General features: G+C 29.1%; 55 protein-coding genes (2 of these 55 running past the window's edge). 39 read left to right on the forward strand and 16 right to left on the reverse strand.

Annotated elements, in window-relative coordinates:
• The 3 genes from secDF to obgE form a co-directional block, all read left to right on the forward strand.
• Positions 1-494 carry the end of a protein translocase subunit SecDF gene (secDF, locus tag BX611_RS00580; protein ID WP_115877553.1) on the forward strand. It extends 2,497 nt beyond the left edge of the window, so the window shows 494 of its 2,991 coding nt (coding positions 2,498-2,991); the start codon falls outside the window, past its left edge; it ends in the stop codon at positions 492-494.
• Positions 495-627: 133 nt separating this feature from the next.
• Positions 628-1,743, forward strand: a complete 1,116-nt coding sequence (locus BX611_RS00585; RefSeq protein ID WP_115877554.1) for an adenylate kinase — start codon at positions 628-630, stop codon at positions 1,741-1,743.
• A gap of 57 nt (positions 1,744-1,800) precedes the next feature.
• A complete protein-coding gene (obgE, locus tag BX611_RS00590; protein ID WP_115877555.1) occupies positions 1,801-2,793 on the forward strand; it encodes a GTPase ObgE in 993 nt (330 codons plus the stop codon).
• On the opposite strand, the gene BX611_RS00595 is transcribed toward obgE, so the two are convergent.
• The gene (locus tag BX611_RS00595; RefSeq protein ID WP_115877556.1) at positions 2,794-3,264 is read right to left on the reverse strand and encodes a hypothetical protein; all 471 of its coding nucleotides are present in this window, start codon (positions 3,262-3,264) and stop codon (positions 2,794-2,796) included. It abuts the gene before it with no gap.
• 230 nt (positions 3,265-3,494) lie between these two features.
• On the opposite strand from BX611_RS00595, the gene BX611_RS00600 reads away from it, so the two are divergent.
• Positions 3,495-5,930: a GH36-type glycosyl hydrolase domain-containing protein gene (locus tag BX611_RS00600; protein WP_115877557.1), complete on the forward strand. Its 2,436-nt coding sequence runs from the start codon at positions 3,495-3,497 to the stop codon at positions 5,928-5,930.
• 167 nt (positions 5,931-6,097) lie between these two features.
• Here BX611_RS00600 and BX611_RS00605 read toward each other — a convergent pair whose 3' ends face one another.
• The 3 genes from BX611_RS00605 to BX611_RS00615 are packed head-to-tail and all read right to left on the reverse strand — an operon-like array spanning position 6,098 to position 9,460.
• Positions 6,098-7,354 carry a tetratricopeptide repeat protein gene (locus tag BX611_RS00605; protein WP_115877558.1) on the reverse strand — a complete coding sequence of 419 codons (1,257 nt, stop codon included), beginning with the start codon at positions 7,352-7,354 and terminating at the stop codon, positions 6,098-6,100.
• Positions 7,355-7,376: 22 nt separating this feature from the next.
• Entirely contained in the window at positions 7,377-9,092 is a 1,716-nt protein-coding gene (locus tag BX611_RS00610) for a M56 family metallopeptidase (RefSeq protein WP_115877559.1), read from the reverse strand.
• On the reverse strand, positions 9,089-9,460 hold the full coding sequence (locus BX611_RS00615) for a BlaI/MecI/CopY family transcriptional regulator (protein ID WP_115877560.1): 372 nt from the start codon (positions 9,458-9,460) through the stop codon (positions 9,089-9,091). Before BX611_RS00615 ends, BX611_RS00610 begins: the two co-directional genes overlap by 4 nt.
• Positions 9,461-9,595: 135 nt before the next feature.
• Between BX611_RS00615 and BX611_RS00620 the strand changes: the two genes are divergently transcribed.
• From BX611_RS00620 to BX611_RS00640, 5 genes are all read left to right on the forward strand, one after another.
• On the forward strand, positions 9,596-10,108 hold the full coding sequence (locus BX611_RS00620; protein WP_115877561.1) for a DUF456 domain-containing protein: 513 nt from the start codon (positions 9,596-9,598) through the stop codon (positions 10,106-10,108).
• A gap of 246 nt (positions 10,109-10,354) precedes the next feature.
• Positions 10,355-12,055: a lysine--tRNA ligase gene (gene lysS / locus BX611_RS00625; protein ID WP_115877562.1), complete on the forward strand. Its 1,701-nt coding sequence runs from the start codon at positions 10,355-10,357 to the stop codon at positions 12,053-12,055.
• Between the two features lie 211 nt (positions 12,056-12,266).
• Complete coding sequence (locus tag BX611_RS00630; RefSeq protein WP_115877563.1) at positions 12,267-13,652, forward strand: MFS transporter; 1,386 nt, start codon at positions 12,267-12,269, stop codon at positions 13,650-13,652.
• Between the two features lie 237 nt (positions 13,653-13,889).
• Positions 13,890-16,040: a M3 family metallopeptidase gene (locus BX611_RS00635; protein WP_115877564.1), complete on the forward strand. Its 2,151-nt coding sequence runs from the start codon at positions 13,890-13,892 to the stop codon at positions 16,038-16,040.
• Positions 16,041-16,218: 178 nt separating this feature from the next.
• Positions 16,219-17,526 carry a carboxypeptidase-like regulatory domain-containing protein gene (locus BX611_RS00640; protein WP_115877565.1) on the forward strand — a complete coding sequence of 436 codons (1,308 nt, stop codon included), beginning with the start codon at positions 16,219-16,221 and terminating at the stop codon, positions 17,524-17,526.
• Between the two features lie 71 nt (positions 17,527-17,597).
• On the opposite strand, the gene BX611_RS00645 is transcribed toward BX611_RS00640, so the two are convergent.
• A complete protein-coding gene (locus BX611_RS00645; RefSeq protein ID WP_115877566.1) occupies positions 17,598-18,398 on the reverse strand; it encodes a TIGR00266 family protein in 801 nt (266 codons plus the stop codon).
• A gap of 15 nt (positions 18,399-18,413) precedes the next feature.
• Positions 18,414-18,875 carry a DUF4442 domain-containing protein gene (locus tag BX611_RS00650; RefSeq protein WP_115877567.1) on the reverse strand — a complete coding sequence of 154 codons (462 nt, stop codon included), beginning with the start codon at positions 18,873-18,875 and terminating at the stop codon, positions 18,414-18,416.
• Positions 18,876-19,028: 153 nt separating this feature from the next.
• Here BX611_RS00650 and BX611_RS00655 point away from each other — a divergent pair, with 153 nt between their 5' ends.
• The 13 genes from BX611_RS00655 to BX611_RS00715 all read left to right on the forward strand — a co-directional run bounded on the left by BX611_RS00655 (position 19,029) and on the right by BX611_RS00715 (position 31,928).
• Positions 19,029-19,400 carry a DUF4870 domain-containing protein gene (locus tag BX611_RS00655; protein WP_115877568.1) on the forward strand — a complete coding sequence of 124 codons (372 nt, stop codon included), beginning with the start codon at positions 19,029-19,031 and terminating at the stop codon, positions 19,398-19,400.
• 32 nt (positions 19,401-19,432) lie between these two features.
• Entirely contained in the window at positions 19,433-19,774 is a 342-nt protein-coding gene (locus BX611_RS00660) for a PadR family transcriptional regulator (protein WP_115877569.1), read from the forward strand.
• Entirely contained in the window at positions 19,771-21,522 is a 1,752-nt protein-coding gene (locus tag BX611_RS00665) for a PspC domain-containing protein (RefSeq protein ID WP_115877570.1), read from the forward strand. Before BX611_RS00660 ends, BX611_RS00665 begins: the two co-directional genes overlap by 4 nt.
• 94 nt (positions 21,523-21,616) lie before the next feature.
• Positions 21,617-22,339 carry a head GIN domain-containing protein gene (locus BX611_RS00670; RefSeq protein WP_115877571.1) on the forward strand — a complete coding sequence of 241 codons (723 nt, stop codon included), beginning with the start codon at positions 21,617-21,619 and terminating at the stop codon, positions 22,337-22,339.
• 173 nt (positions 22,340-22,512) lie between these two features.
• Positions 22,513-24,318 (forward strand): hypothetical protein, encoded by a 1,806-nt coding sequence (locus BX611_RS00675; protein ID WP_115877572.1) that lies wholly within the window; start codon positions 22,513-22,515, stop codon positions 24,316-24,318.
• 443 nt (positions 24,319-24,761) lie between these two features.
• Positions 24,762-25,658 carry a DnaJ C-terminal domain-containing protein gene (locus BX611_RS00680; protein WP_115877573.1) on the forward strand — a complete coding sequence of 299 codons (897 nt, stop codon included), beginning with the start codon at positions 24,762-24,764 and terminating at the stop codon, positions 25,656-25,658.
• Position 25,659: 1 nt separating this feature from the next.
• The gene (locus tag BX611_RS00685; protein WP_115877574.1) at positions 25,660-25,956 is read left to right on the forward strand and encodes a chaperone modulator CbpM; all 297 of its coding nucleotides are present in this window, start codon (positions 25,660-25,662) and stop codon (positions 25,954-25,956) included.
• 139 nt (positions 25,957-26,095) lie between these two features.
• Positions 26,096-26,575, forward strand: coding sequence for a nuclear transport factor 2 family protein (locus BX611_RS00690; RefSeq protein ID WP_115877575.1), 480 nt, complete (start codon positions 26,096-26,098; stop codon positions 26,573-26,575).
• 426 nt (positions 26,576-27,001) lie between these two features.
• Positions 27,002-27,904 carry an SAM-dependent methyltransferase gene (locus BX611_RS00695; RefSeq protein WP_115877576.1) on the forward strand — a complete coding sequence of 301 codons (903 nt, stop codon included), beginning with the start codon at positions 27,002-27,004 and terminating at the stop codon, positions 27,902-27,904.
• A 116-nt stretch (positions 27,905-28,020) separates the two neighbouring features.
• Positions 28,021-28,824, forward strand: a complete 804-nt coding sequence (locus BX611_RS00700) for a helix-turn-helix domain-containing protein (protein ID WP_115877577.1) — start codon at positions 28,021-28,023, stop codon at positions 28,822-28,824.
• Between the two features lie 116 nt (positions 28,825-28,940).
• Positions 28,941-29,453, forward strand: coding sequence for a cupin domain-containing protein (locus tag BX611_RS00705; protein ID WP_240324958.1), 513 nt, complete (start codon positions 28,941-28,943; stop codon positions 29,451-29,453).
• 348 nt (positions 29,454-29,801) lie between these two features.
• On the forward strand, positions 29,802-30,341 hold the full coding sequence (locus tag BX611_RS00710) for a helix-turn-helix domain-containing protein (RefSeq protein ID WP_115877579.1): 540 nt from the start codon (positions 29,802-29,804) through the stop codon (positions 30,339-30,341).
• Positions 30,342-30,440: 99 nt separating this feature from the next.
• Positions 30,441-31,928 carry a serine hydrolase gene (locus BX611_RS00715; RefSeq protein ID WP_115877580.1) on the forward strand — a complete coding sequence of 496 codons (1,488 nt, stop codon included), beginning with the start codon at positions 30,441-30,443 and terminating at the stop codon, positions 31,926-31,928.
• Positions 31,929-32,042: 114 nt separating this feature from the next.
• Here the strand turns inward: BX611_RS00715 and BX611_RS00720 are convergent, their stop codons facing one another.
• Together BX611_RS00720 and BX611_RS00725 are read right to left on the reverse strand one after the other, a co-directional pair.
• A complete protein-coding gene (locus BX611_RS00720) occupies positions 32,043-33,074 on the reverse strand; it encodes an RluA family pseudouridine synthase (protein WP_115877581.1) in 1,032 nt (343 codons plus the stop codon).
• Positions 33,074-33,658, reverse strand: coding sequence for a PASTA domain-containing protein (locus tag BX611_RS00725; RefSeq protein WP_115877582.1), 585 nt, complete (start codon positions 33,656-33,658; stop codon positions 33,074-33,076). Before BX611_RS00725 ends, BX611_RS00720 begins: the two co-directional genes overlap by 1 nt.
• Before the next feature lie 168 nt (positions 33,659-33,826).
• On the opposite strand from BX611_RS00725, the gene BX611_RS00730 reads away from it, so the two are divergent.
• The 4 genes from BX611_RS00730 to BX611_RS00745 are packed head-to-tail and all read left to right on the forward strand — an operon-like array spanning position 33,827 to position 37,858.
• The gene (locus BX611_RS00730) at positions 33,827-34,804 is read left to right on the forward strand and encodes a D-alanine--D-alanine ligase (RefSeq protein ID WP_115877583.1); all 978 of its coding nucleotides are present in this window, start codon (positions 33,827-33,829) and stop codon (positions 34,802-34,804) included.
• Between the two features lie 2 nt (positions 34,805-34,806).
• Positions 34,807-35,262 carry a pantetheine-phosphate adenylyltransferase gene (coaD, locus tag BX611_RS00735; RefSeq protein WP_115877584.1) on the forward strand — a complete coding sequence of 152 codons (456 nt, stop codon included), beginning with the start codon at positions 34,807-34,809 and terminating at the stop codon, positions 35,260-35,262.
• Between the two features lie 9 nt (positions 35,263-35,271).
• Positions 35,272-37,017, forward strand: coding sequence for a M14 family metallopeptidase (locus tag BX611_RS00740; protein WP_115877585.1), 1,746 nt, complete (start codon positions 35,272-35,274; stop codon positions 37,015-37,017).
• A 10-nt stretch (positions 37,018-37,027) separates the two neighbouring features.
• A complete protein-coding gene (locus BX611_RS00745) occupies positions 37,028-37,858 on the forward strand; it encodes a DUF1853 family protein (protein ID WP_240324957.1) in 831 nt (276 codons plus the stop codon).
• A 7-nt stretch (positions 37,859-37,865) separates the two neighbouring features.
• On the opposite strand, the gene BX611_RS00750 is transcribed toward BX611_RS00745, so the two are convergent.
• The 4 genes from BX611_RS00750 to lpxD all read right to left on the reverse strand — a co-directional run bounded on the left by BX611_RS00750 (position 37,866) and on the right by lpxD (position 42,022).
• Positions 37,866-38,528 carry a hypothetical protein gene (locus BX611_RS00750; RefSeq protein ID WP_115877587.1) on the reverse strand — a complete coding sequence of 221 codons (663 nt, stop codon included), beginning with the start codon at positions 38,526-38,528 and terminating at the stop codon, positions 37,866-37,868.
• A gap of 71 nt (positions 38,529-38,599) precedes the next feature.
• The gene (locus tag BX611_RS00755; protein WP_115877588.1) at positions 38,600-39,079 is read right to left on the reverse strand and encodes a hypothetical protein; all 480 of its coding nucleotides are present in this window, start codon (positions 39,077-39,079) and stop codon (positions 38,600-38,602) included.
• Between the two features lie 113 nt (positions 39,080-39,192).
• Positions 39,193-40,890 (reverse strand): glycoside hydrolase family 9 protein, encoded by a 1,698-nt coding sequence (locus BX611_RS00760; protein ID WP_115877589.1) that lies wholly within the window; start codon positions 40,888-40,890, stop codon positions 39,193-39,195.
• 139 nt (positions 40,891-41,029) lie between these two features.
• Positions 41,030-42,022: a UDP-3-O-(3-hydroxymyristoyl)glucosamine N-acyltransferase gene (gene lpxD, locus BX611_RS00765; RefSeq protein WP_115877590.1), complete on the reverse strand. Its 993-nt coding sequence runs from the start codon at positions 42,020-42,022 to the stop codon at positions 41,030-41,032.
• Between the two features lie 246 nt (positions 42,023-42,268).
• Here lpxD and BX611_RS00770 point away from each other — a divergent pair, with 246 nt between their 5' ends.
• From BX611_RS00770 to BX611_RS00785, 4 genes are all read left to right on the forward strand, one after another.
• The gene (locus BX611_RS00770) at positions 42,269-44,572 is read left to right on the forward strand and encodes a DNA topoisomerase 3 (protein WP_115877591.1); all 2,304 of its coding nucleotides are present in this window, start codon (positions 42,269-42,271) and stop codon (positions 44,570-44,572) included.
• Entirely contained in the window at positions 44,559-45,149 is a 591-nt protein-coding gene (locus BX611_RS00775) for a pseudouridine synthase (RefSeq protein ID WP_115877592.1), read from the forward strand. The genes BX611_RS00770 and BX611_RS00775 overlap by 14 nt, the downstream gene beginning before the upstream one ends.
• A gap of 133 nt (positions 45,150-45,282) precedes the next feature.
• Positions 45,283-45,741 carry a (2Fe-2S)-binding protein gene (locus tag BX611_RS00780; protein ID WP_115877593.1) on the forward strand — a complete coding sequence of 153 codons (459 nt, stop codon included), beginning with the start codon at positions 45,283-45,285 and terminating at the stop codon, positions 45,739-45,741.
• Between the two features lie 2 nt (positions 45,742-45,743).
• Entirely contained in the window at positions 45,744-47,936 is a 2,193-nt protein-coding gene (locus BX611_RS00785; RefSeq protein WP_115877594.1) for a xanthine dehydrogenase family protein molybdopterin-binding subunit, read from the forward strand.
• A 60-nt stretch (positions 47,937-47,996) separates the two neighbouring features.
• Here BX611_RS00785 and BX611_RS00790 read toward each other — a convergent pair whose 3' ends face one another.
• Together BX611_RS00790 and BX611_RS00795 are read right to left on the reverse strand one after the other, a co-directional pair.
• The gene (locus tag BX611_RS00790) at positions 47,997-49,619 is read right to left on the reverse strand and encodes a SulP family inorganic anion transporter (protein WP_115877595.1); all 1,623 of its coding nucleotides are present in this window, start codon (positions 49,617-49,619) and stop codon (positions 47,997-47,999) included.
• A gap of 81 nt (positions 49,620-49,700) precedes the next feature.
• Positions 49,701-50,279, reverse strand: a complete 579-nt coding sequence (locus BX611_RS00795) for an NUDIX hydrolase (RefSeq protein WP_115878880.1) — start codon at positions 50,277-50,279, stop codon at positions 49,701-49,703.
• A 7-nt stretch (positions 50,280-50,286) separates the two neighbouring features.
• Between BX611_RS00795 and pyrE the strand changes: the two genes are divergently transcribed.
• Both pyrE and BX611_RS00805 read left to right on the forward strand, forming a co-directional pair.
• On the forward strand, positions 50,287-50,928 hold the full coding sequence (gene pyrE / locus BX611_RS00800) for an orotate phosphoribosyltransferase (RefSeq protein ID WP_115877596.1): 642 nt from the start codon (positions 50,287-50,289) through the stop codon (positions 50,926-50,928).
• 9 nt (positions 50,929-50,937) lie between these two features.
• Entirely contained in the window at positions 50,938-51,327 is a 390-nt protein-coding gene (locus BX611_RS00805) for an SRPBCC family protein (RefSeq protein WP_115877597.1), read from the forward strand.
• 13 nt (positions 51,328-51,340) lie between these two features.
• Here BX611_RS00805 and BX611_RS00810 read toward each other — a convergent pair whose 3' ends face one another.
• A complete protein-coding gene (locus tag BX611_RS00810) occupies positions 51,341-52,078 on the reverse strand; it encodes a biotin--[acetyl-CoA-carboxylase] ligase (protein ID WP_115877598.1) in 738 nt (245 codons plus the stop codon).
• Positions 52,079-52,164: 86 nt separating this feature from the next.
• Here BX611_RS00810 and rsfS point away from each other — a divergent pair, with 86 nt between their 5' ends.
• Genes rsfS through BX611_RS00845 form a run of 7 tightly spaced genes read left to right on the forward strand, consistent with a single transcriptional unit; the run spans position 52,165 to position 57,566 of the window.
• Complete coding sequence (rsfS, locus tag BX611_RS00815; RefSeq protein WP_115877599.1) at positions 52,165-52,536, forward strand: ribosome silencing factor; 372 nt, start codon at positions 52,165-52,167, stop codon at positions 52,534-52,536.
• Positions 52,537-52,567: 31 nt separating this feature from the next.
• Entirely contained in the window at positions 52,568-54,559 is a 1,992-nt protein-coding gene (ftsH, locus tag BX611_RS00820; protein WP_115877600.1) for an ATP-dependent zinc metalloprotease FtsH, read from the forward strand.
• A 43-nt stretch (positions 54,560-54,602) separates the two neighbouring features.
• Positions 54,603-55,190 (forward strand): LUD domain-containing protein, encoded by a 588-nt coding sequence (locus BX611_RS00825; RefSeq protein ID WP_115877601.1) that lies wholly within the window; start codon positions 54,603-54,605, stop codon positions 55,188-55,190.
• A 3-nt stretch (positions 55,191-55,193) separates the two neighbouring features.
• On the forward strand, positions 55,194-56,009 hold the full coding sequence (locus BX611_RS00830) for a phosphatidate cytidylyltransferase (protein ID WP_115877602.1): 816 nt from the start codon (positions 55,194-55,196) through the stop codon (positions 56,007-56,009).
• Positions 56,010-56,011: 2 nt separating this feature from the next.
• Positions 56,012-56,662: a phosphatidylserine decarboxylase family protein gene (locus BX611_RS00835; protein WP_115877603.1), complete on the forward strand. Its 651-nt coding sequence runs from the start codon at positions 56,012-56,014 to the stop codon at positions 56,660-56,662.
• 23 nt (positions 56,663-56,685) lie between these two features.
• Positions 56,686-56,949: an acyl-CoA-binding protein gene (locus BX611_RS00840; RefSeq protein WP_115877604.1), complete on the forward strand. Its 264-nt coding sequence runs from the start codon at positions 56,686-56,688 to the stop codon at positions 56,947-56,949.
• A complete protein-coding gene (locus tag BX611_RS00845) occupies positions 56,946-57,566 on the forward strand; it encodes a YceI family protein (RefSeq protein ID WP_115877605.1) in 621 nt (206 codons plus the stop codon). Before BX611_RS00840 ends, BX611_RS00845 begins: the two co-directional genes overlap by 4 nt.
• A 28-nt stretch (positions 57,567-57,594) precedes the next feature.
• Here the strand turns inward: BX611_RS00845 and BX611_RS00850 are convergent, their stop codons facing one another.
• Positions 57,595-57,671: the 3' portion of a DUF349 domain-containing protein gene (locus tag BX611_RS00850; protein WP_115877606.1), read on the reverse strand. 1,828 nt of this gene lie beyond the right edge of the window; 77 of the gene's 1,905 nt are visible here — the last part of the coding sequence; its start codon lies off the right edge, out of view — the gene reads right to left on this strand; it ends in the stop codon at positions 57,595-57,597.

The following is a 57,671-nucleotide window of genomic DNA, read 5'->3' on the forward strand; positions in this document are numbered from 1 at the left end:
GCTCATTATTGGTAGTTTTCTTATATATCTTATTCAGATTTAGAAAATGGCAATACAGTTTAGGTGCTGTTGCTGCAGTTTTCCATGATGTTTTAATTGTATTAGCAATTTTCTCATTATTCTATAAAATTTTACCTTTTGATATGGAAATTGGACAATCATTTATTGCCGCCATATTAACCGTAGTTGGGTACTCTCTAAATGATACTGTGGTAATTTTTGATAGAATTCGTGAATTTGCAGGTATACACACAACTTGGAAATTTTCAGAAGTTGTTGATAGAGCATTAAGTAGTACTTTAGGAAGAACTATTAATACTTCATTAACCACCCTTGTTGTATTAACGGCTATCTTCTTATTTGGTGGAGATTCTATTAAAGGATTTATGTTCGCATTAATTGTTGGTGTAGTTGTGGGTACTTACTCATCATTATTTATTGCATCACCTTTAATGTATGATACCGTTAAAAAATTAGATGAAAAGAAAAAATAATATTTAAATCAAAATAGATTTAATAAAACCGTTTTGAAAATTCAAAACGGTTTTTGTATTTCAAAAAGGAATTAATTAGCATATATAACAAATAATTATATATTGATTCTTAAATTTGCAACAAATTACAACTATGAGCATTATTAAATTACACGACAAATATTTTAAATCTTACATTTCTGAAAAACTAATTCATGAAGCTATAGAATCTTTGGTAAAACAAGTATATAAGGATTGTAAAAATGAAACACCTTTATTTATAGGTATTTTAAACGGTTGTTTTATGTTTGTAGCAGATTTTGTACGTGAATATAATGGAGATTGTGAAGTTTCGTTTGTTAAATTAGCATCATATGAGGGAACTAAATCTACAGGAAAAATAAAACAATTAGTTGGAGTTAATGAAAATTTAGAAGGGAGAACAGTTGTAATTTTAGAAGATATTATCGATACCGGAAATACGCTTCAAGAAATTTATGAAATATTTAAAGATAAAAAGTTAAAACAACTTAAAATAGCAACTTTATTTTTTAAACCAGATGTGTTCAAGAAAGAATTACCAATAGATTATATCGGGATTTCTATTCCTGATAAATTTATTGTTGGTTATGGTTTAGATTATAATGGAATAGGAAGAAACTTTGCAAGCATTTACCAACTAACAAAAAAACCAACCATGAAAAACATAGTTTTATTTGGCCCTCCAGGTGCAGGAAAAGGTACCCAAGCAGATTTATTAAAGGAAAAATACAATCTTAAACATATTTCAACAGGAGATGTTTTTAGGTATAATATTAAAAATGAAACTGAGTTAGGTTTGTTAGCTAAATCTTTTATGGATAAAGGAGATTTAGTTCCAGATGAAGTTACAATAGACATGCTAAAAGCAGAAGTAGAAAAAAATGCAGACGCAAATGGCTTTATTTTTGATGGCTTTCCACGTACAGAATCGCAAGCAAAAGCTTTAGATGAATTTTTAGAAGAAAAAGGTGAGGCTATTAGTGGTATGGTTGCTTTAGAAGTACCTGAAGATTTATTAGTGAAACGCTTATTAGAAAGAGGCAAAACAAGTGGAAGATCTGATGATCAGGATGAAAATAAAATTCGTAATCGTTTCAACGAATACAATACTAAAACTGCTATTTTAAAAGATTATTACGAACTTCAAAATAAATATTTTGGAGTAAATGGAGTTGGTACTATAAGTGAAATTACAGAACGTTTAAGTACCGTTTTTGATAAATTATAATAATTTGTCAATTGAAAAAGATTCCTGCCTCTGCAGGAATGACAGAAACTAAAAAAAATGACTGAAGGAAATTTTGTTGACTATTTAAAAGTTTATGCCAGTTCTGGTAAAGGTGGTGGAGGTTCTACGCATTTGCACAGAGAAAAATATATTACTAAAGGTGGTCCTGATGGTGGTGATGGTGGTCGTGGTGGCCATATTATTGTGCGTGCAAATCCAAATTTATGGACACTCTTTCATTTAAAATTCAACAAGCACTTTAGAGCTGAACATGGTGGCCATGGTGCTAAATCCAGAAGTACAGGAAAAGATGGTGAAGATGTTTATATTGAAGTTCCATTAGGTACTATTATTAGAGATGGTGAAACGCAAGAAATATTGTTTGAAATAACATCAGAAAATACAGAGCAAATTCTTTTAGAAGGTGGAAAAGGCGGTTTAGGAAACTGGAATTTCAGGTCTTCAACAAACCAAACTCCGCGCTATGCTCAACCAGGTATTGACGGCAAAGAAGGATGGTTTCAATTAGAACTAAAATTGTTAGCTGATGTTGGTTTGGTTGGTTTTCCAAATGCGGGTAAATCAACATTATTATCAGTTTTAACTGCCGCAAAACCTAAAATTGCTGATTATGCCTTTACAACATTAAAACCAAATTTAGGTATCGTACAATACAGAGATTTTCAAACATTTGTAATTGCTGATATCCCGGGAATTATTGAAGGTGCAGCAGAAGGAAAAGGCTTAGGACATCGTTTTTTACGCCATATTGAACGTAATTCAATATTATTATTTTTAATTCCTGCAGATTCAGATAATATTGAAAAAGAATATGAAATTTTAATAAATGAATTAAGGCAACATAATCCAGAATTATTAGATAAAAATAGGCTGTTAGCAATTTCAAAATCTGATATGTTAGATGAGGAATTAAAAGAAGAAATTAAAAAAGTATTACCGAAAGGCATAAAAACAATTTTTATTTCATCAATTGCTCAACAAGGATTAACTGAGTTGAAAGACCTTCTATGGAAATTACTCCATGAATAATTAATTTACTAAAACTATTGGTAAGGTAAATTCTGTAGTTACTGGAATTCCTCTTTTAATTGCCGCTTTTAAAGTGGGTAAATTATTAATACCCAAACTAATTAAACTATCAAGTTTTGGTATTTGACTTTGAATAAATGATGAAGATTTTAAATTTACAAGTGATACTTTCCCTGCTTTATCTACATGTAATTTAACTAAAATTGTATCATTCATTGGTTCTGTAACCTTTAATTGATATTCAGACAAAGAAGCATAAATTTGCTCAGATAGTTTAATTTGAGAACATATTTTTTGTTTTTCTTCAGAAGGAATACTATCACAAGAAGGAAATAAAGGAAAAACATCAACTGTATTAAAATCAATTACAGTATCTATTACTTGATTCTGAGGCAACTCTTTTTTCTGAAAAAAATCACAAGAAACTAGAAGAAAAATAATGCTAAATAAAAAAATAATACGTTTATACATTCCATTATTTTAATATGTGAAATTACAATTTTTTTATTAAAAAAATACTGTCAAAAATTATCCAACTTAAATTGTACCTCAATATTGTAAACTATTAGGTTTAAATTAAAATTAAATGACATTATTTGATTTCTTTTTGACATTTTTACACCATTTATTTTGATCTTAAAAAATTATATTTGTTCAAACAAATTTTAATAAAGAACTGGATAAAACTTAAAATAGAAATTATGAAATTTGGACATTTTGATGATTCTCAAAGAGAATATGTAATAACAAATCCTAAAACCCCATATCCCTGGATTAATTATTTAGGAAATGAAGATTTTTTCTCTTTAATATCAAATACGGCAGGAGGATATACTTTTTATAAGGATGCAAAATTTAGACGATTAACAAGATATAGATACAATAACGTTCCTACTGATGATGGTGGACGTTATTTTTACATAAAAGATGGAGATACAACATGGTCACCAAGTTGGAAACCTTGTAAAACAGACCTTGACAAATACGAATGTCGCCATGGAATGAATTACACAACAATTGAAGGTGTAAAAGATGGTGTATCTGCAAAAGCATTGTTTTTTGTTCCTTTAAAAACCTGGGCAGAAGTTCAAAAACTAACATTGACAAATAACAGTAATGAGGTTAAAAAACTAAAATTATTTTCGTTTACTGAATGGGCACTTTGGAATGCAGCAGCCGATATGGAAAACTTCCAAAGGAACTTTTCTACCGGTGAAGTTGAAATTGAAGATTCTGTTCTTTATCACAAAACAGAATATAAAGAGCGTAGAAATCATTACGCATATTATTCTGTAAATACACCTATTCAAGGTTATGATACAGATCGAGAAACCTTTTTTGGTTTGTATAACGGCTTTCATGAACCTCAGGTTGTAGAAGCAGGCAAACCTGGAATGAGCGTTGCGCATGGGTGGTCTCCAATTGCCTCTCACTATATTGAAGTTGAATTACAACCGGGAGAATCAAAAGATTATATTTTTGTTTTAGGATATGTTGAAAACAAGCAAGATGAAAAATGGGAATCTAAAAATAGTATCAATAAAACCAAGGCTAAAGAAACTATTGCTAAATTTAATACCGTTAAAAAAGTAGATGCTGCTTTGGCAGAATTACATGCCTATTGGGATAACTTATTAAGTATATACACTATTGATTCAGGTGAGGAAAAATTAGATAGAATGGTAAATATTTGGAATCAATACCAATGTATGATTACCTTCTGTTTTTCTCGTTCAGCTTCTTATTTTGAAAGTGGAATTGGGCGCGGAATGGGATTCCGGGATTCTAATCAGGATTTAATTGGTTTTGTACATCAAATACCGGAACGTGCAAGAGAACGTATCATAGATATTGCTTCAACACAATTTCCCGATGGTGGATGTTACCATCAATATCAGCCTTTAACAAAAAAAGGGAATAATGATATTGGAGGTGGATTTAACGATGACCCAATGTGGTTAATTTTAGGAACAACAAGCTATATTAAAGAAACAGGCGATTTTAGTATTTTAGATGAGATGGTTCCTTTTGATAATGATATGAGCATTGCCCGTACTTTATTTGATCATTTATCTGTTTCTTTTGATCACGTAATTAACAATTTAGGTCCGCATGGATTGCCTTTAATTGGACGTGCCGATTGGAACGATTGTTTAAACTTAAATTGTTTCTCCAACGACCCAAATGAATCCTACCAAACAACTGAAAATCAATCAGAAGGATCAAAAGCTGAATCATTAATGATTGCCGGTTTATTTGTCGTTTATGGAAACGATTTTATAAAATTATGCAAAAGAGTTGGAAATGAAGCTGAAGCAGCACGTTGTCAAAAACATGTAGATGCAATGGTTGAAGCAGTTAAACAACATGGTTGGGATGGAGAATGGTTTTTACGTGCGTATGATTATTATGGTAATAAAATTGGAAGTGACGAAAATGAAGAAGGAAAAATATTTATAGAATCTAACGGTTGGTGCACAATGGCCGGAATTGGTAAAGAAGAAGGCTTCATTGAAAAAGCGTTAGATGCTGTAAAAGAACGCCTTGATTGCGAACATGGTATTGTTTTAAATAATCCTGCTTTTACAAAATATTATATTGAATATGGTGAAATTTCCAGTTATCCCCCTGGTTATAAAGAAAATGCAGGTATCTTTTGCCATAACAATCCTTGGATAATGATTGGTGAAACTGTAATTGGACGTGGAGATCAGGCTTGGGAATATTTTAAGAAAATATGCCCGGCTTACTTAGAAGATGTGAGTGAATTACACAGAACAGAACCATACGTTTATTCTCAAATGATTGCCGGTAAAGACGCTTTTAAACCGGGTGAAGCTAAAAATTCTTGGTTAACAGGTACTGCATCGTGGAATTTTTATACAATTACACAATATATTTTAGGTATTCAACCAGATTATGATGGTTTAAAGATTGAGCCTTGTATTCCAAAAGACTGGAAAGGGTTTAACGTAACTCGTAAATTTAGAGGTGCTACCTACAAAATTAAAATTATAAACGAAAACGCAGTATGTAAAGGTGTTTCAAAAGTAATTATTGATGGAGAAGAATATGGTTCTAATATCCTTCCAATTTTTGCAGATGGAAAAACGCATATTGTGGAGATTGTTATGTAATTAATACAATTGTATTGATTTAAAGAAGGCTTTTTAAAAAGTATTGAAACCATAATTCTGAACTTGTTTCAGAATCTCACCATATTGATATTTAATCATTATGAGAACCTGAAACAAGTTCAGGTTGACGAAAATTTACTTTTTAGATAGCCTCTTTTTTATTATAATCAATCTATAATTTCACCTTCAAGAAATAATTCTTTTTTAAGTTCTTTTATACGTTGTATTACATATTCCGTCATTTCCTTATCTCTACTTTCAAATTGTTGAAAATATTTTTTATAATGATTTAATGCAATTTTTTTATCCTTAAAGTAAGCATCTGAAGTTATTGCTACTTCAAATAAAGCTTTATAATTATGATAGTTATTTTGGTATGCATTTTCAAAATTACCCAATGCCATCTTTAAATCGTTTTCTTCCTTAAAAATAGTTCCAAATAAAAAATACTGTTTGTCAATTTCGGGTTTTGCAGAAACAATTGACATCCTTAAATAAAGTTTTGCTTTTTCTATATCTTTCTTTTCATAGTTCAATGTTGCTAATCTATATAGTATTTTTGGATTGTTCCTTTCAATTCTTAATGCGCTTTTATAACTTGCTTCGGCTTTTTCAAAGTCTTTTAAATTATAATAACACATTCCAAACATTTCATAAGTGTTTACCGATTTAAAATTAAGACTATCCAATTTATTAAGATAGATAATAGTTTCATCAAAATTTTTAGAAAAATATAATTGGTTTACTTTAAGTTGCAAAAAATTAATATTTATACTATCAATTTCTAAGCCTTTGTCTATAAAAAGCATTGTAGAATCTTTTAATCTTAACTCTTTAAAAAATTTAGACAATTCGTAAATACTTTTAATATGCATTGTATCCAAGTTATAAGCATCCAAATAACTCTGTCCCATTTTAAATGGTTTGTTTTGCTTGGATAAAGCTTCCGCTAATTGGAAAGGATAATTTGGATTTAGAGAATCTTTTTTCTTTAAAAAACGAAACATTCTCTCAGCTTTTTTTGCTTTGTTTTGACCTAAATATAATTTTCCTAAACTATTTGCAACCAGTAAATTTGAAGTGTCTTTTTCAATTATATTTTCAAAAACAGCAATGGCTTTTGTTGTTAATCCTGCTGAATTGTAAACATTTCCTAACTTTACTTGCAAAGCTTCATTTTGTTCAATTTTTAGGGCTTTATCATAGCATTCAATTGCTTTTGTATAATTTCCAGTTGTTTGATAAATACTCGCAGTTTTATCTAAAACTTCAATTGTAATTGGCTCTTGTTTTTCTAATAAAACCAAAGCCTTTTGATAATCTCCTTTCAATAATAAATCATCTACTATAGCAAAAACCGAAGATTGCGCTTCGGTTTTACTACTTATTAAAATAAGCATTACTAGTATTATAATCTTTTTCATAGCTTATTAAGTTAATATGCAATTAATCTTTTTTTAATGTAATTTCCACAACACCATTTTTACCTTTTTCACCATAATTGTTAATAGCGGATTCATCCTTAAGAACATTTATTTTTAAAATATTATCTGGATTTATTTTCTCCATAACTTCTTTTGAAATTTCTTTTCCATCTAAAATATAAAGTGGATTTCCTTTTGATGCTTCACTTTTAGAATTATTATCTTTCTTGTCTTCAACTTTAAAAGCAATTGGCAAACTATATTTTACACCTACATTTTCTCCTAAATATTTTCCAGATTCCATTTTCGGCAAGCTATTAACAACTCTTAATGCTTCATCAGCCAAACTTTGATGAGGAGCCCTAGCCTTTGCATCTATAATATTACCTTCTTTGTCAATCTCAAACATAACAAAAATACGTTTTACTCCAGGTGACAAACCTAAATTATTAGCCATTTGTGTGTTAAAATTAACATTTATGTGTTTTGTTATATTCTCTTGCAAACATTGTCTCATTTCTTCTTCTGTTCCAGCACAACCCGGAAAAATTGGAACATTTTCAACCATTGCAAATGGAACTGACTCACCCTCTATGTATTGCCACTCCTCTCTGTATTTTGAAGCGTTATTATTGGTTTTAAAAAAATTTATACGATCGCCATTTTTATCAATTACAACTTGAAGTTCAAAAATTGGATTATCTACATTTTTAAATTTAGCATACATTTCTTTTTCCTTTTCTGTATACTCTTCAAAAGGCACAATTTGCCCAGCTAAACTCTTACCTACAAATATTTTACCCTGCTCTGTATCAATATATTTTCCTTCCGTTTCATTAGTATCTTGACTTAAAACATCTTCAATTCCCAATAACTCATCTTTTTGAGCATCAGTACAAGATGTATAAAATAACATTCCAACTAATACTGGAATTATTAATAAATACTTTAATTGCATAATTTTTTGTGACTTGTTTTTTGTAATCATAGCTATTCTTTTTTTAATTAATGAATGTTTAAAAAATTGATTTATAAATGAAATATTTTCTACATTAAATGCTTCTGAAAGTAACTTATTAAAATAGGTATTTTTATTAGTTTCTTTTACTACTTCAGCATCTGAAATGTACTCATGTAACAAGGTAATTCTCTTTTGAAATATATAAATTAGTGGATTAAACCACAGCACAATTTTCAGCAATTCAAAAACTAATAAATCTATTGTGTGCCTTTGTTTACAATGCACCAATTCGTGTTTAATAATTTCCAACTCTTCATTTTCTAAAAGGTATTTATTAATAAAAATGTAGTTGAAAAATGAAAAAGCGGATTGTTTCTTCTTCAATAAAACCAAGTTATAAGTTTCATTTTTAATGATTTTGCTCGACGTAATTAACTTGATAATTTTAAACAACCTTACCAAAAACAGAAAAGCAAATACAGCTACTCCCAAACCAAAAAGGATAGGTAATAAACTAATAGTTGGTGCTGTTGCAGTACTTTTTAATATAATTTCTTCAGGATTTAAAAATACAGTTGGCAACAGCACAATATAATCTTGAGGAATACTTTTTTGAAGCGTTTCAAATTTTAATAATGGAATTAAAAATGATAAAAAAGGTGTGACTAATAAATAGATTCTATTCCACTTAAAAAAGGTTTCTTTTTGTAAAAACAAATCGTAAATAGCTAAAAACAGTGCTTGAAAAAGCAAAACTTGAATTATATAATTTATCATTTTTCAGTCTTTTTATTGTTAATATGCTCTAAAATTGTTTCCAATTCATTAATGTCAACATCATTTTTTTTCACAAAAAATGAAACCATACTTTTAAATGAACCGCCAAAATAACTATCAACCAGTTTGTTTAAGCTTTGGTTGCTATAATCTGTTTTTTTAATTAACGGATAATAAATATGACCTCTTCCCTTGGCTTTATGACCAACAAAATCCTTAGTTTCTAAAATTCTAATTATTGTAGAAACCGTATTATATGCAGGCTTTGGTTTTGGCAATTGCTCAATTATATCTTTAACCGAAGCTTCTTCTAAATCCCATAAAACTTGCATCAACTGCTCCTCTGCTTTTGTTAATTGTTTTTCCATTTTATCAACTAAGTTTTTAGTTCAACAACACAAATATAACTAAATATTTAGTTTTAACTAATTTTTTAGTTGAAAAGTTGCACGATATTTGTAATTCAATATTTAATTATAAATTTGAAAATATAAACTTAGCAGATGGATATTTTTCTTTTAATCTTAGGATTTCTTTTTATTATATTAGGAATTCTTGGTTCATTTTTACCAGTTTTGCCAGGGCCAATTACAAGTTGGGTTGGTTTACTTATACTTCATTTAACCAATGCTGTTCCAATGAACTGGACATTTTTAGGAATCACTTTTGCAATTGCATTTATTATTTGGTTAATAGATTATTTTATTCCGGCAATGGGAACAAAACGTTTTGGAGGTACACGCTACGGTGTAATTGGAACTATGGTTGGTTTAATTCTTGGACTTTTATTCTTCCCTCCTTTTGGAATAATTATTGGCCCATTTGTTGGTGCTTTTGCAGGTGAAATGATTAAAGACAATAAAGATTCAGGCAAAGCTTTAAAAGCTGCATTTGGATCTTTTATTGGTTTTTTAACTTCAACTTTTTTAAAATTTATTGCAGCAATAGTTTATACAGGCTTATTTTTTTCAATATTTTGGGAATATAAAAATGCTTTTTTTACTATTTTTAAGTAGAAAATAGTTCCTAAAAACAAAAAAAGCGTCCCGGTTTTTCGGGAAGCTTTCCATTGGTTTTAAAAACCTATGACGCTTTTACACGCCAAACAACACAACTAAATCGCTTTTGCAAACGATACGCAAATATATAAATATTTTTTGATTATTTAATTTAAACACTTTTTCTTTCTAAATTACTGTTATTTCTTAATTGATTGTATCTTTGCACACCATAAATAAAAAGTAAATAATAAAAAACGCATCATGCAATTATCACCACTTGAAATAGTTAGAAGAGAATCGTTACAAAAACTACGTGAATTAGGTATAAATCCATACCCTGCAGAGGAGTTTAAAACAACAGCAACAATAAAACAAATTACTTCAAATTTTGATGCTTTTGAAGGTAAGGAAGTTGTATTGGCTGGTAGAATGATGAGTCGAAGAATCATGGGGAAAGCTTCATTTGCAGAACTTAAAGATGCAAGTGGAAGAATGCAAATTTATATTAATAGAGATGAAATATCTTCAGAGGATGATTCAACAATGTACAATACTGTATTCAAAAAATTGTTGGATATGGGAGATATTATTGGAATTAAAGGTGATGTTTTTAAAACTAAAGTTGGAGAAGAATCGGTTAATGTAAAAGAATTGACTGTACTTTCAAAAAGTTTAAAACCGCTTCCTGTTGTAAAAACAGATGCTGATGGAAAAGTACATGATGCTTTTTCCGATGCTGAACAACGTTATAGACAGCGCTATGTAGATTTAATTGTAAACGACCATGTAAAAGATACGTTTATAAAACGGACAAAAATCACCAATTCAATGCGTGATTTTTTCAACAAAAAAGGATATTTAGAAGTTGAAACTCCAATTTTACAACCAATTCCTGGTGGTGCAGCTGCAAGACCTTTTATGACGCATCATAATGCATTAGATATGCCGTTATATTTAAGAATTGCTAACGAACTTTATTTAAAAAGATTGATTGTTGGTGGCTTTGATGCTGTATATGAGTTTGCCAAAGACTTTAGAAATGAAGGAATGGATAGAACTCACAATCCAGAATTTACAGTTATGGAATTGTATGTTGCATACAAAGATTATAACTGGATGATGAATATGACTGAAGAACTTTTAGAGAAAATAGCAATTGATACAAACGGAACTACAGAAGTACAAATAGGTGAAAATAATGTAAGTTTTAAAGCTCCATATCCACGAGTTCCAATTTTAGAAGCTATTAAAGTTCATACAGGTTATGATGTTGCTGGAATGGATGAAGTAGCTTTAAGAGAAGTTTGCAAAAAAGTAGGTATTGAAGTTGATGAAACTATGGGTGTTGGTAAATTGATTGATGAATTATTTGGTGAAAAATGTGAACACCTTTACATTCAACCAACATTTATTACCGATTATCCAAAAGAAATGAGTCCGCTTACCAAAGAACATAGAACAAATCCTGCTTTAACAGAACGCTTCGAATTAATGGTAAACGGTAAAGAATTAGCAAATGCTTATTCAGAGTTAAATGATCCAATAGAACAACGTGCTCGATTTGAAGATCAATTAGCACTTTCTGAAAAAGGTGATGATGAAGCTATGTTTATAGATCAAGACTTTATTCGTGCATTGGAATATGGAATGCCTCCAACTTCTGGAATTGGAATTGGAATTGATCGTTTAACTATGTTTATGACCAATAATAGTTCTATTCAAGAAGTATTATTCTTCCCTCAAATGAAACCAGAAAAAAAAGCACCCTCTTTTGAATTAAATGATGATGAAAAAGTTGTTTTAGAATTGCTAAAAAAAGTTGAGAAAGTACTTTTAACAGATTTAAAATCTCAAAGCGGTTTAAGTAATAAAAAATGGGATAAAACTATTAAAGGCTTAACAAAACATAATTTGGCAAAAGTAACTAATACCGATGACGGTTTATTTGTTGAGTTAATTTAAATAAAAATATAATGCTATGCTAAACTTGTTTCAGCATCTCATCATAAAGATTAAAAAAAGGAATTACTAAATTGTAGTTCCTTTTTTTGTAATTACCTTTTAAACTTAAATTTTAAAAACTATTTAGTACTACAATTGGCTAACTTTTGTCAAAAATTAATTATCTAATTTTAGTATCTTCGGAAACTATTATACATCTAATAAATTAAACATGTTTCAAAAATTAAAAGGATTTTCAAGAGCCTTTTGGACAGCTAATATTGTTGAGCTGTTAGAGAGAGCCGCATACTATGGAGTTTTTATTGTTATTACACTTTATTTATCAAGAATTTTAGGATTTAATGATATAGAAGCAGGGATAATTTCTGGTGTTTTCTCAGGAGGACTGTATTTATTACCAACTTTTACCGGTGCGTTAGCTGATAAAATTGGATTTAAATTCTCCTTAATGATTGCTTTTTCATTGTTAAGTATCGGTTATTTAGGATTGGCGGTATTACCAACATTTCTTGAATCTTCAGGTCTGGTAGATTATTCAGGAGAAATTTCATTCGCTGGAGGATTAAAAGAATCTGCTTATCAATGGCTAATTGCTCCAGTTATGTTAGTAATAATGGTTGGAGGCTCATTTATTAAATCTGTAATTACAGGAACTGTAGCCAAAGAAACAACTGAAGCGAACAGAGCAGCTGGTTTTTCCATATTTTATATGATGGTGAACATTGGAGCCTTTTCAGGAAAAACTATTGTAAAGCCTTTGCGTGATTCTATGGGAGATATGGGTTTAATTAACCTAAATTATTTTTCAGCTACAATGACAGCTTTAGCACTAATAATGATTATTTTCTTTTACAAAAGTGCAAAACAAGAAGGGCAAGGAAAATCATTTAATGAAATTTGGAATGCGCTATTAAAAGTGCTTACAAATGGAAGGTTAATTACTTTAATTATTATTATCACAGGTTTTTGGATGGTTCAACATCAATTGTATGCAACAATGCCAAAATATGTATTGAGAATGGCTGGTGAAGGTGCTGCTCCATCTTGGTATGCTAACGTAAATCCACTAATTGTAGTTTTAACTGTTACCTTTATTACAAGAATAATGGCTAGTAAAACACCCTTGTTTTCAATGACAGTTGGTATGTTTATTATGCCGCTATCAGCAATTGCGATGGCTTCAGGAAATTGGTTTGCTGGAGAAGGTATAGATTTAGGATTCATGATAATTCATCCAGTAGCATTAATGATGATTATTGGTATTGCGCTTCAAGCGTTAGCAGAATCATTTATTTCACCTCGTTTTTTAGAATTTTTCTCTTTACAAGCACCTAAAGGTGAAGAAGGATTATATTTAGGATTTAGTCATTTACATTCATTTATAGCTTCCATTGTAGGATTTGGATTGTCAGGTTTTTTATTATCAAAATATTGTCCAGATCCAAAATTATTTGCATCTCATGAAGCTTGGAAAATTGCAGCTAGCAATGCACACTATATTTGGTATTATTTTGCCGCAATAGCTTTATTGTCTGCTATTTCATTAATTATATATGGAAAAGTGATACGGAATTTAGATCTCAAAAAGAATAAATAGATTTTTTTTTAAGAACTATTTAGTGTAACTGTAATTTATGCTAGTTTAATATTAATAAGTTTACTTTTTAAATATAGCATTGAAAAACTAATTTTAACACTTAACTAAGTTTACAAAATAAAAATTAACAAATCGTTAACTAAATTACCAAGCAAAACCATAATTTCTTAGGCTTAATTAAATACTAAATAGTTAATTTTGATAAAATTGAATAGTCACATTTAAATCAATTTAATCATGATAAAAATCTATATAAATAAAACACTTCAATTAATACTAATTTGTACATTAATTATTACTGTTAGTTGTAATAAAACTAAAGAAACAGCAAAAAATATGACTGAAAATATATTGTTAAAAGAATGGACTGGCCCTTACGGGGGTATACCTTCTTTTGATAAAATGAATTTAGCTGATTTAAAACCTGCCCTTGAAAAAGGAATGGAAATAAATCTTAAAGAAATTGATGCTATTACCTCTAATTCAGAAGATCCTACTTTTGAAAACACCATTGTAGCAATGGAAAAAGCAGGACAAGAATTAGAGCGTGTTTTTACATATTATGGCATCTTAAGTTCTAATGTTTCATCTCCTGAATTTAGAAAAATTCAAGGGGAAATGGCACCTGTTTTATCAGAATTCAGATCTAAAATATCCCAAAATTCAGCCCTTTTTAAACGTATTAAAACAGTTTATGATAATGCTGTTGAAAACCCTTTAGAAGATGATCAACAACGGGTTGTTCAACTAATATATGAGGGATTTGCAATGGATGGTGCTGAATTAGATGACGAGAAAAAAGCACGTTATGCAGCAATTAACAAAGAACTTTCTTCATTATACACCAATTTTTCAAATAATATTTTAGCTGATGAAGAAAACTATGTAGTGTATTTAACCGAAGATGAATTAGGAGGTTTATCTGATGGAATGATTAAATCTATGGCTAAAATTGCTTCAGATAAAGGACAAGAAGGAAAATATGCTGTTCCTAATACACGATCTTACATGGATCCGTTTTTAAAGTATTCAACCGAAAGAGAATTACGTAAACAAGTTTGGACAAATTATTATTCAAGAGGTGACAATGCAGATGAGTTTGATAACAATGAAAATATTGCAAAAATATTACAACTTAGAAAAGAACGAGTTGGTCTTTTAGGCTATGATAACTTTGGAGATTGGCGCTTACAAAACAGAATGGCAAAGACTCCAGAAAATGCTATGGATTTAATGAATGCCGTTTGGCCAGCAGCCATTGCAAGAGTTAAGGAAGAAGTTGCAGATATGCAGGCTATAGCAAACTCAAATGGTGATAACATAACAATTGAGCCTTGGGATTACCGCTTTTATGCTGAAAAAGTTAGAAAACAAAAATACGATTTAGATTCTGACGAAGTAAAACAATACTTACAATTAGATAAATTAACTGAAGCCTTATTTTTTGTTGCTGGTGAGTTATTCAATTATAATTTCACTCCTGTTCCAGAAGGAAGTGTTCCTGTATTTCAAGAAGATGTAAAAGTTTGGGAAGTTACGGATAAAACTAGTGGTGAGCATATTGGTTTATGGTATTTAGATCCGTTTGCACGTCCGGGAAAACGTTCAGGAGCTTGGGCAACAACATATAGAAGTCATTCAACTTTTGATGGTAAAAAAACAGTTTTAGCATCTAATAATTCTAATTTTGTAAAACCAGCACCTGGAGAAGCACTTTTAGTTTCTTGGGACGATGCAACTACTTTTTTACATGAATTTGGACATGCATTACATTTCTTTTCTTCCAATGTAAAATACCCAACTTTAAATGGAGGTGTCAGAGATTATACCGAGTTTCAATCTCAAGTTTTAGAACGTTGGTTATCTACAGATAAAGTGATTAATCAATTTTTAGTACATTATAAAACTGGCGAAGCGATTCCACAAAATTTAGTTGAAAAAATTAAAAAAGCTTCCACTTTTAATCAAGGTTTTACTACAACTGAATATTTGGCCTCGGCTATTATGGATATGAAATTTCATATGGCAGATCCAACAAATATAGATATTGACGCTTTTGAAAAAGAAACACTGGCTGAATTAAACATGCCAAAAGAATTGGTAATGCGACATAGAACACCTCATTTTGGACATGTTTTTTCGGGTGAAGGTTATGCAACTGCCTATTATGGGTATATGTGGGCAGATGTTTTAACATCTGATGCTGCAGAAGCATTTGCGGAAGCACCAGGAGGTTTTTACGATAAAGAATTAGCAGCAAAAATGGTGAAATATTTGTTTGCTCCTAGAAACTCTATGGATCCTGCAGAAGCCTATAAAATGTTTAGAGGACGCGATGCAAAAATTGATGCACTTATGAGAGACAGAGGTTTTCCTGTTTCAAAATAAAATAATTAAAAGGTTGTTCTAAAATATTAAATATGTTATTTAATCCTAAACAATTTAATATTCAAGTAATTATAAATTTTTGTAATACGTTTTAGAACAACCTTTTCTTTTTAAATTTCCTAAAAAATGATTAACTTGTAGGGTAAAATTTTAAAGCACTCATTAAAACCAATGTGTCATGAAAAATATAGATTCTCTTCTCAAAAAAAAGTCAACTTCCATTATTTGTTTACTTTTCCTTGCTTTCATTGGATTTCAAAACCAAAGTTTTGCAAATAATATAATTGCAAATGATACTATAGAATATAACCAATATAAAGGTGTGGTGATAGATAGTAAAAACAAAAAACCCCTTGCTTTTGCTTCCCTTTTAGTAAATAATTCAAATATTAGTTCAATTACTAATACACAAGGAGAATTTCTTTTAAAAATTCCTAAAGAATTTAGTCACAATCGAGTAACAGTTTCATTTTTAGGTTATACAAGCAAAGTAATAGATTTTAACGATTTTAAAAATGACGATAAAATTGTAATTAAACTTGAAACCCATATTGAAGAACTCTCGGAAATTAACATTAATATAAAAGATGCAAAATTTTTAGTACGTGAAATGCTTAAAAGAAAAGGCGATAATTATTTTAATTTTCCAACTTTAATGACGGCATTTTATAGGGAAACTATTAAAAAAAGAAGAAATTATGTGTCTCTTTCTGAAGCAGTTGTTGAAATAAATAAACAATCTTATTCAAATAGTAAAAATGATATTTTAAAACTTTTTAAAGCGCGTAAAAGTACTGATTACAACAAACTTGATACTATTACACTTAAGTTAAAAGGTGGTCCATTTAGCACCTTACACATTGATATTATAAAAAATACCTCCAACTTTTTTAGCGAAGCTATTTTTGATAATTATGATTTCACTTTTGACACTTCAACAAAAATTGATAACAGACCAATTTATGTGGTTAACTTTAAACAAAAATCTTTTATTAAAGAACCGTTATACTATGGTAAATTGTATATAGATGCTAATACTTATGCATTAACAAGCACAAGGTTTGAATTAAATTTAGATGATAAACAGCAAGCAAGTAGAATATTTATTGTAAAAAAACCTAAAAAAGCTAATGTAATTCCTACTGAAGCTTTATACCAAATAAATTATAGAGAAAAAGATGGACTTTGGTATTTTGGGTATAGCAGAATTCAGTTAGGCTTTAAAATTGATTATGACAAACGCTTATTTAATTCAGTTTATTATTTAACCATGGAAATGGCAATTACAGATTGGGAAAAAAATATTGATGGTACTATTTTTAAACCGCGTGAAAGGCTGAAATCATCTGTAATTTTAAGTGATGAAGCTCAAGGCTTTTCAGACCCAGAATTTTGGGGACAATATAATGTTATAGAGCCTGAAAAACCAATTGAAAATGCCATTAAAAAAATTCAAAAACAATTAGAAAAAAATAATCGTAATTAAGAATCTTTATTTACTAAAACATAAAGTGATTTTGATATAAAACTTAATAAGTTTAGAATATCAAAATCACTTTAAATTCTATTATCACCGTCTAAAATATCACCAATACCACCTAAAAGACTTCCTTCTCCTCTTCTTTTTGAACCAGTTTGTGGAGCTAAAGCTAAAACTCTTCCTGCTAATCTGCTAAAAGGTAAAGATTGAATATATACAGTTCCTGGTCCTTTTAATATTGCAAAAAATAACCCTTCTCCTCCAAAGACGGTATTTTTAATTCCACCAACAAATTCTATATCATAATCTACATCTTTTGTAAAACCAACTATACAACCCGTATCAACTTTTAAAGTTTCTCCAGCTTGTAATACTTTTTTACTCATATTTCCACCTGCGTGAACAAATGCTAAGCCATCTCCTTCTAATTTTTGCATAATAAAACCTTCTCCTCCAAATAAACCTCTGCCCAAACGCTTAGAAAATTCAATTCCTACAGATACACCTTTGGCTGCACATAAAAAAGAATCTTTCTGACAAATAAACTTCCTTCCCATTACACTTAAATCAATTGGAATTATTTTACCAGGGTATGGTGCTGCAAAAGACACTTGTTTTTTACCAATTCCGCTATTTTTAAAAATAGTCATAAATAAACTTTCTCCAGTTAACATCCTTTTACCTGCAGAAAAGAGTTTCCCTAAAATCCCTTCGTCTTGATTAGATCCGTCTCCAAAAATAGTATCCATCGATATTCCATCATTCATCATCATAAAACTACCAGCTTCAGCAACAACTCCTTCTTGCGGATCTAATTCTATTTCAACATATTGCATTTCTTCACCGTGAATTTGATATTCTATTTCATGTGCATTCATAATAGTTTATTTTAATTATTTTTTAGATTTTAATTTAATACTCCATTCAAATTCATATTCAGAAACTTGTTCACCATTTTCATTAATTCCAACTGATTTCATAACAATAGTTTGCCCTTCACCAGTAGCAATAGTTCTGTTTAATGCTTCATCAATTAAAACACCATTATTACAAGTAAATGTAATTTTTCCAACCGCTTTTTTAGTGAACCTTCCACTATGATTAGTAACCAACATTGAAATATTGTTACCACTTTCTTTAATTTTTTTTATAACAATTGCACCAGTACTTAACTCGGCAGCCATAGACTGTACAGCAAAATACATAGATTTAAATGGGTTTTGATTTATCCATTTATGTGTAACAGTAACAACCGCTTTAGAACTATCAAGTTCTTTTAATTTAACACCACATAAATATGCAGAAGGCAATTTAAACATTAAAAACCGATTCATTTTTTTGACAAATACATCCATATTAAATTTTAAAATTTATGCCAAGTTAACTAAAAATAATGAGCACAAAAAGTTCTTTTTTTGTTAAAATAATGTTAAAATACAGTACTATGTTTTGCATATTACTATCTTTTATCCATATATTTGCATAAGAAACTAATAAAAATCACAATTATGATAACTCAAAATGATAAAAATTACAGTTCAATAACACATTTAAGTGGTTTTGCAGGATGGTTTTTTCCATTTGGAAATATTATTGCTCCGCTTGTTTTATGGACAGCTAAAAAAAATGAAAGCGCTTATATTGATTCTCATGGAAAATCGGCAGTAAACTTTCAACTTAGTTTAATTGTTTATGGTTTTTTGTTAGCATTATTATTAATACCAATTGCCATTTTTACTTTAGGCCTAGGATTAGTTGCAATTGTTATAGGAATAATACCTGCAATTATTTTAAAATTTATTTTAATTATTTCAGCAAGTATAAAAGCAAATAATGGTGAGCAATACCATTATCCTTTTACAATAGAATTTATAAAATAGCAATAAGCTTTTAATATAATAAATCTTAACAAATGAAGATAGAAAACACAAAAGCACAAATGCGAAAAGGAGTTTTAGAATTTTGCATACTCTCCATTTTACAACATGGAGATGCATATACTTCTGAAATTTTATCGCAGCTAAAAGACGCGAAACTATTAGTTGTTGAAGGTACTGTGTATCCTTTATTAACTAGATTAAAAAATGCTGGTTTACTCAGTTACCGCTGGGAAGAATCAACATCTGGACCACCAAGAAAATATTATGCCTTAACAGAAACAGGAAAATTATTTTTAAAAGAATTAAATACAACTTGGAGCGAACTTGTAGAAGCCGTAAACTTAGTAACTACCAATAAACCAACAGAAAAATGAACAAAACAATAAATATAAATTTAGGAGGTGTCTTCTTTCATATTGATGAATTAGCTTATCAAAAATTGAAACTTTATTTAGATGCCATTAGAAGATCTTTAAGTGATGATCCACAAGGAAGAGATGAAATTTTAAATGATATTGAACATAGAATTGGTGAATTACTTTCTGAAAGAATTAAAGATGCACGTCAGGTTGTAAACGAAAACGACATTGATGAAATTACTAAAGTAATGGGGAAACCCGAAGATTATTTAGTTGATGAAGAAATATTTGAAGATGAACCAAAATATAAATCTAGAAGCGCTTCAAAAAAACTTTTTAGAGATGCAGATGACAAATTTTTAGGTGGTGTATCCTCTGGTTTAGGACACTATTTTGGAATAGATGCTTTATGGGTTAGAATACTATGGGTAGTTTTAGTTTTTGCCGGTTTTGGTACAGGAATACCTATTTATATTTTACTTTGGATTTTAATCCCTCAAGCTGAAACAACTGCTGAAAAATTACAGATGAAAGGGGAACCGGTTAATATTAGCAATATTGAAAAAAAAATTAGAGAAGAATTTCAAGAAGTATCATCTCGTGTAAAAGATGGGGTAAATGATGTTACTGAAAAAGTAAAAAATTCTGAGTTTAAAAAAAATGTTAGTAGTAAAACCAAATCTGGCTTACAGGAAATATTAGATACTTTAGGTACCATTTTAATTACGCTATTTAAAGTTTTTGGAAAACTTATTGGTGCATTATTAATATTTATTGCAGCAGCTACATTAATAGGACTTATTATTGGTGCTTTTTCATTAGGTAGCTTTGGAATTTTAGGCTTTAATCACGGATTTATTCATCACCCACCGTTCTTCTTTGATTCAATTTTACCAACTTGGCTGTTAATACTATTTACATTTATAGCCATTGGAATTCCATTTGTAGTATTATTTATGTTAGGATTAAAAATTCTATCCAGCAATGTAAAATCCTTTAGCACAACAACAAAATTATCTCTATTAGGAGTTTGGATAATTTCTCTTTTAGGTTTAGGTTTTGCTAGTATTAATTTTGCAACTCAAAACGCTTTTGACGGTGTTTATAATCAAACAGAAGAACTGCCTTTTGTTGCTGCAGACACCTTAAAAGTTAAAATGATTGGAAATGAAAATTTATCTAGCCGAAGCGAACTTAGAAGACGTTACAATTATGAAACTGTATATGATGGTGACATTCAAAAATTATATTCCTCAAGAATTAATGTCGATGTTAAATCCACTGATAACGCAAATGCGTCTATAAAAATCAGAAAAGAATCTAAGGGAAAAAACAGGCTAAATGCAAATAATAATGCAGAAACTATAGATTATCAATTTAATTTAAAAAATAAAGATTTACAATTAAACGGCTATTTTTTAACTGATATTAAAAATATGGTTAAAGATCAATTAATAGATATTACAATTTATTTACCCATAAATACCATTGTTTATTTAGACGGTTCTACACGTACATTTTTAGATGATGTTGATAATATTCAAAACATACACGAAAGAGATATGCCAAAACATTATTATAAAATGACCGAAAACGGACTTGAATGCTTGGATTGTGATCCTACTATTTATGGTGAGCGTTATAAAAAAGAAAATGGGCATTTTAAATTAAACATAGATAGTAATGGAGTTGAACTTAAAGTAAACGATGGAGACAATAATGCTGAAATTAAAATTGACGAAAATGGTATGAAAATAGATTAATTACAATTCAGCTAAAATAATCAACAATTCATCCAACAATATTATTTCAACTTATAAAATGAATATAAATTTGGATAAACTAAAAAACTAAACAATGAAAACATTAACTAAAATTACAGCTTTATTCCTACTTTTAATTTCAACAACATCATGTTTTGTAGATGGAATTACAGGAATAAAAGGAAATAGAAATGTAGTATCTGAAGACAGAACTATTAGTTCAGACTTTGAAGATATAAAAGTACAACAAGGAATAAATTTATACATAACTCAAGATAATTCAACAGAAATTAAAGTTGAAGCAGACGAAAACATTATCGATTTATTAATTACAGAAGTTAATAATAACGAGCTTAAAATATATTTTGAAAAAAATGTATACAGAGCAAAAGCACGAAATGTATTTTTAAGTACTGATAATATTAAAAAAATTAAAGCATCTAGTGGAGCCTCTGTAAAATCTGAAAACACTATTGCAACAAATTCGCTAGATTTAGATGCTAGTAGTGGCAGTTCTATTAAAATATATGTAAATGCTGATGATGTTACAACTGGAGCTTCAAGTGGTGCACAAATAAAAGTGTATGGAAAATCAAAAACATTTTCAGGAAGTGCAAGTAGTGGAAGCTCTATTGATGCTGATGAACTTAAAACTGTTGATGCATATGCAAAAGCAAGTAGTGGCGCAAATATAAATGTAAATGTAACAGGAAAATTAACTGCAAAAGCGAGCAGCGGTGGAGATATAGATTATGAAGGAAATCCAATCGACGTAAACAAAAACACCTCTTCTGGAGGTAGTGTATCAGGAAGCTAATTCCAATTTATATATTTAAATTGTTAAGCCAGTTCAATTAATTTTGAACTGGTTTTTTATTTTCTAAATTATCACAATTTTAGTTAAATAATGACAACTATCATTATTATTAGCAATATGTTACCTATTTTTGCACACTAACTAAGTAAAATTATAATTATAAAAGTTAAAATATGCCCAACAAAAATAATTCACATACTTTTCACATCCCTGTTATGGGTTTGTCTTTTACATTAGATAGCCCCATTAAAGTTGCAAAGTATGGTATTTCTTCTGTTGTTTCAATTGTAGATGATGTTATTGTAGAAAAAATGAATGAATATTATTCATCAAAATTCGAACTACCATTTAAGGCTATTTCAACAAAAGTTGAAGATTACAGAGCTAAAAGAATAACTTCCTATTTAAACACAGTAGATACAATAGTTAAACAAAAATTTGAAGACTTAAAAAAAAGCTTTGAAGAAAAAAGCAGTGAATTTGAAAAATACATGGAAATGCTTCCTGATTTTTCTGAATTAAAACAAAATTTTGTAAATACCATTAAGCACAATCCTCTAAAAGAAGAAGTTGATAATTGGATTCAAAGCAACCTTAAATCTGGAAGCATTGATGTAAATATTATGACAAAGCTTGATAAAGCTAATTTTAAAGGAAAAGAAAAATTACCAACTGAATTTAATGATGCACATGCTGCATTAAGAGGTTTTGCAAATAGTAATTTAGAATCTTCAATTATATTATCTGCAGGAATGAACCCAAGATTATATAGCTATTTTGAAAATTTCTCAGATTTCTATCCAAATGAAGATGGCTATTTAAGAAAAAAAATAATATTAAAAGTTAGCGATTACAGATCGGCCATAATTCAAGGTAAATTTTTAGCCAAAAAAGGATTGTGGGTTTCAGAATATAGAATAGAATCTGGTTTAAACTGTGGTGGTCATGCATTTGCATCCGATGGCTATTTAATTGGTCCCATTTTAGAAGAGTTTAAAGTTCACAAAAACACTTTAAAAAAGGAGGTTTTCGAAATTTTAACTAGTGCTTTAGAAAATTCAGGAAAATTTATTCCAAATGATTTAAGCTTAAATATTACCGTTCAGGGTGGTGTTGGAAATTCAAAAGAACATGAGTTTTTAATGGATAATTACAATGTAGATTCAGTAGGTTGGGGAACTCCTTTTTTATTAGTTCCAGAAGCTACAACTGTTGAACCTGCAACAATTGAAACTCTAAAAAAGGCAAAAGAGGAAGATTTATTTTTAAGTAATGTATCTCCTTTAGGAGTTCCTTTTAATAGTTTAAGAGGTAGTTCAAATGATTTAATTAAAAATGCCAAAATAGAAAATAACAAACCTGGAAGTCCTTGTCCTAAAAAATTCTTAGCGCTAAGTCTAGATGAAGCAGGAAAACCTATTTGTACAGCTTCAAAAAAATTTCAAACTCAAAAAATTGAAGAATTAAAAGCTGAAAATTTAGATGAGCAAACTTTTAACAATAAATATAAGCTTATAACTGACAAAACTTGTTTGTGTGAAGGCTTAGCAAATTCATCGTTAATTGAATATGGTATTGAACGAAAAGGTGAAGATCAAGGTGTTGCTATTTGCCCAGGTCCAAATATGGCATACTATACTAAAGAAGTATCTTTAAAAGAAATGGTTGGTCATATTTATGGTAAAAATAACGTAATAGAAACAGCTGACAGACCACATATGTTTATTAAAGAATTAAGTATGTATGTTGATTATTTTTCAAATAAAGTAGATGAGTTTAAAGACTCCTTTACAAAAAAACAGGAAAAGTATTTAACAACATTTCAAACTAACTTAAATGATGGTATTTCATATTATCAAAAATTATTTTCAGATACGATAAACAATTTTGAAGTTAGTAACGAAAATTTATTAATGGAACTTCAACATTTAAAAAACGAACTGTTTGAAATTAAAATACCAATATTAGAAAAGGTTTAATTTATATAAACCTATACTTACCTCTACTCCGCTCAGTAACTAGTTACTGAGCGGATTTTTAATATAAACGAATTTTAAACCAACCAAAAACATCAAATTACTGAATTATTAGCAACTTTATAAAAAGAAAAATGACAGTAATTTCATTAGTTGATATACTCAATTAACTATATAATTGCATCCAATACTTCAATAAAGAATACGCTCTTAAATATTGATTTGGAAATAAATAATTTTTATAGAAAGTTATTTATAATACGATTTAGAAAAATTATCCGTAGGCAAAACAATAAACATTATAATTAAAGTTTTGAAATTATTTAGTTTGCTTCTTAACTTAAAAATTGCGAAATTACATAGACAATTTGATTATTTAATTATATCTGATTTTTGTTAAATAACATACCCAGATTATTTAAATAATTGAACAAAAAAATAAATTAATGACGTTTCTAGATTATTATAAAATATTAGGCGTTAGTAAAACCGCAACCGAAAAGGAAATTAAAAGCGCTTACAGAAAACTGGCACGTAAGTACCATCCAGATTTAAACCCAGATAACAAGGAGGCTGAAAAAAAATTCAAAGAAATTAATGAAGCAAATGAAGTGTTAAGCAATCCTGAAAATCGTAAAAAATACGACCAATATGGGAAGGATTGGAAACATGCAGAAGAATTTGAAAAAGCAAAACAACAACAAGCATCTCAAAATAAATACAGCAGACAAGGGTTTAAAAGTGAAGGGCATTCCGAACAAGATTTTTCAGATTTTTTCGAATCCATGTTTGGAGGCGCAAGATATTCTTCCAGACAAAGTAGTAGCACCAAATTTAAAGGGCAAGATTTTAACGCTGAATTGCATTTAAATTTAAAAGATGTGTACGAATCTCACCAACAAATTTTAACCGTAAATAACAATAAAATAAGACTTACAATTCCGGCAGGAGTTGAAAACGGCCAAGTTATAAAAATTAAAGGAAAAGGTGGAAAAGGAATAAACGGAGGTCCTAATGGAGATTTATTTATTAAATTCAAAATAAGTAATCATACACAATTTAAAAGAGCAGGAAATAATTTATACGCAAATGTTGATTTAGATTTATATACATCCATTTTAGGCGGAGAAATAAATATAGATACTTTTAAAGGTAAGGTAAAACTTAAAATAAAACCCGAAACACAAAACCAAACAAAAGTAAAACTAAAAGGAAAAGGGTTTCCAGTTTACAAACAAGAAGGTAAATTTGGTGATTTAATAATTACATTTAATATAAAATTACCAACCAATTTAAACGCCAAAGAAATAGCATTATTTAAAGAATTACAAAAATTAAGATAGGATGAAGACACAGCAATTTATATTAATAAAAACTCTTTGTTCTCAGTATAACATTGATATTTCATTTGTTGACTCTTTAAACAAAATTGGGCTTATTGAAATTGAAATTATTAACCAAAATCAATTTATTCATCAAGATCAAATAAGTGACCTTGAAAAAATGATCAGGCTTCACCATGAGTTAAATGTTAATATTGAAGGAATTGATATAGTATTTAACCTTTTGGAGAAAGAAAGAGCATTACGTAATGAATTAAATACCTTAAAAAACAGGTTAAGACTTTATGAAAATGACTAATATGCCATAGCCAATAAATTCAATTTAAATTCAACCGTTATGTGGCATATTTGGCTTTATTTAATAAAATTATAGTATTTAAAAAAGGTTAAAACTTCAAAAAATATATTTTGATTATAAAGTTTAAAATTAAACAACTATGAAAAGATCAATCATAATATCAATCTATTTATTACTATCATGTGGATTTATTTCTAAAACAGAAAGTCAAACCTTTTCAAACCAACATACAGAATTAATAAAAAATAAAGTAGACGCTATTTTTCAAAAAATGATAATCCTTGCTGAAAACCTTGATTACGATGAGTTGAGTAAGGGAGTTAACGATAAATACAATGCTGGGTTTATTTCAAATGAAAAATTTTATTTAGAATATGCTTCATTGATTGAGAATATTAAAAACAGAGCAAAAGGTGTTACAAACCAAATTATTACAATTAATAAAAAACAAATTTCTGTATTGTCTGACACTATTGTTTTACTTACAGCTACAGGAATATCTTATGTAAAACTAGATGATGGAAGACAGTTAAATATAAATTTTTATTGGTCATTTATTTATGAAAAAATAGATAATAGCTGGAAAGTTATACACTATCATCAATCATTTACAAAGTAAACACCTCCATAATACAAGCTTTTTTAATTGATAAATTGCTAAACCAAAAAATGATATAATCATTTTTTTCTTAATGATTCAGAATTACTTTGGAAACAAACAACTTAGTATCTATAACATAATTAAACTAAAAATTTCAGTAAATTGGCAATATGAATTTCAGAATTAAAATTTAGAAAATATTCAATTTGCTTAATCAATTAAAAAGTGAAATTAACTTACAAAGCTTTAACGTTAATTGAAACTTGTTTTATTTGATGATTGTGTAAAATTGAAAGAATTATCAATTATAAATTAATAATGAACATACGAAAAGAAATAATTAGAGTTACATCAGAATATTTTGAAGACAATATTGACTAACAAAAGTTATCAAATGCATCCAAAGAATATAAATCTATTTTAGAGGAGCTTTGTGGTCAAAATATGGATACTGAAAAAGGGCGAAATGATATTGAATTTGAAAATGGTAAAGCTCTTGGTACATATTGGGCAGCTCTTTGTTTGGATGGCTTATTAAGAACACGGCAATTTATTAGGGGTATAAATGAAGCTATTAAAGAAAAAACTAATAACAAAAAACCAATTCATATTTTATACGCAGGTACAGGTCCCTTTGCTACCCTAATTCTTCCTTTTATTTTTAGATATTCTAAACAAGATATAAAATATACATTTTTAGAAATAAACCCATTTAGTTTTAAACTATTAAAAAACGTCATTTTAAAATTAGGATTAGAAGAATATAATATATCACTAATAAATAGCGATGCAACTAAATATCAAGTGGATTCTAAAAATGAACCTGATATTATTATAAGTGAAACAATGCAAAATGCTTTGGCTAAAGAACAACAAGTTCCTATTTTTTTAAATTTGATGCGTCAAGTAAAAAACGAGACTATATTTATACCTGAGAAAATAAATCTATTTATTGGGCTTAAAAAAGCAGAAATTCCATTAGAAGAAATTCAATCAAAAGATTATAAAAAAGAGATGAAAGTATTTGAAGTTAGCAAAGAATCTATGTTTCCTTCAAATAATTTAAACAAAGCTACTGCTACTGAAGTTTCATTTACAAAAAAACAGACTATAATTAGAAATGAAAAATTAAAAGGTTTTAATCAAATTGTAATTATTACTGAAATACAAGTATATAAAAATGAAAAAATTGAGATTAATGAAAGTGGTTTAACTACACCTTTATTTATAAAAGACATTCCTAACGACCTAAAAAGTTCAATATCAATTGATACACAATATATAATTTCTTCTGAACCAAAGCTTGAATATAAAATAACTTACCATACTCCAAATCAATTAGCTTAACAATTAAAATATAAAAAAAAATATTTTGCTTCTTAACTTTAAAAAGTTGAAATTAGCTCACCTAGTAACAACGTTAATTAAAACTTATTTAATTTAAATGTTGTTATTAATATTAAATGAAACCAGATTCTATTAACATATCGCAAATAATAAAAGAAACAACAATAAAACCAAACAGTAATAATTTTGCTGTTTGCTGGATTAAAAGTGAAGTTGATGGTATTGAAATTGACGAAGTTTTATATAAAAATGTTTCGAACTCTATTTTTTTTCTCGATCCAAAATTTCAATGGAAAATATTTAAAAAAGGTAATTCAACCTCTTCAGGCTACATTTTGCATTTGGAAAAGGAAGTTTTAAATAATCCCCTTTTAAGCAATCTGCACATAAATAAGGTTAGGCTTTTTAACTCGGGTGAAATACCTTTATTTAAATTAAGCCCGGGAATAGAAAAAAGAACTCAGGCAATACTTGAAATGATTGATGAACTTTTAGGGTCGAACCTTAACCATAAAGATGATGCCATACTTTCTCTTTTAAACACTTTTTTTGTATACTGCGATGGTCAATGCAATATTAAATCTGTAGTTTCAAATACTAATTCTAAAACAAACATAGTTTATAAATTCAAAAAGTTGGTTGACAAAAACATTTTTGAACACCATGAAATAGCTCACTATGCGAAACTTCTTAATATTTCGCCCAAATACCTGAATGAATGTGTAAAAGAAGTTTTATCAGTTAGTTCAAAAAATATAGTTACTGAGCAGTTACTTATGCGATCGAGGTATGCTTTAAAATTTTCCAATAAAACCATTAAAGAAATTAGTTTTGAATTGGGCTTTTCCTCTCCTGATTATTTTAGCTACTTTTTTAAAACTCATACAGGTATTTCGCCATCATCTCTTAGAAAAAGCTAACTGTTCTTAAATTCTAAGGTTTTACCGTATTTTTCACATTGCCATAGTATTTCTTATCTACTAAATTGCAACAAAATTTAAATTATGGATAGAAAAAAATTATAAAAACTTCAGGATTGGGGTTAGGTATCGCCTTAATTCCAGGAATAATTAAAAGCCAAACCTCCTTATCAAATAACAATTATACAACTAAATCTGAACCCAAAATTATAAAGGATGAAGAAGGTAATGTTTTAAATGTTATTGGTGATATCCAAACTCATAAACTCGTTGGTAATGACACTGGAAATCAAATAGTTGAATGGGTTGATAATGTAGAGCCTGGAGTAGGTATTCCACCACACATACATACTCGGGAAGATGAAATATTTCGAGTAATTATAGGTCAAATAGAAATTATGGTAGGTGGTAAAACCACAATTTTAAAAGAGGGAGATGTCGCTTTTGCTCCGAAAGATATACCTCATTCATGGAAAGTTGTTGGTACAGTAAAGGCGAAAATGATAACAACTGCTTTCCCAGCTGGAATTGAGTATATGTTCATGGAATTAGCAGAGCTTCCAGCCGGCCCTCCTGATTTTGAAAAAGTATCTGAAATTTGTAAAAATCACGGGATTCGTTTTGTTTAAGTGCTAATTCAAATAAGTTTATAAAAAATAACGTTTAAAGTGTAAGTAATTCAACTTATGCTTTTTTTTATATTTAGATTATCTGAAAAGACTGTTATAACCAACAAACTCTTTGGAAAAGCTATATATAATAAAACACCTTCTCTTTTGGTTAACTATATAAGTTCTCCTTTTCTTAAAGCAATCAACAAAATCTTGTGGAATTTTTAAATCCTTTTTTTTAATTTGCTTCTTAGTTTAAAAAAGTTGAAATTCGCTTATAAAAAGATATCTTAAATTAAAACTGATTATTTCTAACAATTGGCAGTACTTTAAACGCACATAATAATTTAAACCTAAACTTAAGAAATGTCACCACTTTTAGAATACAGGCAAAAACTAAACTTGACTCAAGAACAGTTGTCGGTCAAGGCAAGTGTTTCTATAAGAACAATTCAAAGAATTGAAGCCGGCAAAGAACCAAAAGGGTACACATTAGAAGCATTGTCAAAAGCATTAGATATTAGTAAAGATGAATTACTTAAAAATACTATTGAACACCCAAAAAACAACAACCAATTAATTAAATTTATTAACCTTTCGTCCTTATTCCTTATTTATTTACCACTAGGAAGTATCATTGCTCCAATTATAATTATGTATTGGAAACAAGAAGTTAACGCTATAACTAAGCAAATCGTTTCTATCCAAATTTTATGGACATTAGCTTTTCCCATTATTGTTTTAACAAGTGCTTTTGTTGGAAAATGGCTTTCTTTAAGCAGTCAAGTACTTCCGTTAACAATGGTGCTATTATTCGTTGTTAATTTGTATATTATTATACGAAATGCCATCGAAATTAATAAAAATCAAAAACTTTATATAGATCTTAAATTCAGCTTCTTATAAACTTGTCGGCTCATTGTCACGTTAATGTCAGGTTCATTTGAGGCTTTTTTCTTGTAGAAAATTTAATATTGCATCCATAAAAATTAAATTTATCACACAATGAAAAAGTACTTATTATTCGTCCCTTTATTATTTATCACTACGCTTCTTATCGCTCAAATTGATAGAAAATCTGATTTATACAAAACAATTATTTCAAAAGATAGTTTGCTATTTAATGTAGGTTTCAACACTTGTGATATTAGTCAATTCGAAAATTTATTAAGCGAAAAATTTGAATTCTTTCACGACAAAGACAGTATTTCTAATAAAGAACAATTTCTTCACAATCTTCAAAATGGTTTGTGCATCTCGCCAACAACATTCCAATCAAGAAGAGAGCTATTACTAGAAAGTACTGAAATTTACCCACTTTACAAAAGAGAAAAACTTTATGGAGTAATCCAAATTGGGGTTCATCAATTTTTTGAAACAATAGAACATCAAAAAGAAGTATTTGGAAGTTCTGCTAAATTCACTCATTTATGGCTTTTAGAAAACGGAGTTTGGAAACTTACAAAATCTTTAAGTTACGACCATCAAATTAATTTACTTGATGTAACAAAATCATCGATTTTTGATAACGACAAAGAAATTGAAAAATGGTTAAAATCAAACAATATCCCAACTTTGGGCCTTGGGGTCATTAATGAAGGTAAACTTCAACAAGTAAAAGTATATGGCGACTTTACAAATGGAAAAACCGCTCCTTATAATACAATTTTCAATGTTGCATCTTTAACAAAACCAATAACCGCAATTGTCACTTTAAAATTGGCTAGTTTAGGAAAATGGAATTTAGATGAGCCTATTTCCAACTATTGGACTGACCAAGATGTTGCAAGTGACCCAAGAAGTAAAAGACTTACCACAAGACATATTTTAAGTCATCAAACAGGTTTTACAAATTGGCGAGGAAACAATAAAGACGGGAAACTGCATTTTGAATTTGAACCTGGAACAAAATATCAATATTCTGGTGAAGGATTTGAATATTTAAGAAAAGCTTTAGAAAGTAAATTTCATAAAACAATTGACCAATTAGCAACTGAATTAATTTTTGAACCATTGCAAATGAATGATACCGAGTTTTTTTGGAGCAAAAAAACAGACGAAAGCAGGTTTGCAATTGGATATAATAATAAAGGAGTTACTTACGAAACCATAAAAAATAAATCTGCAAATGCCGCGGATGATTTATTAACAACAATTGAAGATTATGGTAATTTTTTGGTTAGCGTTATGAATAGTGAAGGACTATCAAAGAAAGTTTTTGATGATATGACAACCAATCAAGTCGAAACTAAAAATGGAAAGCATTTTGGATTAGGTTTTGAAATTTATGATATAGGTAATGGGGAAATAGCATTATCACACGGTGGAGCAGACAACGGAGTTCAAACCATTGTATTTATTTTTCCAAAAATAAAAAAAGGATTGATAATCTTCACAAATGTTGATGATGGATATAAAGTTTATGAAAAATTGATAAGTCATTATTTGGAAGAAAATGGAAAAAAAATAATTGAAATAGAAACAACACAATAACTTCGTCCAACAATAGGCGAAAAATTACTTAATTCTATTAAAAATATTTAAATATTAGAAAAATACGATTTCACAACAGTAACTATCCTTTCCCTAAACCGATAAGGCTACTCTTTAATGCGCTTCCTTCTGGTTAATAGTATAAGTTCTCCACTTATCTAGGCACTCAACAATATCTTGTGGAATTTCAGAATTAAAGCGTAAAAATTCTTTAGTAGTTGGGTGTTCAAACCCTAATGTTTTGGCATGTAATGCTTGTCTTGGTAAAACTTTAAAACAATTTTCAACAAATTGCTTGTATTTTGTAAAAGTAGTTCCTTTTAAAACAACATCACCTCCATAACGTTCATCATTAAAAAGTGTGTGGCCAATATGTTTAAAATGGGCTCTTATTTGGTGTGTTCTACCTGTTTCTAATTTACATTGCACTAAAGTAACATAGCTAAAACGCTCAATTACTTTATAATGTGTTACGGCATGTTTTCCAAAATCACCTTCTGGAAAAACATTCATTTGCAACCTGTTTTTTAAACTTCTACCAATATTTCCTTCAATAGTACCTGTATCTTCTTCAACATTTCCCCAAACCAAAGCGTAGTATAAACGCTCGGTAGTTCTGTCGTAAAATTGTTTAGATAAATGTGCCATTGCATATTCAGTTTTGGCAACTACTAATAAACCGCTGGTGTCTTTATCTATTCTATGTACTAATCCAGGACGCTCATTGGAATTGGTTGGTAAATTTTCAATATGATGAATTAATGCATTTACCAAAGTTCCACTGTAGTTTCCATGACCAGGGTGCACAACCATACCAGCTGGTTTATTTACTACAATTACCTGATCATCTTCAAATAAAATATCTAAAGGAATGTCTTCTGCAACTAATAAATTTTCGTGTGGCGGATGAGCTAAAACTACGCGTACAACATCATATGGTTTTACTTTGTAATTCGATTTTACAGCAATATCATTTACCAATACATTTCCTGCTTTTGCTGCTTGTTGAATTTTATTTCTAGTTGCATTTTCAATAAAATTCATTAAAAATTTATCCACACGTAATGGTTCCTGACCTGCGTGTGCCACATAATTAAAATGCTCGTAAAATTCTTCGTTTTCTGCGCTAATTTCTTCTAAACTCATTATTCGTTTTTATCGGGCGTATATCTGTCACTTCCTTTTCCATCTCCCAATTTTAAAGTAATTACAGAGTTTTTGGGAATTTGGTCTCCAGTTTTTAAATCCTTTCCATCAAATTGTAACCCTCTTACAACATCTTTTGCAATATCTGAAACATAAATTGGGTTAGCACTTATTCTAAAACCAATAGCACGCAATTGTGAAGTAACCTGTCTTTTGGTTTTACCAAACACATTAGGTACTTCAACATTTCTATAGCCTGAAGGATTTAAAGTTAAGTAAATTTTTCTATTCTCTTTTACAAAGTCTCCCGGTTCAGGATCCTGATCTATAACCGATTTTTTTGGATAATCCGGATTATAACTAGCCGAATCAATTACATACAATTTTAAATCTAAATCTTCCAACATGCTTTCAACTTCATTTAAACTCATTTTCTGCAAATCTGGAACTTCAATTTTTTGGTCGTGATTGGTTGAAATATTTAACCACTTCATAACAATAAAAGCAAAAACTATTATCCCTCCAATGGCAAATAATAATTGCTTTAAAAAAGTTTTGGATTTAATAAATTCAATTAAACTCATTTTTCTTTCTTTATTTTTTTGCAAATGTACAATATATCTGTTAAAATGTTTAATATCATGATCGTTGAAATATATTACAAATAGCTTTTAAATTTTCCAACATTCAACTTCAAACTTTTAACTTTAAATCTGTAAGTTTGTAATTACAGTTAAAGCTATAAACTTAAAATGAAAAAAAATATTGCCATAATTATGGGAGGCTATTCTTCAGAAGTTGAAATTTCTTTGAAGAGTGGCGCTATTGTTTATAAAAATATATCAAAAGAACTATACAATTCTTACCAAATTCATATTCTTAAAAATAAATGGGTATTGGTTGATGATGCAAAAAAGGAACATCCTATAAATAAACATGATTTTTCAGCAGAAATTAATGGGGAAAAAATTATTTTCGACTGCGCTTTTAATGCTATTCACGGACACCCTGGTGAAGATGGAACTATTTTAGCTTATTTTGATTTAATTGGATTAAAACATACGTCTGCTCCATTTTATCAAATGGCTTTAACTTTTAACAAACGTGATTGTTTAAGTGTTGTAAAACAATATGGTATTAAAACAGCAACTTCATTTTACCTGGATAAAGGTGCTAAAATTAATGTTGATGAAATAGTAAAAAAAGTAGGTTTACCTTGTTTTGTAAAACCGAATAATGCCGGTTCCAGTTTTGGAATTTCAAAAGCTAAAACGAAGGCCGAAATTTTACCAGCTATTGAAAAAGCTTTTAAAGAAGATACCCAAATTTTAATTGAATCATTTTTAAACGGACCAGAAATTACCGTTGGTGTTATAGAATATGAAAATAAAATTAAAGTGTTACCTATGACTGAAATAGTTACAGAAAATGATTTCTTTGATTATGAAGCAAAATATTTGGGTAAATCTGAAGAAATTACACCAGCTCGAATTTCACCTGAAATTCATAAAAAATTAGAAAAAGTAGCAACTCAAGTTTATCAAATTTTAAATATGAGTGGTTTTTCACGTTCTGAATATATTTTGGTAAATGGGGAACCACATTTTTTAGAAATGAATACTGTTCCAGGTTTAACAACCGAAAGTATTATTCCACAACAGGCAGCCGAAGCTGGTATAAGTTTACAAGAACTTTTTCATAACGCCATAGAAATGGCTTTAAAAAACTAATTATGCGAAGAGCAATTTTCCCTGGATCCTTTGATCCTATTACATTAGGTCACGTTGATATTATAAATAGAGCCTTGCCTTTATTTGATGAAATAATAATTGCTATTGGTATAAATGCAGATAAAAAATATATGTTTTCCCTAAAAGAACGTGTAAATTTTATTAAAGAAAATTATAAAAACGAACCAAAAATAAAAGTACTTACATATACTGGATTAACTACCGATTTCTGCGAAAAAGTAAATGTCGATTTTATTTTAAGAGGTTTAAGAAATCCTGCGGATTTTGAATTTGAAAAAGCAATTGCACAAACTAATAGAAAGCTTTCTGGAATTGAAACTGTATTTTTATTAACCTCTGCAGATACTGCATTTATAAGTTCCAGTATTGTTAGAGATGTGTTCAGACATGGCGGAGATATTACCAAATTTGTTCCTAAAAGTGTCTCCAAAAAGTAATCAATTTTTATGAAGAAAATAATATTCCTACTGCTTATTGTTGTTATATTCTCGTGCAAAGAAACTACTCAAAAAACAAATTACGATTTTACAACCAAGTTTGAAAAATCAAAAGGTACAGAAACTACAACATACCTAGAAACTATAGCTTATTTTAAAGAATTAGATAACGCATATCCTGAAATTTCTATGTTAGAAATTGGTGAAACTGATAGCGGAAATCCATTAAATTTAGTTGTTTTTAATAGCTATAAAGAGTTTGATTTCAATAAAATAAACAAGTCAAAAAATGTTATTTTAATAAACAATGCTATTCATCCTGGAGAATCTGATGGGGTTGATGCTTCTATGTTGTTACTTAGAAATATTGTTCAGGATAAAAATAATATTGAACGTTTTAAAGATGTTGTAATTGCTATAATTCCAATGTACAATATTGGTGGCGCATTAAATAGAAACAGCCATTCCAGAGCTAACCAAAATGGTCCAAAAGAATATGGTTTTAGAGGAAATGCCAGAAATTTTGATTTGAACAGAGATTTTATAAAAAATGATACCAAAAATGCAATTGGGTTTGCTAAAATATTTCATACAGTAAATCCAGATATTTTTATCGACAATCACGTAAGTAACGGTGCAGATTATCAATATGGAATTACTCATTTATTTACACAACATAACAAATTAGGAAATGAATTAGGTGAGTTTTTAGAAAATGAAATGAGACCAAGTATTGAGAAATCCTTATTCAAAAAGGATATAATTATTACACCTTATGTAAACGTTTGGGGGAAAACTCCTGAAGCGGGTTTTAGTCAATTTTTTGATTCACCTCGTTATTCGAGTGGTTATACAACTTTGTTCAACACTTTGGGCTTAATGGTTGAAACCCACATGTTAAAACCTTACAAACAACGTGTTGAAGAAACCTATAGTTTTATGGAAAGTACGCTAGACTTTCTTATTGAAAAAGGTACACAAATAAAAGTACTTCGTAAAAACGCGGTTGCTAAAATTTTAGAAAACAAAACATATCCTATCTCTTTTGAAGTTGATAAAGATAAATTTTCAACACTACAATTTAAAGGCTATGAAGGGAGTTATATTGATAGTAAAGTAACCAATGGAAAACGCTTATTTTATGACAGAACAAAACCATATACAAAACCTGTAAAATATTTCAACCAGTATAAAATTACCAATGAAATTAAAATACCAAAAGCATACGTTTTAAAACAAGGTTGGTGGAAAGTTTTAGACAGATTAAAGGCAAATAATATAAGCTTTGTTATTTTTAAAAATGACACAACTATTAAAGTTACAGAACAGCATATTAAGGATTATAAAACAACAACCAGTCCTTATGAAGGGCATTATACTCATTACAATACAACTGTTTCTGCTAAAGAAAAATCAGTAGCTTTTAAAAAGGGAGATGTTTATATTCCTATAAATCAAAATGGCGCACGTTATATAATGGAAACTTTAGAAGCTTCTGCAACCGATTCATTTTTTAACTGGAATTTTTTCGATACTATTTTACAACGCAAAGAAGGATATTCCGCATATGTTTTTGAAGATATTGCTGAAGATTATTTAAATAATAGCTTTACTTTAAAACTAAATTTTGATGAAAAAATGAAAACTGATAAGGAGTTTGTAAAAAACCCAAGAGCACAATTAGATTATATTTATAAAAATTCTCCTTATTACGAAACTGCTCATTTAAAACTACCTATTTATAAAGTTTTTTAATATTCATCTTTTGAATATTCATATGGATTTAAACACTAAAAATATTCAATTGCAATATGAAGGCTATTTTAACACCCCTTCTCTTTGGAATGGCGACAAAATTTTTGGTTTAAAACAATTTAAAATCAACAAATTTCCTACTTCAAAATTTGAAGGTGCCATTTTTAAAAATTTACGATTAGGCAAACGTGTTGAACGTTTTGTAACTCACGAATTAAACCAACATCAAGGAATTAAAATTTTGGCAGAGAATGTTCAAATTCAAAATGGAAAAACAACAGTTGGTGAAATAGATTGTATTTTAACTGCAAATGAAAAACCTGTTCATTTAGAAATAATTTATAAATTTTACTTATATGATAAAACTGTTGGAACTACTGAATTAGAACATTGGATTGGTCCGAACAGAAAGGACAGTTTAGTTGATAAACTAACTAAATTAAAGGAAAAACAATTACCATTACTTTACAATACTTATACTTCTAAATTACTAGAAAAATTAAATCTAAAATCAAAAAATATAGAACAACAAGTATGCTTTAAAGCACAGTTATTTGTTCCATTAGAACTTATTAATAGTTCTTTTAATGAAATTAATAATGAATGCATTAAAGGTTTTTATATTCATTTTGAAAAGCTAAAACAATTAGCTGATTGCAAGTTTTACATCCCTTCAAAAATAAATTGGTTACAAGAAGTTCAAACTCACGTAAAGTGGATTTCTTACACTCGTTTTTATACTAAAATTGAAGAAATTATAAAAGAAGAAACAGCTCCGTTATGCTGGATAAAATACCCTAACGGAACTATGCAAAAGCTTTTTGTTGTTTGGTGGAAATAAAATATTTTTAGACTCTTTTTTTATCCACAAAATGAGCAATTAAAGCAACTAAAAAGTAACTTAATAAAGCCGAAAAAGTCAAGGCTTTTATATCATCATTTGCTGGTAATACGTATAAATTTAAATAATTTACCACAAGTAAAAATAAAACAAATATAAGCGCAGCATACTTTCCAAAATTTGAAATTGCTTTTGTTCTTTTTAAATAATAAAATAACCCTAAAATTAATAAAACAGCCTCACTAGCAAAAGTTAAAAATTTATTGTTCCAAAGCCCAAATCCAAATTTAGGCTCTCCGCTTATAATTGGTAAATCGGGTGTATGTACAATTAAATCTGTAAACCAGTGCGATAAAACTGCTAATGCCATTATAAATGCAATTCTTTTTTTATTGGTTTTGTCTTTTGCAAACACAAACAAGTATAAAAGGTAAAATAAAGCTGCCCAAATTACCGAACCCAATAAACCATGCGTAAAAGGGTAATAATCCATATTAAAATTATTTACAGATGTAAAACCTTTTACAAAATTTAAATTTTCAATACCCGCTAAAACAAACGGAAAAAATAAAATATCAACAAATTGAGTTGCTATAAAAAGCATTCCTAAAGAAGTTCCTTTTTCTTTACCTTTTAAGGCAAAAGCAGCAGCATAATGACCAACAAACATAGTTTTGAAAATTTAATAGTTATTTATATTTAAAACCAATTATACAAAAACTACCAATCAAACCAAAAAACTTATTTAGGCCATTTTATGGTATCGTCATCAATAAAAATTGGAGACCATTGAATTTCATCTAAAACTCCATTTGTAATCCAAAAATTTATCGATTTTTTATCTATTTCAATTACTTTATGATCTTCATCATCATTTTCAGAACAATCTTCTAGGAAAAAATCACCTAAATCAATTTCATCTAATTGATCTAATAATTTTTTTTCACTTAAACCAATTAAAGAAACTTCTTCCAACTCATAAAAATCTGATGTTACAGAAATCATCATAAGTCTCCAATCTTCAGCTTCATCAAAACTAATTGATAAAAACAATTCATCATATTCCCAAGATTCTGTCAAATCATTATCAGCATCAGAATGTGAATATTTATCAATAAAACTAGGCTCTCCGAGTAACAACCTCACTTCATCTCTAGTCATTCCAAACTTAATAAATCCAAGTCCATATCCTGGTTTAATTTCTTTTAATTCTTTCAGCATAATTTTAAATTAAATTAGAGTTTACAAACAAATATAAATTATTATCTTCTAATATTTATATCAATTTTATTAAGAATGAAAAAAATAATTAACCTTAAATTTGATGAAAAAAATTATTTTCTAACCTGCTCTAAATAGCCCAATACAAATACTACCGGAGAATTCCAGTTTAAACAAACTTCATTAGAGGCAAAACTTTTTTGAACATCCATAAAAGATTTAGCAGGTAACTTTGATGTATAAGTAACGTTAAAACTATCTTGTTTATCTTTATTTGGTCCTCCAACTATAAAACCGGGAACTGGATTTTCTATATCATCTGCACCACTTGGTCTATGGTGTGGAAACATAACTTTTTTAGACCCAAAACCTGTTAAAAAACTATATCCTGTTGCGTTTTTCCCAAAAATATAATCAGTTATTTGTTCTGCTCCATTTAGGTATTTTTCCTCTTTTGTTAAACTATGTGCATAACATAAAATAATAGCTTGATTTAGAATGTCACTATTTGATCCCCATTCAAATAAATCAAGGGCAATACGGTAAGGATTTTTATTCAGTTTTTCTAAAATAGCATCCGCTAATTTAATATGATTTTGCGTTAATGCTGTAGCAAAATCTTCGCTTAATAAATCTTTGTTTACAAGTAAAGAATGGAAACCCATATTTCTTACAAAAAACTTCCAACTATTAGTTAATTGATGAATATATGCCTGATTATTTCCCATTAAATGAGCTAAATAGGGTTCCTTATTTGTTGCAAGAAACAATTCAGTTGCGGCCCAGTAAAAATCATCAGAAAAATCATTGTCGCCATATTCACCTGTTTTAACATCTTCAGGATTTGCAAACGGAACATTATCGTTTAAAACGGCCCAATCCCAAGCTTTTTCTGCTGCGTTTAAGGCATTTGAAGACCAAACTTTATCAATATTTTTGTATAACCTGGAAGCTTGAGCTAAAACTGCAGCAAAATTTAAAGTTGCAGCTGTACCTTTTCCTATAATATATCTATCAAGATCGTAATCTTCAGGCAAAATAAAACCGCTAAAGTTTTTTCCTGTTAGTTTATGATATACTCCACCATCATCATCTTGCATTGTTAAAACCCAATCTAATTCATATTTTAATTCATCCCATAAATCACTTATTCCGTTCCCACTTTCAGGAATATTTAAATCACCATCTTTTATAACGTTAGGAAATTGTTCCAATAAATTAAGCATTTGTCCTGTTGAAAACGCAGCATTAACAATATATTTACCGTAGTCACCAGCATCATACCAACCTCCTGGAGCACTTAAAGTACCTGATAATTTACCCGAAGAAGGATGAAACAAACAATTTGCATCTGCATGTCCTTCCTTACGTTTAAAAACACCTCCATATTGCTCTTCAATTGGCATAGAAGCTCTTTGAAAATAAAAGCTTTTAATTGAAGCATTTAATGCTTCAGTATAAATACCTTTTTTAATTTCAAATGGATAGGATTGCAATTTATTATCTACTAACACATAATAAGTTCCAATTGTATTTAAAGCACTAAAATCACCTAAAAACACATTTTCTCCTGATTGTTCCCAAACTCCATTATCCTTAAAATCACCACTAAATACAGTTTTTCCTTTTGTATCAATTATTTTAAAAGTACTTGGAGTGTTGTCCACTACAACAAATTGCTTTATCGAATTTGGGTAAAACCCTAATTGATTGATTCTAATTGAATTACTTAAAGAAGTTTCCTTTTTTTCTGACTGGCACGAAACTATTACAAACAGAGAAAAAATACAAAAAAGAACAAGTTTTTTCATAATAATGGCTTAAAGTTTATTTCTAATCAAATTTAACCAACCATTACAAAAACTAATTATACTATTTTGTCAAATTTGCAACCAAAATTTATTAAAATGCTCTAATATAATTTAATAAAAACCTAATACTATTTGAAAATTAACTTTTAGCCAATTTTTTAAGAGCAACCCATTGCCTAAACATGTCTCTGGCATCAGTTGCGGGGTAACCAACTACAGTTTTTCCTGGAGCCACATCTCCCATAACACCCGAACCACCACCAACAACAGCTCCAGAATGTATAGTAACATGGTCTTTTATTGAAGATGCTCCGCCTATAACTACACCATCACCAAGAGTAACAGAACCTGCCAAACCACTGCTTCCTGCCATAATACAAGAACGCCCTAAAACGCAATTATGTGCAATTTGAACCAAGTTATCTATCTTACATCCATCACCTATAATTGTTGAGCTGAATTTTGCGCGATCAACTGAAGAGTTAGCACCAATTTCAACTGAATTACCAATAATAACATTTCCTATATGCGGAATTTTTGTCAATCCTCTACCATCTTCACTTGGCCGATATCCAAATCCATCTGCACCAATACTTACATTTGTATGAAAAATACAATTATTACCAATTTCACAACGTTCACGAATTACTGTTCCTGACCAAATAGTAGTATTATTACCAATTATTGTTTCATCAAAAATGGTAACATTTGGATATAAAATAACTCCCTCTCCTAAAACAACATTTTTTCCAACATAACAATTTGCTCCAATTTTACAACCTGCTCCAATTGTTGCTGTCTCATCAATTACTGCGGTTGGATGGATTTCAACCTCAAATTGTGGCGGTTCTGGAGAATAAATCTCTAATAATTTTGCCATCGCCAAATCGGCATTTTTCACTTTTATAATAGCGCAATTTTCTTTGGATTCAATTTTAATATTATTACTAACAATTACCGCACAAGCATTAGAAGTTTGCCATAATGGAACATACCTACTGTTTCCAATAAAACTAATTTGATTGAAATTTGCATTTTCTAATTGTTCTAAACCACTAATTATTTGATTTGTTGTACCTATTAAGTCTCCTTTAAGAAGCGCATTAATTTCTTGAATTGTAAATGATTTCATTAATATTATTTAGTTTTAAAATCCAAAAAATTAGTGGACATATATTATAAAATCGCTAAATATATTGTTAATTATTTTAACTTTCTACTTAATTTTTAAATTAAAAAAGTAAAAGTGTAAAAAACACATTTTATTAATCGAAATAATAGATAAAGATTGTTAAAAAATAGCTATTCAAAAAAGTTAACTTCACAGTTAATTCTTATAAAATTTAGTACTTTGCAGTCTTCAAAAAATAATTTTTAAATGAAAGTTTGTATTGCGGAAAAGCCAAGTGTTGCTCGTGAAATTGCTAATGTATTAGGAGCAAGTACAAAACGCGATGGTTATTTTGAAGGAAACGGGTATGCAGTAACATATACTTTCGGGCATTTATGTACGCTGTTTGAACCCAATGATTACAAACCGCATTGGAAAAGTTGGGATTTAAATAATTTACCAATGCTTCCTGAAAAATTTGAAACCAAAGTTGTTTCAAATGATGGAATTAAAAAACAATTCAATATTGTAAAAGGTTTATTTGATAAAGCTGATGTTATAATAAACTGTGGTGATGCTGGACAAGAAGGGGAATTAATTCAACGCTGGGTAATTAATCAGGCAAATTATAAAGGTGAAGTACAACGTTTATGGATTTCTTCTTTAACTACTGAAGCTATAAAAGAAGGTTTTCAAAACCTAAAACCAGCGAAAAATTACGATAATTTATATTACGCAGGTTTCTCAAGAGCTATTGGAGATTGGCTTTTAGGAATGAATGCTACCCGATTATATACCGTAAAACACGGTGGTTATAAGCAAGTTTTATCCGTTGGAAGAGTACAAACTCCTACTTTAGCAATGGTTGTAAATAGGTTTAAAGAAATCGAAAATTTTGTACCACAACCGTATTGGGAACTCCAAACTTTATACAGAGAAACTCAATTTAATTGTGAAGAAGGTAGATTCTTAAAAAAAGAAGATGGTGAAATTTTAGCAAATAAAGTAAAAGAAAGCGATTTTGAAATTGTTTCAATTACAAAAAAAGCTGGAAAAGAATACGCTCCAAAATTATTTGATTTAACAGGTTTACAAGTTTATTGCAACAATAAATTTGGTTTTTCTGCTGATGAAACTTTAAAAATTGTTCAAAAATTGTACGAACAAAAAGTAGTAACCTACCCAAGAGTTGATACCACTTTTTTACCAAATGATATTTATCCAAAAGTTTCTGGAATATTAAAAAATTTAACAAATTATAGTTCTCTCACGCAACCACTTTTAGGGAAAAAAATAAAAAAATCGAAAAAAGTTTTTGATGATAAAAAAGTAACCGATCACCATGCAATTATCCCAACCGGAGTTCAAATAAATTTACAATATAACCAACAACAGGTTTATGATATTATTACAAAACGGTTTATTGCAGTTTTTTATGATGATTGTGCTGTTTCAAACACAGCTGTAATAGGAAAAGTAGCTGAAGTTTCGTTTAAAACTACTGGGAAAGAAATTTTAAAAAAAGGATGGCGCGTAGTTTTTGAATCAGCTGAAACTGAAAAAAAAGAAACAGGTATTTTACCAACTTTTACAAAAGGTGAAAAAGGTACTCACAAACCTTCTTTTTTAGAAAAAGAAACAAAACCACCAAATATGTTTTCTGAAGCTACACTTTTAAGAGCAATGGAAACTGCTGGTAGACAGGTAGATGATGATGATTTACGCGAATTAATGAAAGAAAACGGTATTGGACGTCCGTCTACACGTGCAAATATTATTGAAACACTTTTTAAACGTAAATATATTATTAGAAATAAAAAACAAATTTTACCCACTCCAACTGGAATTCAATTAATTGATACCATTCAAAATGAATTATTAAAATCGGCAGAACTAACCGGCAGATGGGAAAAAAGATTAAAAGAAATTGAACAAGGTAAATTTAACGCTGGAACTTTTATAAATAATATGAAAAAAATGGTCGACCAAATTGTTTATGAGGTTCGGTCAGAAAAAGTAAGAGCAAATATTTCGCATGTATCAACAATAAAAACTTCGGTTAAAAAAGTGCCAAAAAAAACTGCAGGAATTGCCCATGAAAAATGTCCAAAATGTAAAAAGGGCACAATTCTAAAAGGTAAAACTGCTTATGGCTGTAGCGATTATAAAAATGGGTGTAAACTTAGACTTCCGTTTACTTTTTTAAATAAAAAAATATCAGAAAAACAATATATTCGCTTAATTCAAAAAGGGTGTACAGTTAACTTAAAAGATTTTAAAACTGAAACTGGTTTAGTTACAGGTTTGGTACGTTTTGATGAAGATTTCAACTTAAAATTAGAGCAAAAAAATACTTCTACGCCATTAAGTGACCAAAAAAAGGTTCCTGAAAAAATAAATTGCCCAAAATGTAAAAAAGGTACTATTTTAAAAGGGAAAACTGCTTATGGCTGTAGTGAATACAAAAATGGTTGTGATTTTATTTTTAGTTTTGATGAAATCAGAAAAAAAGCAGCTGGAAAAACACTCACAAAAGAATTAGTATTCGAAATTTTAAATGGAAAAGCCTAGCCAACAACACAGTCATTTTATTATTTTTAAACCATTTGGCTATTTAAGTCAGTTTACAAATAATGATGTAAGTAAACACAAAAAGAAATTATTAGGTGAATTGGATATATTTCCAGAAAATATTATGGCAATTGGTAGGTTAGATGAAAAATCTGAAGGATTATTATTGTTAACTACAGATGGGAAAACGAGTGAATACATAAGAAGTAGCAAAGTTGAAAAAGAATATTTTGCCCAAGTAGATGGATATATAACCCTTGAAGCAATTGAAAAACTAAAAAACGGTGTAGAAATTAGTATCGAAAAAACTATATATACAACTAAACCTTGCAATGCTTTTAAATTAAATTACATTCCTGAATTTCCTAAAAGAGGAAAAAAAATTAGAGACGACCGTCACGGACCAACCAGTTGGGTTTCCATTACTTTGAAAGAAGGAAAATTTAGGCAAGTTAGAAAAATGACTGCAGCTGTTGGGTTTCCTACTTTAAGATTAGTTAGAGTTAGAATTGGAGCTTATAAACTTGCAAATATGAAAACAGGTGAGGTAAAGAAGTTAAAAGAATTGGTAAAATAAATACTTCTACATCAAATTATTTAACCGCATTTTACAGTTTTGGTTAAGAATCTGTTAATTAGAAATTCAAAAAAAACATTTTCAAAAAAAATTCATAACTTGTAAGTTAAATTACTAACAAATTATATTAAAAATGATTACACTTCGCATAAATGGAAAAAAACATGATATTGATGTTGAGCCCGATATGCCTTTACTTTGGGCAATTAGAGATGTTGTTGGACTTACTGGAACTAAATATGGTTGCGGAAAAGGGCTTTGCGGCTCTTGTAAGGTATTATTAGATAACTCTCCTGTGCAATCTTGTTTAATTCCCGTTTCTATTGCTGAAGAAAAAAACATTTTAACTATTGAAGGTGAATCTGAAAACTTACAATTATTACAAGAATCTTGGATTGAGGAAAATGTTCCTCAATGTGGATTTTGCCAACCAGGGCAATTAATTGCTGCAACTGCTTTGTTAGATAAAAATGAAAATCCAACGGATGATGATATTAATGAAGCCATGATAGGAAATATTTGCCGATGTGGTACATACCAACGTATAAAAAAGGCAATTAACAGAACTGTAGAACTTAAAAAACAAAGCTAATTATGAGTAATATTAAAAATATAAGTCGTAGAAGTTTTGTTAAAAGTGTTGGTTTAGCTTCTGGTGGATTAATTTTAGCGTGTAATACTCCTGTGTTTTCAGATAAAGATAAAAAACCGGAAAATTTAGTAGATTTTAATCCAAATTTATTTGTACAATTAAATTCTGATGGAAGTTTAATATTAATTGCTTCGCGATCAGAAATGGGTAATGGAGTTAGAACTTCATTACCATCAGTTATCGCAGATGAAATGGATGCTGATTGGTCAAGAGTTTCAGTACAGCAAGCTGTTGGTGATAAAAAATATGGCGACCAAAATACTGATGGTTCTCGTAGTATCCGTTATTTATACGAACCAATGCGTAAAATGGGTGCAATGGCCAGAGTTATGCTTATAACTGCTGCTGCTCAAAAATGGCAAGTCCCAGAAACTGAATGTTCTGCTGAAAATCATTTTATACTTCATACAAGTGGTAAAAAAATTGCATTTGGTGATTTGGTTGAAATTGCAAAAACCTTAGAAATTCCTTCTGAAGAAAATTTAAAATACAAATCTCCGAAAGATTTTAAATATATAGGAAAATATTTAAAAGGTATTGATGCTAAAGAATACGGGAACGGAAGCGCTATTTTTGGTTTAGACAAACGCTTACCGAATATGAAATTTGTTGCCATTGCTCGTTGCCCTGTAACATTTGGAACTGTAAAATCTTTTGATAAAACTGAAGCCTTGAAAATTTCTGGTGTTGTAGATGTAATTGAAATTCCAAGAATTGAAAAACCATTTGGTGCTCTTGGTGGTATTGCTGTAATTGCAACCAATACTTGGGCTGCTTTTAAAGGTAAAGAAGCTCTAAAAATTGAATGGGATTTTGGTGATAATCAGGTTTATGATTCAGATCAATACATGAATCAAATTACTGAAAATGTTCACAAACAAGGTAAAATTGGAAAAGATTTAGGAAATGTAAATAACGCTTTTAAAAATGCAGCTAAAACTATTGAAAGTACTTTTCAATTGCCACATTTAGCACATACACCAATGGAAGTGCCAAATGCAGTTGCATGGGTTCAAGGAGATAGTTGCGAGGTTTGGGCACCTACACAAGCACCACAATCAACAAGAAAGGAAGTGACGGATTATTTGGAAACTACTGAAGATAAAGTTACTATAAATGTAACTTTTTTAGGTGGTGGATTTGGTAGAAAATCCAAACCAGATTATGTGGTTGAAGCCGTAATTGCTTCAAAAACTATAAATGCTCCTGTACAAGTTGTTTGGACTCGCGAAGATGATATTAAACATGGTTATTATCACACAGTTAGTGCTCAATACCTGAAAGCATCTTTAGATAAAAATGGAAATGTAACGGGATGGTTACACCGATTTGCACTACCTTCAATTACTTCAACATTTATGCCTGGCGTAGATTATGCTGCTGGTTTTGAAATTTCAAGCGCTGCCAATGTTCCTTTTGATATTAAAAATTTAAAAGTAGAAATTGGGCAAGCTCCAGCTCATGTTAGAATTGGATGGCTGCGTTCTGTTATTAATATTCCTCACGGTTTTTCAATCAATGTTTTTGCAGATGAATTAGCTTATGCCGCGAATAAAGATCCATTAGAATTTCGGTTAAATTTAATTGGAAATGATAGAATTGAAGATACAAAAGATCCAATAAAATACAATACTGCACGACTTAAAAATGTATTAAAAATTGCAGCTAAAAATGCTGATTGGGGAAAAGAACTACCTGAAGGTCATGCGTTTGGATTAGCAGTTCATTATAGTTTTTATTCATATGTAGCTTCAATAGTTGAAGTATCCATGAAAAATAACAAGGTAAAAGTTCATAACATTTATACTGTTATAGATTGTGGTATAGTTGTAAACAAAAATACAGTTACAGCTCAAATGGAAGGTGCTGCAATTTTTGGAATGTCTTTAGCTTATTATGGAAAAATTACAGCTAAAAATGGCGCTATTGAACAAGGTAATTATAACGATTACAAAATGATTAGAATGAACGAAATTCCAAAAGTTCATGTTGAAATTGTTGAAAGTACAGAAAACCCAACAGGTGTAGGTGAACCCGGTGTGCCAGTTATTGCCCCTGCTATTGTAAATGCTATTTATAAAATAACAGGTAAACGTTACTATAACTTACCTTTAAGCGATTATGATTTGGTATAAATTTATAAATAAACACTAAAAAAGATTTCCAATCTTTTTTAGAATTAGATAAGTTCTAACTTATTTTTCAAAAAGACCTTTGGTGAATTTTTCAGGATTTTCAGCCAAATGATATCGAGGATCATCTATTGCTTCAATAATTATTTCGTGAAATTTAGCATCTGCTTTAAATAATAATTCTTTACAATCTTCACTCAAATGTTTTAAATGAATTGTTTTTCCTTCAGCTTCATATTTTCGAACCAAATTTAAAATAGCTTCAAAAGCTGAATGATCGCTAATTCGAGATTCTATAAAATCAATCTCAATACTATCTGGATCATTTTTAACATCAAATTTTTCATTAAATGCGGTTATTGACCCAAAAAATAATGGTCCCCAAATTTCATAAATTTTAGTTCCATCTTCCTTCATGCGCTTTCTAGCTCTAATACGTTTTGCATTTTCCCAAGAAAAAACAAGGGCACTTACAATTACACCAGCTATAACCGCAATTGCCAAATCAAAAATTACTGTAAGCGAAGAAACTAATACCAATACAAATAAATCGGTTTTTGGAATTTTATTTATAATTCTAAAACTACTCCAGGCAAAAGTTCCTATTACAACCATAAACATTACTCCAACAAGTGCTGAAATTGGAACTTGCTCAATATATGACGAACCAAAAAGAATAAAAATCAATAACATAACTGCTGCTACTATTCCGGATAATCTTCCTCTACCTCCACCTTTTATGTTAATAATAGATTGACCAATCATAGCACAACCACCCATTCCACCAAAAAGTCCCGTAACAACATTGGCACTTCCTTGTGCAATACATTCTTTATTTCCATTACCCCTAGTTTCAGTTAAATCATCAATTAAATTTAAAGTCATTAAAGATTCAATTAAACCAATAGCTGCTAAAATTAATGCGTATGGGAAAATAAATTTCATGGTTTCAAAAGTAAATGGAACTTTAGAAAAGGTTTCAAGATTTGGAGTAGGAAATCCACCTTTTAATCCTTCTCCTCCACCATCTCTAATAAATGAACCCACTGTTGCAACATCAAATTTTGCTACTATAGCAATGGTACTCACAACCAAAATTGCAATTAAAGCTTCGGGTAATTTTTTTGCCTGTTTTATTTTTGGCAATCCCCACATTATTAACATTGTTAAAGCTACCAAACCAATCATTAAGTACAATTGATTTCCTTGTAACCAAACTTTTTCTCCGTTAATATTTCTTTTAAACATTCCTAATTGTGACAGAAAAATTACAATTGCCAAGCCGTTAACAAAACCCATCATTACTGGGTGAGGAATTAAACGTACAAATTTTCCAAGTTTTAAAACACCCGCTAAAATTTGAATTATTCCCATTAAAATTACGGTTGCAAATAAATAATAGAGTCCTAAATTTTCTCCTGGTTCACCAAGAGCATTTCCTTCAGAAACCAAACTTACCATTACAACTGCCAAAGCACCCGTTGCTCCTGAAATCATTCCAGGTCTTCCTCCAAAAATTGAAGTAATTAAACCCACCATAAATGCTGCATACAAACCAACTAACGGATCAACACCTGCAACAAATGCAAAAGCAACTGCCTCCGGAACCAATGCTAATGCTACGGTAATTCCAGATAAAACATCATTTCTAACATTTGAAACTCTTTTCTCAATAAATTCAGTCATAAGTAGTTATTTTTCAAAAGTGGCAAATATAATGCTTTTTGTGGGTATTAATTAATTATAATGGTTGAGTTACGAAAACGTTTAAAACAATAATTTTATATTTTCATAGGTATTTGTTAAAGCCTCTTTAATTTCAATTTCATTTTTAAAAGTAACTTTTTCAATTCCTTCTAAAGTTTGAGGAATTAAATTGCCCGAAAAATCCGTTTTCATTAAAAACCAATATGTAATTTTTAAGATAATTTTATTTTTTCTTTCAAAAATATGATAGGTAGTTTCCAGTTGGTTTTCAATCATTAAATTATCAACACCACATTCTTCTTCAACTTCTCGCAATGCACATTGCTCAATAGTTTCTCCTATTTCTAGTTTACCTTTTGGTAAATCCCATTTATTAAATCGATAAATAAAAAGTACTTTATCTTTTTGTAAAACTTTACCTCCTGCTGCTTCCTGTATTTTAAAAAAACCTTTAAATTTTTCCCAATCTTCTTTTAAATTAGAACAAACTAAACAAATGCCACTGTATTTTGATTGAAATAAATCATCAATCAAATCAACAATTTGAACACTTTCAAAATTTATAACTTTTAAATTTGTTGAAATCTTATTATTTTCGACAAAAATAATTGGGTGGTCATTAACAAAAACTTTATACATTTGCATCATGATTATGAACAAAGATACTGCAAAAAAAACTGCTGAACTTCTATTACAGATTAAAGCTATAAAATTACAACCAAATGAACCATTTACCTGGGCTTCTGGTTGGAAATCTCCTATTTATTGTGATAATAGAACAACGCTTTCTTTTCCTAAAATAAGAAATTATTTAAGAGAAAACTTAGCTAATATTATTGAAAAAGAATATGGAAAACCTGATGTAATTGCTGGTGTTGCAACTGGTGCAATTGCAATTGGGGTTTTGGTAGCACAACATTTAAATGTTCCTTTTATTTATGTAAGACCTGAACCAAAAAGCCACGGTAGAAAAAACCAAATTGAAGGTTTTTTAGACAAAAACAAAAATGTTGTTGTGGTTGAAGATTTAATAAGTACTGGTAAAAGTAGTTTAAATGCTGTAAAGGCTTTAAAAGATGAAGGTGCTAATGTAAAAGGAATGGTAGCTATATTTAATTATGGTTTCAGTGTTGCTGAAGAAAATTTCAAAAAAGCAGCTGTTAAATTAACTACTTTAAGTGATTATGATCATTTATTAGAGCAAACATTTGATAGTAATTACATTTCAGAAAGCGAGTTAGAAACACTTAAAAAATGGAGAGAAAATCCAAGTGAGTGGAATCAATAAAAATGTATTATGAATTTAGAAACAAAAAAATCAGTAATAAATAAATCTCAAAAAGAGTTTTTTGAATTTTTATTAGATCTAAATAATTTTGAACAGTTAATGCCTGAAAACAACACAAAATTTGAAGTTGACGGTGATTCGTTTGTGTTTGGTTTAAAAGGTATGCCAGAGATTAGATTAGTGACAAAAGAGAAACAAGAATTTGATAAAATTGTATTAGGAGCTGCAAGTAGTAAATTAGATTTTTCACTTACAGTTAATATTAATACAGTTTCTGAAAATACTTGTGAAACACAATTATTATTTGAAGGTGATTTTAATCCAATGATGGCAATGATGGTGAAAGGACCTCTACAAAAATTTATAAATACACTAACAGAAAACGCTAGTAAATTATAATTTTTTAAAGATTTTAACGATTCGCAAATTTTATTTCTTTTAAATTAAATTTGCGAATCGTTTCATTTTCCAGCTCTAACACAAGCCTTCCATTTTTATCTACATCAACAATTTTTCCTAAAAAAATAACGTTATTTTTATCAATAAACATAGATGGTTTATTCATTTTAAAAAGCGATTCTATATATAATTTCTTAAGTTCTTGTAATCTATTAGATTCAATAAATTGAACAAATTTTTTTATAGAGTTTACTATTTTCAACAATAATTCATCTAAATTAAAAGTATGTCCTGTTAAAATTTTTAGAGAAGTAACATTTTCAAGTTCATTTGAAAAGTTTTCTTGATTCACATTTAGTCCAATACCTACTATAGATTGTTTTATAAAACTACCTCCAATATTATTTTCAATTAACACTCCAGCAACTTTGTCTTTTACTGCCAAAATGTCGTTTGGCCATTTTATAAAAACAGGTACTTTAACCTGCCCTTTTAACACGTTTAAAAGACCTAAAGAAATAGCCATACTTAAATAAAACTGCTCTTCAATTTTAAACCTCTTTATATTAATTAAGATGCTGAATGTTAGATTCTTAAACCTATCAGAAGTCCATTTAGTCCCCATTTGTCCCCTTCCTTTAGTTTGGTGTTCAGCAACAACTACTGTAAAATTTTCAAGGTTACTTTCTGAAGCCATTTTTTTAAGATACAAATTGGTAGAATCAATGGCACTAAGTTTGATTATATTCATTTAGAAAATTATATATTTATCAAAGTTACAGAAATCATATTTTATGATAAAAAAATAATAACTTTGCAATCAAATAAAAAAAATTAATGACGAAAAAAAATGTAAGCGCAGATGATTTAATAGCGGTGATTTTAAAGGCGATAGATGAAATAAAAGGAGTCGACATTCAAATTTTAGATTTAAGAGAAATTGAAAACACAGTTTGTGATTATTTTATAATCTGTTCAGGAACTTCAAATACACACGTAAATGCCATTTCAGGTATTATTCAAAAACAGGTAGGTAAATTATGTAAAGAAAAACCTTGGCACGTTGAAGGTGAAGGAAATGCTGAATGGATTTTAATAGATTATGTGAATGTAGTTGTACACGTTTTTCAAAAAAATATTCGTGAATATTATGATATTGAAAGCCTTTGGGGAGATGCCAAAATTACACAAATACCAACATCCAATTAAACAATATTTCAACTTATTGAAAAATAAATAAATGAGTCAAGAAAAAAAGAATACACCAAATAATAAAAATATTAAAACTCCTAAATTCAATTTTTACTGGATTTACGGAATTGTTTTTGTACTTTTTATAGGCTATCAAATTTTTAATAGCGAAAGCTTATCAACAAAAAACTTGAGCCAAAATGAATTTAAAACTATATTAACGGATAATGATATTGATAAAATAGTTATTGTTAATAAAGATATTGCCAACATTTACATAAAAAATGAGGCATTAGAAAAAGAAAAGCATAAAAAGAATAAAGGTTCTCTTTATTCCAGTAATGCGCCAATGTATTATTATGACTTTGGTGATTTACAAAATTTTGAAAAAGAATTAAGCCAAGAAAAAACGGCAAACTCTTTAGATTTTGATACATCTAACGTTGAAAAAACAAACCTTTTAGATCAACTTTTTATTTATTTACCATTTATATTTTTAATTGGTTTATGGATTTATTTTATGAGAAGAATGTCTGGCGGTGGCTCAGGTGGTGGAGGTGGTCAAATTTTTAGCATTGGAAAATCTAAAGCTAAACTATTTGATCAAGATCAAAAAGTAAAAACCTCATTTAAAGATGTTGCTGGTTTAGAAGGTGCGAAAGAGGAAGTGCAAGAAATTGTAGATTTCTTAAAAAGTCCAGATAAATACACATCCCTTGGTGGTAAAATTCCAAAAGGTGCATTATTAGTTGGCCCTCCTGGAACAGGTAAAACATTATTAGCTAAGGCTGTTGCAGGTGAAGCTGGAGTGCCATTTTTCTCACTTTCGGGATCAGATTTTGTTGAAATGTTTGTTGGTGTTGGAGCGTCAAGAGTTAGAGATTTATTTAAACAAGCGCAGCAAAAAGCACCCTCAATTATTTTTATAGATGAAATAGATGCCGTTGGTAGAGCCCGTGGAAAAAATAATATGACTGGTGGTAATGATGAAAGAGAAAATACCTTAAATCAGTTATTAACTGAAATGGATGGTTTTGGAACTGATACAAACGTAATTGTAATTGCTGCCACAAACCGAGCTGATGTATTAGACAAAGCTTTGTTACGTGCAGGTCGTTTTGACCGACAAATTTATGTTGATTTACCAGATTTAAAAGAAAGAGCTGCAATATTTAAAGTACATATTAAGCCTATTAAAATTCATAAAGACGTTGATCTTGAGTTTTTATCGCAGCAAACTCCAGGTTTTTCAGGAGCAGATATTGCAAATTTATGTAATGAAGCAGCTTTAATTGCCGCCAGAAAAGGTAAAAAAGCTGTTCATCATCAAGACTTTTTAGATGCTGTAGATAGAATTATAGGTGGGTTAGAAAAGAAAAATAAATTAATTTCACCAAAAGAAAAGAAAACAATTGCTTTTCATGAGGCTGGACACGCAACTGCAAGTTGGATGTTAGAACACGCAGCTCCATTAGTTAAGGTAACAATTGTACCAAGAGGTCAGTCTTTAGGTGCAGCTTGGTATTTACCAGAAGAACGTCAAATTGTTCAGGCTGAACAAATGTTAGATGAAATGTGTGCTACACTTGCTGGTAGAGCTGCTGAAAAAATTATGTTTGATAAAATTTCTACAGGAGCATTAAATGATCTTGAAAAAGTTACCAGACAAGCACGTGCAATGGTTACAATTTATGGTTTAAACGATAAAATTGGGAACATTACGTATTATGATTCCAGTGGCCAATCTGATTATAATTTCACAAAACCTTATAGTGAGGAAACTGCACAAACAATTGATAAAGAAATTTCCGAAATTATTGAAGCACAGTACCAAAGAGCTATTGAAATATTATCTAAAAATAAAGATAAGCTTATTACTTTAGCCGAGCTTTTACTTGAAAAGGAAGTGATTTTCAAAAAAGATTTAGAAGCTATTTTTGGGCAAAGACCATTTGAAAAGGAAGAAGAAATAAAAATAGTTGAAGAGGAAAAGACTCTTGAAGAACCTAAAATTGAAAATTCATCGGAAACAGAAGAATAATTTAATAAGTTTTTCATAATTTTGAATTTATTCAAACTATATAATGAGTATATTCAAAAAACTATTTAATTCTCCAAAAGAAACAGTATCTGAAGAATCTTCTTTAGAATCTGAAAACTTACCACTTGATCAAATTTTTGTAAAAAATTTTATTAAGAATAGTGGTAAGTTTTTGTATTCTACATCATTAGAAGAGGTTATTTTAAATATATCTAAAATTGTTCAAGAAAATTCATGGGAAACAATTACTTGTAATGATAATGATCTTTTAAAGTTAATAAAATCAATTAATATTAAAACAACTGATAAGTTAACAAATTTACATCCAGCTTTTTTAAGTTGTGAACATTTAATTGCAGAAAATGGTAGTATTTTGTTTTCCTCAAATCAATTAAAAGAGCATAAAATTTCAGAATTATCTGAAAACTTTATTGTTTATGCAACTACTAGTCAATTAGTAAAAACAAAAGGCGAGAGTTTAACTGGAATTAAAACAAGATATAAAGGTAATATACCTAGCAATATAAGTGCAATTAAAAATTACAATCCTAACAATAAAGATGAGGATTTTATGAGTTATGGAAACACAAATTCAAAAAACTTATATTTACTGCTTTTTGAAGATTTATAATTTATGGGAAAACTTTTAAAACGTACACTATCAGGGTTAGTTTTTGTAAGTGTATTAATCTTTTCAATTTTATTTAGTAAAATAACATTCATTTGTCTTTTCTTCATTTTAATGATGTTTTGCTTGTATGAATTTAAAAAGATGATTGCTTTAAAAAGTGTGTTTCCATATATTATTGGCACCCTACTTTTTATTTTTGGAAATATTTTAAATGTTGAGGATATCCCATCAAGAATGCTTTTTGAATATATAGGTGTAGCTTTATTTTTAACCATTTTTATAACTTTTGCATCCATATTATTTGCTAAAAAAGAAGAAGTTATAAGTCATTTAGGAAAAATATTTTTATCCATAATTTATATAGTAGTTCCGTTTACACTAATTGTTCAAATACCTTTTTTAAATGCATCTTTCAACTATATAAACACAACAATTTTAGGGGTATTTATACTCATTTGGGTTAATGATTCTTTCGCATTTTTAATAGGTAAAAATTTTGGAAAACATAAATTACTGGAACGTATTTCACCAAATAAAACCATTGAGGGTTTTATAGGTGGTATGGTTTTTACATTTATTGCAAGTTTTATATTAGCAAATCAATTTACCAGCCTATCTCAAACACAGTGGATTGTTATTGCAGGAATTGTTAGTATATTTGGAGTATTAGGAGATTTAATTGAATCTATGTTTAAAAGGCAAGCCGGTGTTAAAGACAGTAGTAATTTTATTCCCGGACATGGTGGATTTTTAGATAGATTTGATAGTGTTATTTTTGCTGCACCCTTTATATTTATTTATTTACAATTAGTTCAATAATTATGTTTCATAAAGAAGGTTATAAAATAATTTTAATTGCAACAATTATTGTTGGGGTTGGAATAATATGTATTGAAAACTTTGTAGGTTTAACTTGGTTAAATAAATTTTTATCAATTGTTTTATTGATTTTTTATATTCTAATATTACAATTTTTCAGAAACCCTAAAAGAAAAACACCCATAAATGACAGTACAATTATAGCTCCTGTTGACGGAAAAGTTGTAGTTATAGAGGAGGTATTTGAAAAAGAGTTTTTTAATGATAAAAGAATACAAATCTCTATATTTATGTCTCCGCTTAATGTTCACGTTACAAGATATCCTATTAGCGGAAAGGTGAATTTAAGTAAATACCATCCTGGAAAATTTTTGGTTGCTTGGCACCCAAAAGCGTCTGAAGAAAATGAAAGAACTACTGTTGTTATAGAAAGTAAGACATTTGGAAATGTATTATATAGACAAATTGCTGGTGCACTTGCAAAAAGAATTGTAAATTATGCAAAACCAACAATGCAAGTTGTACAAGGTGAAGATGCTGGCTTTATTAAGTTTGGATCAAGAGTAGATGTTTTCTTACCATTAAATACAAAAATTAAAGTAAATTTAAACGATAAGGTAAAAGGTGGAGAACAAGTTATTGCTGAAATTTAGTTTTTTGATTTAATGATATAGTTATGAAAAAAAACTTAAATAAAGAATTTGATGAGGCTTATTTAAAAGCTTCCTCAACTGACATTAAACTACCTCCTGATATAATGTTGCAATTTTATGCCTATTACAAACAAGCAACAAAAGGCAATAACTATGAAGAACCTTCTGGAGAAGTACAATTAAGAAACGCATTTAAATTAAATGCTTGGTTTCAATTAAATCATCTTACAGAAGATGAAGCAAAAAAAGAGTATATTAAACTTGTAAATAAATATTTAAAATCATGAAAAAACACTTACCCATCTTACTTCTTTTAACATTAACATTTGTTATATCTTGTAAAAATAAGAATACTGAAAAAAAAGAAGTAAATGCTAAAGAAAAAGGATATACTATAGAACCTAAAACTACAACTGTAAATTGGACTGCATATAAAACTACTAGTAAAATACCCGTAAAAGGCCAATTTACAACACTAAATATTGAAGAAAATAAAGCTAAGGCCAAAACCGCATTAGAAGCTTTAAATAATATTAAATTCAGTATTCCTGTTAGTAGTTTATTTACAAAAGACACCATTAGAGATGAAAAATTAAAAAAATTCTTTTTTGGATCAATGCTTAACACTGAAAGTATATCAGGAACTATTCATATAAAAAATGAAACTTCGGGAACCGTTGATATAGTAATGAATGAGATTTCTCAAGCATTGCCTATAACTTTTGTGGCAAGTGATCAAATGGTAACTATAGAAGCCATTATGGATTTGGATAATTGGCAAGCTCAAGCCGCTATTGCAGCTTTAAACACGGTATGTAAAGAATTACATACAGGAGAAGATGGAATTTCTAAAACGTGGAGTGAAGTAAAAATTGAAGTAGCAACTTACCTAAAATATGAATAAAAAAAAGCCTGCAAATGCAGGCTTTTTTTTAACCACCTAGTTGTTGCTTAAGGTAATTAAGTTTTGCTTTCCAAACATCAAGTTTTTCTTTATATACGTCAATTT

The organism is Lutibacter oceani (assembly GCF_003384935.1).
Classification (GTDB): Bacteria; Bacteroidota; Bacteroidia; order Flavobacteriales; family Flavobacteriaceae; genus Lutibacter; species Lutibacter oceani.

What these genes read in the sequence shown, in the direction of transcription:
- BX611_RS00845 (WP_115877605.1), top strand. Translation starts at nt 56,946, where the DNA reads ATGAAAAAACACTTACCCATCTTACTTCTTTTAACATTAACATTTGTT.
- BX611_RS00810 (WP_115877598.1), bottom strand. Translation starts at nt 52,078, where the DNA reads ATGAATATAATCAAACTTAGTGCCATTGATTCTACCAATTTGTATCTT.
- BX611_RS00840 (WP_115877604.1), top strand. Translation starts at nt 56,686, where the DNA reads ATGAAAAAAAACTTAAATAAAGAATTTGATGAGGCTTATTTAAAAGCT.
- BX611_RS00780 (WP_115877593.1), top strand. Translation starts at nt 45,283, where the DNA reads ATGATTACACTTCGCATAAATGGAAAAAAACATGATATTGATGTTGAG.
- BX611_RS00665 (WP_115877570.1), top strand. Translation starts at nt 19,771, where the DNA reads ATGAACAAAACAATAAATATAAATTTAGGAGGTGTCTTCTTTCATATT.
- BX611_RS00630 (WP_115877563.1), top strand. Translation starts at nt 12,267, where the DNA reads ATGTTTCAAAAATTAAAAGGATTTTCAAGAGCCTTTTGGACAGCTAAT.
- BX611_RS00790 (WP_115877595.1), bottom strand. Translation starts at nt 49,619, where the DNA reads ATGACTGAATTTATTGAGAAAAGAGTTTCAAATGTTAGAAATGATGTT.
- pyrE (WP_115877596.1), top strand. Translation starts at nt 50,287, where the DNA reads ATGATTATGAACAAAGATACTGCAAAAAAAACTGCTGAACTTCTATTA.
- BX611_RS00695 (WP_115877576.1), top strand. Translation starts at nt 27,002, where the DNA reads ATGGATACTGAAAAAGGGCGAAATGATATTGAATTTGAAAATGGTAAA.
- BX611_RS00835 (WP_115877603.1), top strand. Translation starts at nt 56,012, where the DNA reads ATGTTTCATAAAGAAGGTTATAAAATAATTTTAATTGCAACAATTATT.
- BX611_RS00785 (WP_115877594.1), top strand. Translation starts at nt 45,744, where the DNA reads ATGAGTAATATTAAAAATATAAGTCGTAGAAGTTTTGTTAAAAGTGTT.
- BX611_RS00720 (WP_115877581.1), bottom strand. Translation starts at nt 33,074, where the DNA reads ATGAGTTTAGAAGAAATTAGCGCAGAAAACGAAGAATTTTACGAGCAT.
- BX611_RS00730 (WP_115877583.1), top strand. Translation starts at nt 33,827, where the DNA reads ATGAAAAAAAATATTGCCATAATTATGGGAGGCTATTCTTCAGAAGTT.
- BX611_RS00645 (WP_115877566.1), bottom strand. Translation starts at nt 18,398, where the DNA reads ATGAATGCACATGAAATAGAATATCAAATTCACGGTGAAGAAATGCAA.
- BX611_RS00670 (WP_115877571.1), top strand. Translation starts at nt 21,617, where the DNA reads ATGAAAACATTAACTAAAATTACAGCTTTATTCCTACTTTTAATTTCA.
- BX611_RS00635 (WP_115877564.1), top strand. Translation starts at nt 13,890, where the DNA reads ATGATAAAAATCTATATAAATAAAACACTTCAATTAATACTAATTTGT.
- BX611_RS00600 (WP_115877557.1), top strand. Translation starts at nt 3,495, where the DNA reads ATGAAATTTGGACATTTTGATGATTCTCAAAGAGAATATGTAATAACA.
- BX611_RS00620 (WP_115877561.1), top strand. Translation starts at nt 9,596, where the DNA reads ATGGATATTTTTCTTTTAATCTTAGGATTTCTTTTTATTATATTAGGA.
- BX611_RS00605 (WP_115877558.1), bottom strand. Translation starts at nt 7,354, where the DNA reads ATGAAAAAGATTATAATACTAGTAATGCTTATTTTAATAAGTAGTAAA.
- BX611_RS00760 (WP_115877589.1), bottom strand. Translation starts at nt 40,890, where the DNA reads ATGAAAAAACTTGTTCTTTTTTGTATTTTTTCTCTGTTTGTAATAGTT.
- BX611_RS00615 (WP_115877560.1), bottom strand. Translation starts at nt 9,460, where the DNA reads ATGGAAAAACAATTAACAAAAGCAGAGGAGCAGTTGATGCAAGTTTTA.
- BX611_RS00585 (WP_115877554.1), top strand. Translation starts at nt 628, where the DNA reads ATGAGCATTATTAAATTACACGACAAATATTTTAAATCTTACATTTCT.
- rsfS (WP_115877599.1), top strand. Translation starts at nt 52,165, where the DNA reads ATGACGAAAAAAAATGTAAGCGCAGATGATTTAATAGCGGTGATTTTA.
- BX611_RS00770 (WP_115877591.1), top strand. Translation starts at nt 42,269, where the DNA reads ATGAAAGTTTGTATTGCGGAAAAGCCAAGTGTTGCTCGTGAAATTGCT.
- BX611_RS00825 (WP_115877601.1), top strand. Translation starts at nt 54,603, where the DNA reads ATGAGTATATTCAAAAAACTATTTAATTCTCCAAAAGAAACAGTATCT.
- ftsH (WP_115877600.1), top strand. Translation starts at nt 52,568, where the DNA reads ATGAGTCAAGAAAAAAAGAATACACCAAATAATAAAAATATTAAAACT.
- BX611_RS00690 (WP_115877575.1), top strand. Translation starts at nt 26,096, where the DNA reads ATGAAAAGATCAATCATAATATCAATCTATTTATTACTATCATGTGGA.
- BX611_RS00650 (WP_115877567.1), bottom strand. Translation starts at nt 18,875, where the DNA reads ATGGATGTATTTGTCAAAAAAATGAATCGGTTTTTAATGTTTAAATTG.
- BX611_RS00595 (WP_115877556.1), bottom strand. Translation starts at nt 3,264, where the DNA reads ATGTATAAACGTATTATTTTTTTATTTAGCATTATTTTTCTTCTAGTT.
- BX611_RS00680 (WP_115877573.1), top strand. Translation starts at nt 24,762, where the DNA reads ATGACGTTTCTAGATTATTATAAAATATTAGGCGTTAGTAAAACCGCA.
- obgE (WP_115877555.1), top strand. Translation starts at nt 1,801, where the DNA reads ATGACTGAAGGAAATTTTGTTGACTATTTAAAAGTTTATGCCAGTTCT.
- BX611_RS00660 (WP_115877569.1), top strand. Translation starts at nt 19,433, where the DNA reads ATGAAGATAGAAAACACAAAAGCACAAATGCGAAAAGGAGTTTTAGAA.
- coaD (WP_115877584.1), top strand. Translation starts at nt 34,807, where the DNA reads ATGCGAAGAGCAATTTTCCCTGGATCCTTTGATCCTATTACATTAGGT.
- BX611_RS00640 (WP_115877565.1), top strand. Translation starts at nt 16,219, where the DNA reads ATGAAAAATATAGATTCTCTTCTCAAAAAAAAGTCAACTTCCATTATT.
- BX611_RS00775 (WP_115877592.1), top strand. Translation starts at nt 44,559, where the DNA reads ATGGAAAAGCCTAGCCAACAACACAGTCATTTTATTATTTTTAAACCA.
- BX611_RS00685 (WP_115877574.1), top strand. Translation starts at nt 25,660, where the DNA reads ATGAAGACACAGCAATTTATATTAATAAAAACTCTTTGTTCTCAGTAT.
- BX611_RS00830 (WP_115877602.1), top strand. Translation starts at nt 55,194, where the DNA reads ATGGGAAAACTTTTAAAACGTACACTATCAGGGTTAGTTTTTGTAAGT.
- lysS (WP_115877562.1), top strand. Translation starts at nt 10,355, where the DNA reads ATGCAATTATCACCACTTGAAATAGTTAGAAGAGAATCGTTACAAAAA.
- BX611_RS00725 (WP_115877582.1), bottom strand. Translation starts at nt 33,658, where the DNA reads ATGAGTTTAATTGAATTTATTAAATCCAAAACTTTTTTAAAGCAATTA.
- BX611_RS00740 (WP_115877585.1), top strand. Translation starts at nt 35,272, where the DNA reads ATGAAGAAAATAATATTCCTACTGCTTATTGTTGTTATATTCTCGTGC.
- BX611_RS00655 (WP_115877568.1), top strand. Translation starts at nt 19,029, where the DNA reads ATGATAACTCAAAATGATAAAAATTACAGTTCAATAACACATTTAAGT.
- BX611_RS00805 (WP_115877597.1), top strand. Translation starts at nt 50,938, where the DNA reads ATGAATTTAGAAACAAAAAAATCAGTAATAAATAAATCTCAAAAAGAG.
- BX611_RS00795 (WP_115878880.1), bottom strand. Translation starts at nt 50,279, where the DNA reads ATGTATAAAGTTTTTGTTAATGACCACCCAATTATTTTTGTCGAAAAT.
- BX611_RS00700 (WP_115877577.1), top strand. Translation starts at nt 28,021, where the DNA reads ATGAAACCAGATTCTATTAACATATCGCAAATAATAAAAGAAACAACA.
- lpxD (WP_115877590.1), bottom strand. Translation starts at nt 42,022, where the DNA reads ATGAAATCATTTACAATTCAAGAAATTAATGCGCTTCTTAAAGGAGAC.
- BX611_RS00755 (WP_115877588.1), bottom strand. Translation starts at nt 39,079, where the DNA reads ATGCTGAAAGAATTAAAAGAAATTAAACCAGGATATGGACTTGGATTT.
- BX611_RS00675 (WP_115877572.1), top strand. Translation starts at nt 22,513, where the DNA reads ATGCCCAACAAAAATAATTCACATACTTTTCACATCCCTGTTATGGGT.
- BX611_RS00715 (WP_115877580.1), top strand. Translation starts at nt 30,441, where the DNA reads ATGAAAAAGTACTTATTATTCGTCCCTTTATTATTTATCACTACGCTT.
- BX611_RS00750 (WP_115877587.1), bottom strand. Translation starts at nt 38,528, where the DNA reads ATGTTTGTTGGTCATTATGCTGCTGCTTTTGCCTTAAAAGGTAAAGAA.
- BX611_RS00710 (WP_115877579.1), top strand. Translation starts at nt 29,802, where the DNA reads ATGTCACCACTTTTAGAATACAGGCAAAAACTAAACTTGACTCAAGAA.
- BX611_RS00610 (WP_115877559.1), bottom strand. Translation starts at nt 9,092, where the DNA reads ATGATAAATTATATAATTCAAGTTTTGCTTTTTCAAGCACTGTTTTTA.